The following is a 57671-nucleotide window of genomic DNA, read 5'->3' as shown; positions in this document are numbered from 1 at the left end:
GCCGTCGCCTACATTCGCCGGATGCGGTCGGATGATGATTTTCGACGCAAGATGAACGAGGTCAGTGAAGACGATGACGCGAGCTGGACGGAGATCCGCAGCGCGGGATTCGATTTCACCATGAAGGAGTTCAAGCTGGCGCAGGACGAAATCTACAAGGAATATGGCATTACACCCATGTAGCCATCGCGGGTACCCATGCGGCCGCCCGGGAGTCGCGCGTGGTGGAATGCTGGCAGACCAACTCGGCCGCTCGTCCTGCAGGGACGGGCGGCTTTTTCGCGACTGTCGTGGGGGTCGGGTGGAGCATCGCGGCCTTCTTGCGCCGGCGGGCCTGGGACCGCGCCGGCGCCGTGTTGGCGTGCGGCTGGCGGGCCTATCGCCGATAGCGCAGCACCGCTTCGCGTTTCGCGGAGAAATGGCCGGCGATCTCCTGCGCCAGCGTGTCATCCACCGGGATGCCATAGGCGGTGGCTGCCTTGGTGATCTGCTCCGCGGGCACGCCCTGGAGCGAGGCGAAGCCGGCATTGGCAAGCGCCATCACGCGCTTCTTGAGCCCGTCGTCCGATGTGGCCGCCAGCCAGGTGTCGCGCAGCGTACCGGGCGTGTAGTCGCCGTCCAGGGTGAAGCTGGAATTGCAGCCGCGGATGGCCGCGGCCATGGCGATGTCGGCCAGAAGCAGATGAAAGCGCTGGTTCTCGGTCAGCTCACTCATGGAAGTCTCCTGCGGCTCGAGCGGGGGCTCACGGCGTGTCGTTGGCCGCCGCGCCGCGCCGATAGTTCTTGTAGTTGATGCCGTGCTTTTCCATCCGCAGGCCGAGGATGCGCCGGGTGAGGCCCAGGTCCTTCGCGGCCTCGGTGGTGTTGCCGTGGTGGTTCTTCAGGGCTTCGACGATCATCTCGTATTCGACCGCTTGGATCTTGGCCTCCAGCCCGCAGCCGAAGCTGGTGCCGGTCTCCGCGGAGGTCTGGAGTGAGGGCGGCAGGTTATAGCCGTGGATCACGCTGTCGTCGGAGAGGATCACCGAGCGCTCGATCACGTTCTCCAGCTCGCGCACGTTGCCGGGCCAGTGATAGGCCATCAGCATGTTGAGGGCGGGGGTGGAGATGCGCTTCACCTCCTTGCCGGTGTCTTCCGCGCATTTCGCGACGAAATGGTCGGTCAGCAGGATCACGTCGCTTGCCCGGTCGCGCAGGGGTGGGATGGTGATGGGGAAGACGTTGAGCCGGTAATACAGGTCCTCGCGAAAGGTGCCCTTCTCCACCATCTCCGGCAGGTTGCGGTTGGTGGCGGCGATGATCCGCAGATCGACCCGGATCGGCTTCGAGCCACCGACCCGGTCGAAGGTCTTTTGCTGCAGCACGCGCAGGAGCTTGGCCTGCATGGGCAGGGACAGCTCGCCCACTTCGTCGAGGAAGATGGTGCCGCCATCGGCCAGCTCGAAGCGTCCCTTGCGGGTGCCGAGCGCGCCGGTGAAGGCGCCCTTCTCATGGCCGAACAGCTCGCTTTCGATGATGCTTTCCGGCAGCGCGGCGCAATTGAACACCACGAACGGCCCCTCGGCGGAGGGGCTGTTATAGTGGATCGCGTTAGCCACCAGCTCCTTGCCGACCCCGCTCTCGCCCAGCACCAGCACGGTGGCCTTGGTGGCGGCCACCTTCTGGATGAGGCCATAGACCTCCTGCATGGGCTTGGAATTGCCGATGATGTTGGAGGGCTTGAACCGCTGGCGCAGCGCGCTCTTCAGGCGGCGGTTCTCGTTCTCGAGCCGCACCTTCTCCACGTTTTCCAGCAGATACAGTTCCACCGCCGGCGCGATCATGGAGGCGATGGTGGCGATCAGCTCCACGTCTTGTTTCAGGAGCCGTTGATCGAGATAGACACGCTCGGCGCTGATGGTGCCGTGCACCTTGCGCGAATGGATGATGGGCACGCAGAAGAAGGAGGCGCGCGCGGCGCTGCCGTCCTCATGGGCGCGGGTGCGGTCCAGAAAGCGCGGGTCGGCGGCAAGGTGCGGCACCACGATGGGCTTGCCGGTCTCCACCACCTCTCCGGTCAATCCCTCGCCCGGAAGATAGATGCCGCGCGACTTCTCTTCTTCCGTGAGGCCGAAGCTCTCATGGATGAAGATGGTCTCCGAGCCCCTGTCATAAAGGGTGACGGTGCCGCGGTGAACCTTGAGGCGCCTTTGCATCACCTTGAGGATGATGGCGAGGGACTTCGTCAGGTCTTCGTTTTCAGCGATCACCTGGCTGATCTGGTAGAGGATGGGCAGCACGTTGATCCGGCATTCGCCGGTGAAACAGTGCGTGAAGTCTTCGATTGTGTCGTCGACGTCCACGGTGACGATTTCCTCGGCAAGCATTGCAAAGCCAATCCCATCGGTGCACCGGCATCGTGGGTGAGTTTCGCAATTTCGGGACCATCCCGTCTCTGGCAGACGATGCCATTCTCACACACGTTATATAATTTTGGGAATATCCAAACTGCAGCGTCTCGGGATTTTTTGTCGGCGGCCTGTGGATCGAACGGAAATGTACAAATGCCGCGTTCATGGCCGCGTTTGTACGAAAAACAGGACCCTGCGGGCAGGCAGCGCGGGCGGGAGGCGGCTTGGTAAAGCCCATGTGCGTCCGTGGTTTGGTCGGCGCGGGGCCTGGAATCCGGCGCTGGCCCGCCGCTTGCTACTCCTGTGGTCATGTTCCCGTGGATATATCGGGATCCGTCTTCACGGAGGGTCACATGACGCCCGACGAGATCAAGGCTCTCATGAACGAGCCGGCTTGTGCCCACAACAAGAAGTCCAAATCCGGCTGCGCCAAGCCGAAGCCGGGCGCCACCCAGGGTGGATGCTGCTTCGATGGCGCCCGCAACGCGCTGCTGCCCATCTGTGATGTCGCGCACATCGTGCACGGCCCCATCGGCTGCGCCGGTTCGTCCTGGGACAATCGCGGCACCCGCTCGGGCGGCTCCGACATCTACCGCATCGGCATGACCACCGATCTCAACGACATGGATGTCATCACCGGCCGCGGCGAGAAGCGCCTGTTCAAGGCGATCGGCCAGGCGGTCGCGGACCATGCCCCGGCCGCGGTGTTCGTCTACAACACCTGCGTGCCGGCGCTCCAGGGGGACGATATCGAGGCGGTGGCGAAGGCCGCCGCGGCGCGTTTCGACGTGCCGGTGGTGCCGGTGGATTGCGCGGGCTTCTACGGCAACAAGAATCTCGGCAACCGCATCGCCGGGGACGCCGCCTATCGCCACATCATCGGCACGCGCGAGCCCGACCCGGTGCCGCCCGAGGCCGAGATCCCCGGCATCCGCCGTCACGACATCAACCTCATCGGTGAATGGAACGTGGGCGGCGAATTCTGGAATGTGGCGCCGTTGTTCGATGAGCTGGGCCTGCGGATCCTGTGCAGCTTCTCCGGCGACAGCCGCTTCCACGAGGTGCAGACCATGCACCGGGCCGAGGCGAGCATGGTGGTGTGCTCCAAGGCCATGCTGCATGTGGCGCGCAAGCTGGAGGACGATCACGGCGTGCCGTGGTTCGAGGGCAGCTTCTACGGGGTGGCCGACACCTCCCAGGCGTTCCGGGACTTCGCGTGCCTCTTGGGCGACGACGACCTGTCAGCGCGCGTCGCGGCGCTCGTGGCCCGCGAGGAAGCCAAGGTGGCCGCCGCATTGGCCCCGCTGCGGGCGCGGCTCGCCGGCAAAAGGGTGCTCATCTTCACCGGCGGCTACAAGTCGTGGTCGGTGGTTTCGGCCATGCAAGACCTGGGCATGGTGGTGGTGGCCACCGGCACCGAGAAATCCACCGAGGAGGACAAGGCCCGCATCCGCGCCCTGATGGGCCCCGAGGCCCGCATGATTTCGGACAACGATCAGACCGCACTCATCCAAACCTATCACGCGTGCGGCGCCGACATTCTCATCGCCGGGGACCGCTACATCTACCCGACGCTGAAGTCGCGCATTCCCTTCCTCGACATCGACCATGTCCGGCGCATCGGCTACGCGGGCTATGACGGCCTCGTCGAGCTGGCCCGCAACATCGACCATGCGGTGCATTCGCCGGTGTGGGCGGCGGTGCGCGACACGCCGCCGTGGCGGCGCGTGGCCCGTGTCGCCACGCGGCCGGCGGCATGAGGGCGCGGTGATGGCTGAAATCGTCCTGCCCACCAAGCCGCTGGCGGTGAATCCGCTGAAGGCGAGCCAGCCCATCGGCGCTTCGCTGGCGTTCCTGGGGCTGGCCGAGGCCATGCCGCTGGAGCACGGCGCGCGCGGCTGCACCAGCTTCAACAAGCTGTTCTTCATGCGTCATTTCAACGAGCCGATCGCGCTCCAGACCACGGCCATGGATCAGACCACGACCGTGCTCGGGGCCGACGACGCCGTGGTGGAGGCGTTGGCCACCATCTGCGAAACCAACCGGCCGCGGGTCATTGGCCTTGTCACCACAGGGCTTTCCGAGATGCAGGGCGCCGACGTGCCCCGCACCATCACCGCCTTCCGCAAACGCCGTCCGGATTTTGCCCATGTGGCGGTGGTGCCGGTGAGCGCATCCGACACCCTGGGCTGTCTGGAGAGCGGATTTGCCGCCGCCGTGACCGCCATGGTGGAAACCCTGGTGCCGCGGGCCGACCTTGCTGGCCGGCGCGCCGGCCAGGTGAATGTTCTCGCCTCCGCCATGCTCTCGCCGGGCGATCTCGACGAGGTGAGGAACTGGATCGAGGCGTTCGGCCTTAGGCCCATCATCCTGCCGGACCTTGCCGGCTCCCTCGACGGGCATCTGATCGAGGAGGGCTATTCCACCCTCACCTATGGCGGCACCAGCCGCGCCGACATCGCCACCATGGGGGAATCGGTGGCAACCCTGGTGGTTGGTCCCTCCCTCGACAAGGCGGCCGATGCCCTCAAGGCCCGCACCGGCGTGCCGGATCGGCGGTTCGCCAGTCTCACCGGCCTTGAGGCCGCCGACGCCTTCACTTTGGCGCTGGCCGACATTTCCGGCCGAGATGTGCCCGCCGGCATCGAACGGCAGCGGGCGCGGCTCACCGATGCCATGGTGGATTGCCAGTTCCAGTTCGGCGGCGCTCGTGTGGCGGTGGCTGCCGATGCAGATCTTTTGGCCGCGCTCACTGGCTTTTTCCACGCCATGGGCGCGCGGGTGGCGGCGGTGTCCTCGACCCGCGCCGGCCATCTCTCAAGCCTGCCGGTGGAGACCGTGGTGGTGGGGGATCTGGCCGATCTCGAATGGCTCGCGCGCGAGCAACAGGTGGACATGATCGTCACCAATTCGCACGGCGCGGAGATCGCCGCGCGCACAGGCGCGACGCTGCTGCGCGCCGGATTCCCGATCTATGATTCCTATGGCGCCCATGCGGATTCCGCCATCGGCTACGGCGGCACGCGCCGTCTGGTGTTCAAGGCGGCGGATCTGCTCGTCGCCCATTACCAGGAAATCGCACCGTATCGCTCGCGCTACCGCTCCGCGCCCCCCGCGCGGGCCGTGGGAGGGAGGTCCTGATGCTGAAGGTCGCTTTCGCCTCCAATGACCAAACCACCGTCAACCTGCACTTCGGCGGCGCCGAAAGCCTGGTGCTGTACGATGTCGCGCCCGGCCGGGCGGACCTGATCGGCGTCGGCGCGTTCCTGAGAGCCGATCAGGTGGGGGAAAGCGGTCGCGCCGGCCTGACCGGGACCGTTCAGGATAAGGTGCTGGCCAAGCTTGACTTTCTGGAGGGCTGCCATGCCGTTTATGCGGCTTCCATCGGCACGTCCTCCATCCGTCGGCTGATGGGCGTGGGGATTCAGCCCATTATCGTGGATACCGGCCACGACATCGTGGACCTGCTCAACGAAGTCAGCCTCGCCCTCGTTTATGGCGGCCTCGCCTGGGTCGAGAAGGCCAGGCTCAAGGCGCAGGCGCCGACCGTTTCCGTCCCGCCAGCCGCCGGCATCGCCGGCCAGAGCCATCGCCTCGTGTCCTCACTTGAAGAGCTGGAGTGATCCCGATGACCGACACCGCAGCCATTGCCTCGTCCGATGCGTCGCCCGCCGTTCTCTGCGGGGACGACGCCGACGCCTTCGCCGGTCGCGCCACGCTCAGCGAGGCCGAGCGCCTCGCTCTGATCGCCGCTACCATCGAGGAGATCCGACCCATCATCCGCGCCGATGGCGGGGATCTCGAACTGATCGCGGTGCGCGGTGAGCGGGTGGAGGTGCGCCTCACCGGCACCTGCCTGTCGTGCTCGCTCGCGGGCCAGACGCTCGGTGGTATTCGCCGCCGGCTCATGGCCGTGCTCGATATTCCGGTGATGGTCGTTCCCATCATCGGCTGACCCCGTGTCCCAGCGGCAGGGTTGCGCATTGCGGCGCTGCTCCAGGACGCGGCCTTGAGGCGGCGCTTCGAACGAGCGTGTTTCCGCTCCGCCCGCAGCCGTACCAGCGGAGAAAACGGCATGAACGTGATGTCCCCGCCCTCCGAGGCGATTCCCCTTCCGCCCGGCGATGCCGATGTGGCGCTGTCGGGGGTGTGCGAGATCGCCGAGATCCTCGCCGAGCCGCAGCCGCCGGCGTGCGCCATCGGCGCGGCCCTGGGCGTCCTGTCGCGTTTCTGCGGGCTCGATCATGGGCTTGTCTGCATCGTTGACGACACCGGCGCTCCGCGTCCGCTCGCCGCCGGCGCTGGAGAGGCCAGCGCGGCGGCGGAGCGCGCGGGTGGCGCCTTTCTGGCGGAAATCGCCGACACGGCGCTGCCGTCCGTGGCGCGCACGCCGGGTTGCGCGGGGGGAGACAAGGAGGTCCGTATCGGCGTGCCCATAAAGGAAGCGGGCCGGGTGGTCGGCACCTTGAGCGTGGAGCGCCTGCGGCGGTCGGGCATGGCGGGCAGTTGCGACGAGGATCTGCGGGTTTTGACCGTGGTGGCGAGCCTCGTGGCGGCCGCGTTGCGCGTGGCCCCGCCACCGAAGGAGTTGGCGCCGCCGGTGGAGACGCCGCCCGGCGCGCCGCCGCGCCCGCGCGACCTGGGCATCGTCGGGTCCAGCGCGGCCTTGGGGGCGGCGCTGGACAAGGTGGCGCGGGTGGCGGGGAGCGCTCTCGCCGTGCTGCTGCGCGGCGAGAGCGGTACCGGCAAGGAGCTGTTCGCCCAGGCGGTTCACCACCTGTCCCCCCGCCGGGCCGGGCCGTTCGTGAAGGTCAATTGCGCGGCGCTGCCGGAAACGATGCTGGAGTCGGAGCTTTTCGGCCACGAGAAGGGCGCTTTCACGGGAGCCCTGGCGGCGCGCAAAGGCCGATTCGAGCTGGCCGATGGCGGCACCTTGTTCCTTGATGAGATTGGCGACATCTCCGCGGGCTTCCAGGCCAAGCTGTTGCGGGTGCTGCAGGAGGGGGAGTTCGAGCGGGTCGGCGGGACGCGGACGCTGAAGGTGGACGTGCGGATCGTGGCCGCCACCAATCGGGATCTCGAAACGGCCGTGGCGATGGGCGTTTTCCGGGCCGATCTCTATTATCGCCTGGGCGTCGTGCCCATCCTGCTGCCGGCGTTGCGGGATCGGCCCGGCGACATTCCGGTGCTCGCCCGCCATGTCCTGCAGCGCTTCAATGCCGAGAACCACACCCGCCTGAAGCTCGGCGCCTCGGCCCTTGAGGTCGTGCGCGCCTGCGCGTTTCCCGGCAATGTGCGCGAGCTTGAGAACTGCATCCGGCGCACCGCTATTCTGGCGCAGGGGCCGCAGATCGAGGCCACGGATTTCGCCTGCCGGGGCGAGGGGTGTCCCGCCGGCCTGCTGGCGCGTCACCTGAGGGTTGCGTCGCGGGGCCAGCGCCGATTCGCTGCCGGAGAGGGGCGCTCGCGGAGCCTCTATCGCGAGGACACCGGATGTCCACCCGAGGACGACGTCCTCACAGGGGCGGAGCGGTTGTCGTCGTGCTCGCCGTTCGACATGCCGGACCCGGCCGCAGATGCCCGGACCGTCGAGATGTCCGGGCGCGGCGTCGCGAGGCGAAGCGCGGCGCGGGTTCACATCCCGCGCCTGCCCGATGCCGAAATGCTGCTCGACGCGATGGAGACGGCTGGCTGGGTGCAGGCAAAAGCGGCGCGCCTGCTCAATCTGACGCCGCGCCAGGTGGCTTACGCGCTGAACCGGCACGGTATCGACGTCAAGAAATTCTGAGCCTCGGCCCGATCGCGCGCGGTGCGGCAGATGCCGGTGGCAGCCGGCGTTCCACCGTCGCGCGATCGGGGAGCAAGGCCCATCTCCGCCGCGCCGGCGTCCCTCGGCGGCGAGAGTGTTGCAGGGATGGGCGGGGTCTTGAAAGCCATGGACAGACTGCAATTCAACCTGATCGACGAGGATACTGTCGCGCTCCTGAGATCATCGAAGACGACCATCCTCGCCGTTCTTTCTCCGGTGCTCGATGCGTTCTACGCGCATCTGGGAGGGATACCGGAAACGCGTCGGTTCTTCGCCGATGGGGCGGCAATGAGTCGGGCCAAGGGCCTCCAGCTCGATCATTGGGCGGTGATCCTCGATGGGCGGTTCGATGCGGAATACGACACCTCGGTGATGCGCATCGGCGAGATGCACCACAGGCTCGGGCTGGAGCCCCGCTGGTACATCGGCGGCTACAGCTTCCTCATCAGCCAGGCGGTGGCGGCGATCGGCGCGGAGGGCGCGCGCGGTGCTCTCCCGGACCGCCGCAAGCGCCGTCGCGCAACCGAGCTTCAAAGCGCCCTGATCCGGGTCGCCATGCTCGACATGGAGCTTGCCCTCGATGTCTATCTCCGGGCCGGACGACGGGACCGGCGCGCCATGCTCGATCGTGTGGCCCTGTCCTTCGAGAACTCTGTCGGCGCGGTGGTTTCCGTCATTTCAGCGTCGATGACCGAGCTGCACGCCACGGCGCAGGGCATGACCGCCTTCGCGGAGGAGACCGCGCGACGGTCGGCGGCGGTGGTGGCGGCTGCCGACCGGGCATCCGCCGACGTGGAGGCGACGGTGACCGCCGGCATCAAGCTGTCGGCATCGGTGCAGGACATCGGCAGCCAGGTGAAGCACTCCACGGATGTTGCGGCCTGTGCGGCGCAAAATGCCGGCCAGGCGCGCGCCAAGGTCACGACCTTGTCGGAGGCCGCGGGCCGGATCAGCGGCATCGTCGGCATGATCAGCGAGATTGCCGGCAAGACGCATCTGCTGGCTCTCAATGCGACCATCGAGGCGGTCCATGCCGGCGCGGCAGGCCAGGGGTTTGCCGTGGTGGCGGAGGAGGTCAAGCAGCTCGCGGGGCGGACCGGCAAGGCGACATCGGAAATCCGGTCCCAGATTGAGGCGGTCCAGTTGGATACCCGAGAGACCCTCGCGGATATCGAACGCATCGCCGGCACGATCGCCGTGCTCAACACCGCGACCGGGGCCATTTCCGCAACGGTTCGCAACCAGGAAGATGCGGCGAGGGCCATCACGGGCACCATCGACCATGTCTCGAAGGGCACCCTTGAGGTGTCCGATGGAATCTCCCTGGTCGCGGGCGCGGTTCTGGAATCGAAGACGACGGCCGGCCGCCTGTTTTCCGCCGCGGATGGTCTCCGCCAGCAATTGGAGACGTTGCAGGCGGAAATGCGGACGTTCCTGGACGAAGTTCATCTGGATAAGGGCGACGAGCGGGAAGGGGCGGGTCCCAAGCTTAAGCCGGCGCTCGAAGGGCATGGCACGCCCACCCGGTTGTCGCACCCACCCCGCGTGGCGCCGGTCGAAGCTCGGGCAAGGGGGCGTGAAGCGAGGGCGTGAAGCGCGGTCCTGGCCAGGGTCGGGCAAGGGAAGGGCGAGGGAAGGGCCGGGACTTCGGGGAGCGGCGTCGGATTTACGCGCGCGGCCGGATCGCGACGCGGAGCGCCATGCCGCGGCTTTCAGGCGGCGGGGGCCGCGGCTCCCAGCCACGCGGCCAAGGTGGTGACCGGCTCGGTGCCGTTCGCGCCGAGCCACTGCACGGTGTGCGGCAGCACGGCGGCAAGGCACAGGTCCCCCCTGCAAAAGGCGAAGCCCTCATATTGCCCGAAGTTGGAAAATCGCGCGCGCGCACCGCTCGGAGCGGGGTCCAGGGTCGCCACCTCCAGCAGGTCGAACGGTACGGTGAGGCCGCATCGCAGCGCTTTGGAGAGGGCCTCCTTCAGGCACCAGAGCAGGAGCAGTCTTCGGTCTTCGTCGAGATCCAGGGCTGTCATCGCCAAAGCCTGCTCGCGGGCTCCGGCCTGTTCGCGCAGCACGGGGCGATGCTCCGGGCTCAGTTGTTCCAGATCCACGCCCATGGGGCAGGCCTCGGGATGCGCCAGCGCCACCGCCAGCGTTCCGGTGTGGGACAAGGTGACCTGGAGATTGGAGACCCCGGGGCCGGAAACCACCGGCTGCTCCAGCACGCCGGGCAAGACATGGAAGTCGCGCGCCGCCGCGGACGGCAGCAGGTGGCGCAGGGCCTGCTTGGCCGCGCGCCGACCGGCCAGGAACGAGTGTCGGCGACGCGGCGCGAGCCGGTCGGTGAGACGGGCGGCCTCCAACGGGCTCAAGACCTCGTCCGCCTGAGCCTCCAACTGCGCAAGCGGTAACCGGTTGAGCGACATGGCCCCGGCCATCACCCCGCTTGCCGAAACGAGACGAAACGGCGCGTCCCGCTCGAACCACTCCGCCTCGGTGCCGTTTGCTTCGGGCATTCCCGGTTCCTTGGATCATCTTCAGGCGAGGGGTGGATTTTCCTGCGGGAGATGTGGACGCGCAAGAATGGCGAGGGGATGACGTGCGCCCGTGCGGATGTAAACCCCTCTCAGGGGGTGGCGGCGGTCTCGGCCGCCGGCGTCTCGCGGTTGTGGCTGATGAGAAGGTAGAAGGCCGGCACCACGAACAAGGTGAAGAAGGTGCCGATGGCCAGGCCGGACGCGATCACAAGGCCCATGTTATAGCGCGAGTTGGCGCCCGCGCCGGTGGCGATGATGAGCGGGGTCACGCCCAGCACCATGGCGGCCGTGGTCATGAGGATCGGCCGCAGGCGGATGGAGGCGGCTTCGATGATCGCCTCGCGCTTGGTGCGTCCCGCCTCGCGCAGCCCGTTCGCCACCTCCACCATCAGGATGCCGTGCTTGCTGACGAGGCCCATCAGCGTCACCAGGCCGACCTGGGTGTAGATGTTGATGCTGGCGCCGCCGATGCCGAGCCAGATGAAGACGAGAGCCCCCGCCAGCGACATGGGCACCGACACCAGGATGATGAGCGGATCGCGGAAGCTGTTGAACAGCGCCGCCAGCGCCAGGAAGATGATGACGAGGGCGAGCGCGAAGGTGGTGACGAAGCCGTTGGATTCGTGCTCCAGCTGCCGCGACGCCCCGGCGTAGTCGATGCTGTAGCCGGACGGCAGGGCCCGGGCCGCGATCGCCTGCAGCTCCGCCAGGGCCTCCCCGTCCGACACGCCCGGCATGGCGATGCCCGAAATGGTGGAGGAATTGAGCTGCTGGAAGTGGTTGAGCGATTGCGGAACGGTCTTCATCTCGATCCGGGCGATGGTCGACAGCGGCACGTTCGTGCCGTCCCCGGCCCGGATGTAATAGTTAAGAAGCTGATCGGTATTGAGCCGATGCAGCTGCATCACCTGGGGAATGACCTTGTATGACTTTCCACCGAGGTCGAAATAATTGGTGTAGCTGCCGCCGAGCAGGGTCGCCATGGCCGCGCCCACGTCGCTCATGTTGAGGCCGAGACTCGAGACCGTGTCACGGTCGAAATGGATGGTGGCGTGCGGCTGGTCGATCTTCATGTCGCTGTCGAGGAAGATGAACTTGCCGCTTTTCATCGCCTCGGCGAGGAAGTTCTGCGAGGCCTCATAGAGCCGCTGGTAGGAATCATTCGACTTCAGCACGAACTGGATCGGCAGCCCGCTGCTGCCGGGCAGGGGCGGCAGCTGGAAGGCGGCCACGCGGACGCCGGCGATCTTGTCGAACTCCCGCTGGATGAGCGGGGCCAGCGCGAGCGCAGATTGCTTGCGCTCGCCCCATGGCTTCAGCACCCAGCCGCCGATGACCTCTCCCGGCATGTCGATCTGGAAGACGAGGTCGGTCTCCGGCTGCTTGTCGAGGATGGCGTAAATCTGCTGCACATAGAATTCGCGCTGCTCCAGCGTGGCGTTCGGCGCCGCGGTCATCATGGTCATGATGACCCCCTCGTCCTCGGGGGGTGCCAGCTGCGCGGTGGAATTGGTGTACAGCCAATAGATGCTCGACAGCACCAGGGCGCCGAACAGGAGGGTGAGCGGCAGCAGCCGCAGCGAGGCCGAGAGCGCCCGCCGGTAGCCGGCGGTGATGGCCTTCATGGTGCCGTCGATGGCGCGCACCAGCCGCGCGTCCAGGGTTCGGGCATCGGGATCGTAGGGCGCCAGCAGATGGGCGCAGCTCATGGGCGACAAGGTCAGGGCGATCACCGCCGAGACCAGCACCGCCGCGACCAGGGTGAAGGCGAATTCCGTGAACAGGCTGCCGGTGAGCCCGCCCTGGAAGCCGACCGGGACATAGACCGCGATCAGAACCGTCGTCATGGCGATGATGGGGCTCGCCAGCTCGCGCGCGGCGGCGATGGCCGCGTCTAGCGGCGTCAGCCCCTGCTCCAGGTGGCGGTTGACGCCCTCCACCACGATGATGGCATCGTCCACCACAAGGCCGATGGCGAGCACCAGCGCCAGCAAGGTCAGGAGATTGATGGAAAAGCCGAACGCCAGCATCACGGCGAAGCTGCCGATGAGCGAGAGCGGGATCGCCACGATGGGGATCAGCACCGAACGCCACGAGCCGAGGAAGGCGAACACCACCAGCGTGACGATCACCGCCGCCTCGAACAGGGAGCGGACCACTTCCTCGATGGAGCTGTTCACGAAGTCGGTGGCGTCGTAGAGCACCGTGCCGGAGAGGCCGGTGGGCAGGTCGGCGAAGATGGCGGGCAGCACCTGCCGCACGCCGCGGATCACGTCCAGCAGGTTGGCCGAGGGCGCCACCTGGATGCCCACATAGACCGCCGACTTGCCGTTGAAGCTGGTCCTGGAATCGTAGTCGTCGCTGCCGAGGGTGACATTCGCCACGTCCTTCAGACGGATGACCGCGCCCGAGACGTTCTTGACGATGAGCTGCCGGAACTCCTCCACCGTGTGCAGATTGGTGGCGGCCGAGAGCTTCACCTGGATCAGCCGGCCCTTGGTGGTGCCGACACCGGAGATGTAATCGTTGGTGCCGAGCGCGGTTGCCACGTCGGTGGCGGTGAGGCCATGCGCCGCCAGCTTGTCGGGGTCGAGCCAGGCCCGCAACGCGAAGTTCTTGCCGCCCAGGATCTCCGCCACCTGCACGCCCGCGACCGCCTGAAGCTTGGGCTGCACCACCCGCGCCACATAGTCGGTTACCTCGTTCTCGGCCAGGATGGTGCTGGAAAAGGCGATGTACATGGCGTCGATGGTCGCCCCCACCTTCAGGGCGAGGATCGGCTGCTGGGTGCCGTTGGGCAACTGGTCCAGAACCGAGCTGACCTTGGTGCTGATCTCGGTGAGCGCCTTGCCGGTGTCGTAGTTCAGCCGCAGGTTCACGTTGATCGTGCTGACCCCGGTCTGGCTCGACGAGGTCATGTAGTCGATGCCGTTGGCCTGGGCGATGACGTTTTCCAGCGGCGCGGTGATGAACCCGGCGATGATGTCGGCATCGGCGCCGGCATAGGTGGTGGTGATGGTCACCACGCCATTCTGCATTTGCGGATACTGAAGGATCGGCAGCGCGAACATGGCGCGAAGCCCGATCACCAGGATCAGCGCGCTCACCACCAGGGCGAGCACCGGGCGCCGGACGAAGATGTCGGTGAAGCGCATCGTGCGTCTCCTGTCAGTCCGACACTTTCGGATCGGCCTCGGTCTTGGGAATATGCGAATTGTCGATCACCGCCGGCGTGCCGTTGCGCAGCTTGATCTGGCCCGCCACCACCACCGTCTCGCCCTCCTTGAGGCCGGAGACCACGGCGATCAGGTCCCCGCGCGCCTGGCCGGTCTTCACGAAGGTCTCGCGCGCCACCAGGGCCTTGCCGTCGGTGCTCTTTTCCAGAACGAAGACGGTCGCCCCGTAGGGATTGGCCACGATGGCGGTCTGCGGCAGCGTCACGAACCGCTCCGCTTTGCCAAGGTCCAGGGCGATCTTCGCGAACATCCCGGGCACCAGGCGGCCGTTCGGGTTCTTCAACGTGGCCCGGACGCGGACGTTGCGGCTGCCGGTCTCGATCTTGGGATTGATGGCGCTGACAGTGCCGGGGAACGTCTCGCTGGGATAGGTGTCGATCTTCACCGTCACCGGCTGGCCCACCTCGATGCGCCCGAAATACTGTTGCGGAACATAGAAGTCGGCGAAGATGGGGTCGAGCGCCTGAAGCGTGACGACGGTGGTGCCCGCGCTCACATATTGCCCGAGGTCGACGCTGCGGATGCCAAGGTGGCCCGAGAACGGCGCCTTGAGGCTGTATTGATTGACCAGGGCCTGCTGTTGCGCCACCAGGGCCTCGGCATTCTTCAGATTGGCCTGGTCGGTGTCCACCGTGGCCTGGCTCACGGCCTTGATCTTGAGCTGCTCGGTGTCACGCTTCAGCGTCAGGGCATTGAGGGCGGCGGTGGCCTTCAGCGAGTCGAGCTTGGCCACCTGGTCGTCGGCGATGAGCTGGAGCAGGGGCATGCCGGCCTGGACCGGATCGCCGGATTCAAAGGAGATGGATTGCACGATGCCGGAGACCTGGAGCGCGAGGTCGGCGCCCTTCGAGGCGCGCAGCTCGCCCACCAGCTCCATGCTGGGCTGCCACATCTGCGTTTTTGCCGGCTCCGCGGCGACCGTCTGCGGCGGGCCGCCATGGTCCGCCGGTCCCTTGCCCGCCGGTCCCTTGCCGGCGCCGCTGGGCGCAAGGGGATTGAAGCCATAGACGAGGCCGCCGACCAGCGCGGCGACCACCACCCAGAACATGACACGCCGTTTCGTCACCGGGTCGTCTCCATGGACGTGTTGGAGGCCTCTGGGGTCGCGGGGGCCGCGCCGAAGGCGGCTTCCCTGGTCGCTGCGGTGGCGGGCCCGTCCGGTCCCTGAAGGTAGCCGCCGTCGCGCGGCAGGGCGGCTTTGGTCTCGTCGGTGCGGTTCCACCATCCCCCGCCCAGGGATTGGAACAGCGCCACCGTGTCGGTGTAGCGCGTGGCCTGCGCCTGGATGCGGGAGATCAGCGCGTTCTGGTAGGTCTGCTGGGCGTTGATGATGATCGCGTAGCTGATTGCGCCGACCTTGAACTGCTGCTGCGCCATGGTGAGGCTGTCGCGTGCGGATTTCTCCGCCGCCGCCTGCGCGCGCAGGGTGGCGGCATCGTATTGCACCGCCCGGAGCGAATCCGCCACGTTCTGGAACGCGGTGATGACCGTGCTCTGGTACAGGGCATAGTCCTGCTCGAAGGTCGCGACGCTCGCTTCCTTGGTGCGATAGAGCTGCCCGCCATCCATAAGCTGCTGCTGGATGTTGGCGGCGACGGTCCAGGCCAGGCTCTGCGGCGTGAAAAGCTGGCCCAGGGTGAGGGCCTCGGTCCCCAGCGAGGGGGTCAAGGTGAATCGCGGCAGCAGGTTCGCGACGTTCACGCCGACGGTGGCCGCCGCCTGATGCAGGGTCGCCTCGGCCGCGCGGATGTCGGGGCGCTGGCGCACCAGCTGCGCGGGAAGGCTCACCGGCAGCTTGCCGGGCAGGCGCAGTTGCGCGAGGTTCACGCTCTCGCCCCGGTCCTGGCTGGGCAGGCGGCCGAGATAGGCCATCAACTGGTTGCGCCCCTGGGCGAGCTGCTTCTGCAGCGGCGGCAGGGCGGCCTGGGTTTGGGCGAGGGTCGCCTGCTGGGACAGCACGTCCGCCTGCGAGACCGCGCCGACCTCGAATTGGCGCCGCACGCGGTGCAACTGGTCGGTCTCGGCGGCAATGATCTCCTGGGTGGCGGCGATCTGAGCCCGCAGGGACGCATCGGTGATGGCGGCCGTGACCACATTGGCCGTCAGGGCGAGATAGGTCGCCTCCAGCTCGAAACGCTGATAGCGGGCCTGGGCCTCCGCCGATTCCACCTGCCGCCGCAGGCCGCCGAACACGTCGAGGGTGAAGGTGACGCTCACCGACGCATTGTAGAGATTGTAGAGGGACGGCGCCCCGGTGGTGCCGCCCGAGGCCGCGGGCACCTGCTCGCGGGTGGCGGAGAAGGTTCCGGGGATCTGAGGCGCGAGCGCGCCCTGGGCCTGGAGCACCGATTGGCGCGCCGACTGCAAGGCATATTGCGCGGCCTTCACATCGGGATGATTGCGGACGGCTTCCTCCACGAAGGCGTTGATCTGCGGGGAGCCGAATTCCCGCCACCACTGTCCGCCCACGTCGAGACCGGTCACGAAGGTCTGTGGCGCCCCACCCGCGATGGCGGTGGCCGCTGCCGGCGCGAGCTTGCCCTCGGGTGTGTAGCCGCTCACGTCCGGAGCCGGCGGGGGCTGGAAATCCGGCCCGACCATGCAGCCCGAGAGCAGCAGCGCGCCTGTGCCCGCTCCGATCCACCGGTGGACCCGGTGGGTGGCGCCATATCGGGGGGGAAAGCTCTGTCCTGCTGCTCGGCTCATGGTGAGATCCTAGCCGTGCGCGGACGGTGGGAGGTCGAGAAACTGGGCGATGGCGCCGGCGGTCGCGGCGGCTGCCGGGCCGGATAGCATGGACACATGGTCGCCGGAAATGGTGCGCACGCCGATGGTGCCCGCCACGAGGCGCGACCATCCCATGTCCGGCTCCGACACGATGCGCATGTCCTTGGCGCTGAGATCGCCTTGACGCACCGTCGAGGCCCTCACGAGGCAGAGCGGCAGGTCGCGGGCGAGGTCGGGGCCGGGCCGATAGTTCAGGAAAGCATCATAGAGGGCCCGGCTCGCGCCATAGGCGCGCCGCAGCCATGCCGCGTCGCCGTCCGGCGCGACCAGGCCGGCGTCCTGCATCCGCTGGCACGCGAGCGTGAAGCGCGCATCGGCCCCGAGCGGCAGGAGGTCCGCGACGGTGAGGTTTTCGCCGACCCCATGGTGGCGCGCGCGCACGCCGGCCATGCGCACCAGCCATTCCGCCTGGGCTTGGTCGGGATCATCGGGCAGCACCGAGCGGCTGCCGAGGGGGGCGGGGGTGTCGATGATGACGAGCCGTTCCGGCGGCGTCCCGCGCGCGGCGAGCTGGCGCGCCATCTCATAGGCCACGATACCGCCGAAGGAATAGCCGCCCAGGAAGCGCGGCGCCGATAGCTTGCGGCGGGCGAGGGCGTGAAGGTTCGCGGTCGCGAGCGCCTCGACGCTGCCGGGTGGTTCCTGCCCCGGCTCCAATCCCGGCGCCTGCAACGCCCAGAACGGTGTTCGCGGCGGGAGGGCACGGGCAAGGTCCAGGAAGGCGCCGACATCGCCGGCGATGGGGTGCACGCACACGAACGGCGTATCCGGCCCCGACGTCAACGGCACCACCGGGTCCCAAATCTGGCCGCGCGCCAGGGCACGGGCGAGCGCGGCGACGGTGCGATGCTCGATCAGCAGCGTGACCGGCACCGGCCGTCCAAGGCGTTCGGACAGGCGCATCGCCGCGGTCGCGAGCCCGAGGGAGGTGATGCCGCCCGCGAGCACGTCGTCGTCCACGCCCAGGCGGCGGCCGGTGATCGCCGAGAGGATGTCGAGCGTCACCGGCTCGACCGCGCCCTGGGCCGGGCGCCCGCGCGGCGCCCGGCCGGGCGGGGCCGAGCTTTCGGAACCCCCGCCGTCCAGTGCTCCATGTCGCGGCACGGGCGCCGCGGCAGGCAGGGCGAGCGCGCCGGCGGTGGCGTCGATGGCGCCGGGCAGGGTGGCGAGGAGGGCGGCGACCTCCTCGATCATCCGCGCGCCCGTCGCGGCGGCGGTGCCGTCCGGGTCGGGCAGGACCAGGGAGATGCCGATGCGTTCGCCGGGAATGATGACGCCAGTGATGGTGTAGGCGGTCTTCAGGGCATTGTGCAGGCTCTCGACGCGCAGTCCGCTGGCACCGCTCCAGGCGTCGGTTCCAGACGGCATGTTCTCGACCACGAGCAGGGTATCAAACAGGGCGTCCGCCCGATCGCTCACGCCCGCGGCCTCGCCCACCTCCAGGAGGGAGACCTGCGCCTGGCTTTGGAGCGCCGCGATCTGGCGCTGCATCTCCTGGGCGAGCGCGATGAGGGGGCTGTCGTCATCGAAGCACAGCCGCACCGGCAGATTGTTGATGAACAGGCCCACCATCTGCTCCACCCCTGGCACCTGGGGCGGGCGGCCGGACACGGTGGTGCAGAAGACCGTGTCGCGGCATCCCCGCCGTGCTGCCGACCACAGGCCCCAGGCCAGATGCGCCAAGGCCGCGATGGTGAGCCCGCGCCGGCGCGACAGGTCCGCGAGTGCCTTGCTCTGCGGCGCCGAGAGCTGGCGCCGCACGGTGACGAACGGCCCGCTGCCGTCGCCGGGCGCATGAAGCGCCGGTTGGCGCGGGGCCGCCGCGAGCAGGGGGCCGAAATAGGCCGGCGTCGCCTCGCGCGCGGCGGTGGCGCTCCAGGCGATGAAGTCGCGAAACCGCGCCACCGGCGCAAGGGCCGGATGGATGCCCCGCCGGAACGCCTCGTAGGCGGACCGGGCCTCGCGCTCCAGTTGGGCGAGGCACCAGCCGTCGGCCAAGACATGATGGAAGCTGGCGATCAGATAGGATTCGGTGTCGCTCACGCGGATCAGGGTCAGGCGGGCGAGCGGTCCGGCTTCCAGATCGAAACCCTGGGCCCGGTCCTGGGCCAGGCGCTGTTCGAGCCGCGCGGTGCTGAACGCGGGCCAGGTCTCCACCTCCAGCGGCTGGCGGCAGGCGCGGCGCACCAGCTGGAGCGGCCGGGCCAGCCCGCGCCAGCGGAACACCGTGCGCAGCACCGGATGGCGGTCGAACACCAGCGTCCAGGCCTTGCGCAGGGCGGGCACGTCGAGGTTGCCGCTGAAGCGCATGCAGCTTTGCTCGACATTCACCGCCGAACCTTGCCGGCTCAGGGAATGCAGTAGCATCGCCTCCTGCATGGGGGAGAGCGGGTAAAGGTCCTCCACGTCCGTGTCGGTGCCCACCACCTGCTCCAGCGCGGCGGCGTCGAGCCCGGCCAGGGGGAAGTCTTCCGGCGTGAAAAGGGGAGCGGCATGATTCCGCGCCCATGCTCCGATCGCGTGCAGGGCCTGGGCGATCTGTTCCAGCACGGCCGCAGGCCCCTGCGCAGCCCCCCCCTGCACCGGCGCCGCGCCGAGCCAGCGCAGCTCGATCCGCCCGCCCACGGTCCGCACCGTGAGGCCCGCCCGCACCGCGGCGGAGAAGGCGGGCGCGTGGTGCAGCTGGATCGCCGGATCCTGGGGCGGCGCCGGCAGCAGCGCGAGCCCGATCGCCGCCTCGGCCACATGGAATGCGGAGCGCACGACGCCGAACGCGAGCCCCAGGGGCTCCGCCCGCTGGCGCGCCGCCTTGGTCTCGCGCAGGCGCAAATCGAGCGGTCCGCAAGGGGCACAGGCCTGGAGCGGCAGCACGCAATCGAGATTGGCGATCAGGCCGGCGGCATCCGGCGCGCCGGCCGGCTGCAATCGGCGGCCGTCCACGACCTCGATCGCCGGGGCCGCCCCCCATACCTCGCCGAGAGCGACCAGCAGCGCATCGAGGGCGGATACGCCGAGCCGGCCCGGCAGCTCCTCCGTCAGCAGGCGGGTCATTCCCGGATCGAGGAGCAGGCTGGCCCGCGCCAGCGTGGGGTCCACGGCGTCGGTGAATATCGGCGGGGGATCGAGCGCCGCCGCCTCGCGCGCCATGGCCGCCTCGCGCACGGCCGTGCTCGCGGCATGGCCGGTGAGCCAGGCGAGCCATTGCGAGAAGCTGAGCGGGGGAGGGGGCAGGCGCGCGCTGTCGGGCCCGGCCGCCAGCGCGCTTTCCAGCTCGGTGGCGAACAGCAGCAGCGCCCGGTCGTCGGCGATCGCCTCATGCAGGGCGAGGATGACGGCAAGGGTGGCGCCGGCTTCCGCCTCCTCCTTCACCAGGGTCGCGGCAATGGTCACGCCGGCGGAAAGGTCGATGCCCCGCGCCAACCGGCCACGGTGGTCGCCGATCCAGCGGTCGAGGTCGCCGAGGGTGCCGGCCGGCACGTCCACGAACCGCACCGGCACGGCGGGCAGGAAATCCGAGATGGCAAGGCGCCGGCCGGTGCCGTCCTCCACCTGGACGAGCCGCAGGGCGTCATGGCGTTCGGCAAGCCGCTGGATGGCATAGCCGAGGTCCACCGCCGACACCGTCGGCGCCACGGCGATGCTGACGAAGCGGCAGGGATTGCGGGCATCGCCCGCCGCCGGAAGCAGGTCCACTCCGTGCCGGACGCCGTTCCCTTCCACCTGGGCGGCCCGTTTCCGCCGGGTGGCGACGCCTGCGATGCCCTCGATGGTCGGCTGTGCGAACACGTCCTTGAGATCGACGTCGAGCCCCGCCTCGAACGCACGCGCCACCAGGCGGATGGTGAGGATGGAATCGCCGCCCACATGGAAGAAATTGTCCTGGAGGCTGGCCGGCGCATGGCCGAGGAGATCGGCCCAGATCCGGGCGACGATCCGCTCTTCCGGCGTGCGCGGCTCCTGCACGGCGTCGGGATGCGCGTCGGCCACATCCACCGGTGGCAGGGCGCGCGTGTCCACCTTGCCGTTGGCGTTCAGCGGGAAGTGATCGAGGATCGCGAAGGCGTGGGGCAGCAGCTGGCGCGGCAGGTGTGCCTGCAGATGGTCGCGCAGATCCGCGACCGTGAGCCCGGCGCCGGCCTTGGCGGTAACGTAGGCGACGAGGTTGCGCTCGCCCCCCTCCCGGCGCGGCGCCACCACGGCGGCGCCGGCCACCGCTGGATGGAGCGCCAGCACCGCTTCGATCTCCCCCAGCTCCACCCGGAAGCCACGGACCTTCACCTGGTTGTCGGCCCGGCCCAGGAAGATGATGTTGCCGTCGGCGCGCCAACGGCCCAGGTCGCCGGTGCGATACATGTGGGCATCGCCACGGGATGCGAAGGGATCGGGGCGAAAGCGGGCCGCGGTCAGCTCCGCGTCGCCCAGATAGCCCAGGCCGACGCCGTCTCCCCCCACCCAGATTTCCCCCACCAGCCCCGCCGGCAACGGCTGTCCGGCCGGGTCCAGCACATAAGCGGTGCTGTTGCCGATGGGCCTGCCGATGGGGATCGACAGGTCGTCGGGATGCAGGCCGGCGATGTCGAAGGTGGTGCTGAAGGTGGTGTTCTCGGTCGGGCCGTAGCCGTTGACGAGCACCAGTCCGCTGTCCCGCCCCGCCGCCAGCACCGCGCGCGCGGCGACGGGATTGACCACGTCGCCGCCGGTGATGACCCGGCGCGGACCGGCGAACACGGCGGGATCGACGGCGGCGATCTGCTGGAACAGGCCGGCGGTGATCCACAGCAAGGTGATGCGCGCTTCGCTCAGGAACAGCCGCAGGGCGCGCGGGTCCATCACCACCGTGCGATCGACCGGCACCAGCGTGCCGCCGTTGAGCAGCGGTAGCCAGATCTCGAGGGTGGAGGCATCGAAGGCCGGGTTGGAATAGACCGCCGCCCGCCGCCCCGGCGCCGCGAGGCCGGTTTCGCGCGCGAGCCGCGCGATGGCGCGATGGGGCACGCTCACGGCCTTGGGGGCGCCGGTCGAGCCCGAGGTGAACATGACATAGGCCGGGCTTTCCGGCTCCACCGGGGTGCCAGGATGGGGCGGGGCGGCCTCGGCGCGGGCCATCAGCTGGTCCCATACCAGGCTTTCGCATCCCGCGGCGTGGAGGGACGCATCGGCCACGATGGCGTGCCGCGCGGCGACCCGCAGGGCGCGCGCGTCCCGTTGCTCGGCGGGATAGGTGGGATCGATGGGGGCATAAGCGGCGCCGAGCGTGAGCACCGCCAGCAGCGCTTCCACGAGGGCCGCCGAAACCGGCAGCGCCAGGATCACCACGTCGCCCCGCGTCACGCCTTCGGCGGCCAGGATGCTGGCCAGCCGGCGCGCCCGCGCGGCGAGCGTGCCGTAAGCCCGGCTGACGCCATGTTCCTCGATGGCGGGTGCATCGGGATGGGCCGCGGCATCACGAAAGAAGAGATCGATGACGGTGCTGTCGCGCTCGTAGGGCCGTTGCGTGGCGTTGAAGCGCGCGACCAGCGCGCGCCCCTCGGCCGGCTCCATCAGCGGGATCTCCAGCACCGGTTGGTTCGGGTCGTGCGCCACCCCCTGCGCCAGCCGGCCGAACCAGCCGAGCAGGGCGTCGATGGTCGAGGCCTCGAACAGGTCCGCGTCATAGCGGCACCACAGGTGCAGCCCGTCCGCCGCCACCGCATAGACCACCGAGAGGTCTGCTTTCCCCGCCTGCTCCAGCCGCTCCGGCATCCTCTCGAAGCGGGTGCCGTCGAGGGCCGTGAAGGGGGCGGGCGGGGTCTCGGCGGCGCCGAACAGCACCTGCATGAAGGGGGCGGCCTCGCCGCGCCGCTCCACGCCGCTTGCCTCCACGATCCGCTCGAACGGCAGGTCGCGATGGGACATGGCCGCGCGCAGCGTGTCGCGCACCTGGGCGAGCAGCGCCGGAAAGCGCGCATCGGTCTCCACCCGGGCGCGGATGGGGAGGGTGTCCACCATCAGGCCGATCAGGTCGGCAAGCTCGGGGCGGTCGCGTTTGGAGACCGGGATCGTGACCACGAGGTCGTCGATGCCGCTCCATCGCCGCAGCAGCGCGAAAAACAACGCGAGATAGACGCTGAACGCGCTTGTTTCTTCCGCCCGCGCCCATTCCGAAAGGTGGGCGGCTGTGGTGCCCTTCACCACCGTGTGGGCCTGGGCGCTGCGGGTCCCGCCATCGCCGTTCCGGCGCCGGTCGAACGGCAGATCGAGGGTGGCCGGCGCGCCTTTCAGCTGCGCCCGCCATGCGGCCATGGCGCTGTCGAGGGCCGGGCCGGGCGCGCCGAAGCAGTCCTGCTCCCAATCGGCGAAGTCCGGCGCCTGGAGCGGCAGCGCCTCCCGCGTGCTGTCGCACCCGCGCAGGGCGTCATCATAGGCCTGCGTGAGATCCCGGAGAAAAACACTCAGCGACGCGCCATCGCAGATGAGGTGATGGAATACCGCGACCAGCGCCGCGCCCCCATCCGAGGCTGAGATCAGGCAGAGCCGCGCCAGCGGGCCGCTGGAGAGGTCGAACGGTTCCGCCACCATCTCCTGAGCGCGGGACATCACACGCGCCTCGAAGGTGGCGCTGTCCAGGGGCGCGTCCGCCCCGATCACCGGCAACGCCAGCGTGCCGGCATCGGCAACCGCCTGGACCGGACGGCCATCCACCAGCGGAAAGCGCGCGCGCAGGCTGTCGTGGCGGCGCACCACCGCATCGAGGGCGGCGCGCAGCGCGTCCGCATCCACGGTTCCGGTGATCCGCGCGACAAGGGGCATGGCGAAGAGGGTGCGGCCCGGGCGCAGCAGTTCGGCCATGCGGATCTGGCGCTGGCCGAACGAGAGGTTCGCGACGTATCCACTCGCCATCAGATGCGGCCCGGCCGTTGGCGTACCGTCATGACGGCAACTCCACCCGCGTGCGTTGGCGCGCCGCCAGACCGGTCCCGGCCTCCGGCGCCGCCGCCGAGCGGGCGTCAAGCCGCGCCGCCAGCCGGGCGATCTGCGGCGCTTCGAACAGGTCCGCCAGGGTGGCGGGGCGGGCAAGGTCGCGCCGCACGCGGGCGATCATCTGCATGGCGATAAGGGAGCTGCCGCCCAGCGCGAAGAAATCATCATGCCGCCCGACCCGCGCGACCCCCAGCAGCTCGCCCCAGATGGCCGCGAGCGCCGTTTCAAGCGCCCCTTCCGGTGGCGCGGCGGCGACCGCGCACGCGGGGGCCAGCGGCAGGGCGGCCGCGTCCACCTTCCCGTTGGCGGTGCGCGGCAGACGCCCATGCCGCACGAAGGCCTGCGGCATCATGTAGGCGGGAAGCCGGGCCGCGAGCCGCAGGCGCAAGGCCTCGTCATCGGGCGCCGTGGGATGGGCGCCGATATGGGCCACGAGCCGCGCCGGCCGTCCCTCCGTCTCTTCCACCACCACGGCGGCTTCCGCGATGCCGGCCTGTTCCAGCAGCGCGGCCTCGATCTCGCCGGGCTCGACGCGGTAGCCGTTCAGCTTCACCTGCCGGTCCCGCCGGCCGTGGAAGACGAGCCGTCCGTCGAAGCCGAGCGCCACCCGGTCGCCGGTGCGATAGGTGGGGGCGAAGGCGGGGTCGTTCGTGTACGGGTTGGGCGGTCCGCGCAGCGCGACTCCGGGCGCCGCGCCCACATAGGCCCGCGCCACCGGCGGCCCGGTCACCATCAATTCGCCCACCGTTCCGGACGGGCAGGGGCGCCCGTCCGGGTCGAGCACGAACAGGCGGGTGCCGGGAATGGGATGGCCGATGGCGACCGTGGCGCCCGTCGTTTCCGGCCGGCAGCGCTCGACGCTGACCCACACGGTCGCTTCGGTCGGGCCGTATTCGTTGCACAGCACGGCGTGGGGTGCGCGGGCGGCATGGGCCGCCACCAGCGCCGGCGGACACGGCTCCGCCGCGACCTTGGCCATGCGGACACCGGCCAGCCCCTGTGGTCCGGCGGCATCGAGCAGAAGGCCCCACAGCGAAGGCATCATGCAGACATGACTTGCCGCGCTTGTCCGGATGAGCGTTACCAGCGCATCCGCGTCCCGCGTCTCGGCGCGGGTCGGCATCACCAGGGCGCCGCCGTCCGCAAGGGTGCAGAACACGCCGGTCACCGCGCCGTCGAAGAACAGCGGGAACGTCAGCAGGAAGCGCCCGATCGGCAGATCGGCATTCTCCGCCGCGCTGGCCGCCACATGATAGCGCAGATTGTCATGGCCGACGCAGACGCCCTTGGGGCGCCCCGTGGAGCCCGAGGTGAAGACGACATAGGCCTCGTCCTCGGGTGCCGGCGGGCGCACGGACTTCAGCAGATCCGGCGCGGTCGGCGCATCCTCCATCGCCACCACCGCGCGGCCGGGACAGGCGTCCGCCGCCGCGTGGTTCGTCACGATCGCGGCGACGTCCGCGGTGTCCAGGATCAGCGCGCGCCGCTCCGCCGGCGCATCGGGATCGATCGGGACATAAGCGGCGCCGGCGAAATGGATGCCGAGAATGGCGGCGATCGCCTGGGGGCCGTGGTCGAGCAGCAGGGCCACGCGGGCGCCGCGCGCCACGCCCGCCGCGGCGAGCCGCGCCGCCACGCCCGCCGCGCGGGCGCAAAGATCCGCATAGGACCACACGTCGCCCCCGGCGATGACCGCCGGGGCTTCGGGCCGCTCGTACATCCGGGCGAGGATGAGCTCCACCACCGTGCCTTCGGGCGCCGGCAAGGGCCGCCCTTGAAGCTGCGCCTCGATCCGCCTCAGCCGCGACGCGGGTAGCACGTCGAGGGCATCGGCGGGCCGGTCGAGACTCTCCGGCAGATGCCGCAGGGCGGTGGCGAGCATGTCGAGATACTGCTCGGCTTCCTCCGAGGTCACATGCCGTTGGTCGAACATCAGGCGGAGCTGGAAAGTGTCGCCGATTTCAACCATCAGGTTGAGCGGCATGTCGGGCAAGGTGACGTCGCCGCTGGTGGCAAGGGTCAATCCCGCGTCGCGAAAGGCGCTGGCGAGGGACAGGGGATAGGTCTGCACCGCCACGAGACTGCGCAGCGGCACCGCTTCGCGCGGCAGGCCGATCAGGTCGCGGACCGTGTCGAGGCCGACCGGACCGGCTTCGCGCCCGGCGACCCGCGCCGCCTGGAGCCGTGCCAGCCATGGGCGCAGGGGCGTCGCGTCGCGCAGCACGCGGTTCGGCAGGATGCCGATCTGCGGACCCACGAGATGGGCCGAGCGATCACCCAGCAGTTCCGGCGGCCGCACCGTCTCCACGCAGCCGAACAGCACGTCGTCGGCGCCGCTCGCCCGCGCCAGCACCAGCGCCCAGGCGCCTTCCACCAGGGTGCTCAGCGTCAGTCGCTCGGTGCGTGTGAGCTGGTCGATGCGCGCCGCCGCGTCGGCTGGAAGATCGATCGCAACCTCGCCGATCCGTGGTCCCGACCCTGCGGGATCCCGGATCACCTCGTGCGGCACGAAGCCGTCGAGCACATGGCTCCAATGCCCGCGCGCGGCGGCGCGGTCGCGGCGCTCGTCCCATTCCACATAGCGCCGGAACTGCAGGGCCGGGGGCACGGCGCGCCCGCGATAAAGGGCAAGCACCTCGGCCAGGATCTCGCCGAGCGACCAGCCGTCCACGACCAGATGGTGACGCGTCCACACCAGCAGATGGCGGTCGTTCGCGAGGGTCAACAGACGCACCCGCATCAACGGCGCGCGCTTGACGTCAAAGGGGTGCGCGCGGTCGTCCGCCAGCAGCGCGTCGAGGGCCTGGCGCCAGTCCGATTGCCCCGACCAGTCGCGGCGTTCCAGCTGAAACGCCGGTGCGTCGAGCACCACTTGGACCGGATCGGCCTTGAGCTCCCAGTGAAAGCCGCTGCGCAACGCGCCATGGCGCGCGACCACGCCGGCCCACGCCGCGCAGAATGCGGGCGCATCCAGCGCGCCATCTAGCAACGCCCACCACTGACCCGTGTAAAGAGGCTGATCGGGATAGGTCACACACCGCACGAGCATCGCGCGTTGCATGTCCGTCAGGCCATAAATGTCTGCGATCGGACCTCGGGCCACATCTCAACCCTTGAAAACAGGAAACAGCCAGCGCGTGTCACTTGCGCCGGCGTGACTCTTGAGTCACCCGGCCCGCCCGATTTCGGGCGGATCAGCCCCGCCGCGACCCACCACAGCGCCCACGGGCGCGTCATGCCGGCCCGATCCGGAAACGACCAGAGCCGGCGCTTGGATCACGCCGACCGTGGTTCTGTCGCAAGCTGTCGTCCGGACCTGATCCAGGCGCGAAAAACGCCGGGGATCGAAGGCCCATCCCGGAGCGACAGAGGGGCGGTGACGGCCAGGGGCCGCCACCGACGGTATCAGAGGCTTTCGATGTAGAAACCTTCACCCTTGACGTCGCCGTCGCAGAGCTTCTGGAGCTTCTCGACGATGCCGCCGCCGTCCTTGGCGCGCGGATTGGCAGCCATCTTGTCGAAAGCCGCTTCGCTTTCCCACACGGTGGCAATACCGTACATGGACGGGTCTTTCTTGGACTTCATAAGTCCAAAGCCCACGAGGCCTTCAATGACTTCGCCCGGCTTCTTGCCGTCGTTGGGCAGCATTTCCTTTTCAAGGAGCGCGCGCGCTTCCTTTTCACTTCCGGCCTTAACGTGACAACGAGAGATCGTCATAAACATGCTGGCCACTGCACTGTCTCCTACGACAAGTTGTGTCGTTTTGCTAGCAGGGCCGTTTTTGAGGAGCAACTGCAACTTTTTGGCCGGTTCCAAATATCTGCATGGGTCTAAAAATATCAATTCCGCCCATACTTTCACCGTTGCTTCATGTTTCGACGATGATATCTTGGCCCTGTCCTAAGCAAAAGTTGATCCTGAATCGATTGCGCAAGCATTGCGCACGTTTTTCGGGCAAAGTGGGGCGCCGCGCGTCTGTCTCACCGACGCGGTTCCCGATCATGTGCCCAAGAAGAGGTCATTCCAGCCGGTCGCCGCCGAAGATTTGCCTTCGGCCCGGTGGCGCGGCCGGTCAGCGTCCAGGCTCCGGCGAGGGCCGGGCAGGTGGAGACGGCGCAGATTATGGGGAAGGTGGGTCTGAGGTCTGCGCGACATGCGTGCGCTATGGCTGGCTGGCCGAGGGCGGCGGCTCCACATTCATCCCGGCGCGCCATGACCAGGCAGTGCGCGCGCCCGCCCGGCGGCCTCGCCTTCAGCCGTCCACAACGCCCGCGCGGGTTTTGTGATCCCGCGCCGGGCGTTGTCGTCTTTCTTGAAAAGACCGAAGCGTCATCCGGCGTGCGGACGGCGCGCGGCTTCGAGCCTTTTCAAGCGAAGTGGATTCCGGTTCGCGTGAAGAAAATGCGTAAATCCGAAAACCTGGCGCGGATGGGTGAGTCCGTGCGAACGGAAAACGCTCTAGGCGAGGGGCTCGATCACGGGGAACAGATCGCCTCGGATGGGACCGCCGATCGTGAGATCCACGCCGAAGCCTTCCGCCGCCAGCCGCTCCACCACCGCGCCACCGTGGGGGGCGAGCAACGCGGTTTCGTCCACCCAGCGGGTGACCATGCGGCGCGTGTCGTGGGCCAGGGTGTTGCCCGGCGCGCCATGCAGGGTTCGGGCGTGGAAGACGAGGCAGTCGCCGGGCTCCAGATCCCAACTCAAGATGTCATAGTCGCTCCGCTTGGCCTCGATGTCCGGAAGCCGGGAAAAGGTCTCGTTCGCGGAGAGATCGAGTTTCCCATGGTAACGGGAATAGAAATCTTCCACCGCCGGCAGGGCCTTCTCGTCTTTCTCGAAGAAGCTTTCCGGCATGAACAGCTGGTTCCAGCGGTGGGAGCCGCGCACGAACTCCAGCGCGGCTTCACGCGGGATGGCGTCGAGCGCGACCCAGATGGAGCAGAACGGTCCGAGCACGACATTGTCGTGGTGCCAGGGGGTCCGCACCTGCGTGCCTGGGCTCTTCAGGAACCACGTGTCCTGCAGCAGGCGCACCTTGCGGGTGCGCAGGCACCGGGCGGCGATGGCGGCGGACGGCGATTCGAGCGCGAACGTCTCAAGTTCCGGAATGTGCCGCCGCGACCAGATGTCGGAGTGGAAGGCGCCGCCCCCGTCCGGCGAGAAGCTCTGGAACAGGGGCGAGGGGTGCTCGAGGTTGCGGCGGATGCCGGCCGCCGCGAGCTCGATCCATCGCCGATCGAAGCGGCCGCGCAGACAGACCGCGCCGTCGCGGTCGAGGGTCTGGATGGTGTCCTCGTCGATGGGGGCGACCGTGGTCGGCATGGGAGCTGCTCCGATGTTCGGCGGGAGAACGTGCATGTGGCGCCGTGCCTTCGCGCCTGCTCGAGGGACAGGCGGGGCCGCGCCGATGGCGTCATGAGAGCGACAATTTTGATGGCCGCACGATGCGACACATCGACGTCCGCCGTCCAGGGGCCGAAGCGGTGATGGCGACGCGCACGCAGATCCTTGGCGCGGCCGGTGGTCCCGAGCGCGCGGACGGCGCGCCCTCGGTGCTGCGGTGGGTCCGGCGCCGGCGTGGCGCGCCAGCCGTCATTTGTTTTCCCCATGCCGGCGGCACCATCCTGTCCTGCGCCCGCCTCGCGTACGCGTTGCCGGACCACATCAACGTCGCCGCGGTGGTGCTGCCGGGGCACGATCCGGCGGAACCGGGCGCGCCGGTCGCGGATGCGCGGCGCCTGGCGGGGATGCTCGCCGAGGCCATCGTTCACTGTGCCGGGGAGGATGACGGGGGGCCGCTCGTCCTCCTGGGCAACAGCTTCGGCGCCCTGCTCGCATTTGAGGTTGCCCAGGCGCTGGAGCGTCTGGACGTGCCGGCCAGTCGGGGGATGCAGATCATCGTCTCCGGCTTTCGCTCGCCCAGCCTGCCCCCCTGCGATGCGCCGCTGCACCGGCTGCCGCGCGGGCCGCTGCTGGCTGAGCTTCGCGAGCGGTTCGGCCAAGGGGGCTTCGACCACGGCGCCGAGCATGGCATTGAGCTTGGCACTGAACTTGGCGCTTCGTTCGCCGACCAGCAGGAGGCGGCGCTGCGCGCCGACCTGCAAGCCTGCGAGACCTATCGGCCGCGCCTTGCGCCACCGCTCCGCTGCACGCTCTCGGTGATCCGCCTCCTGCGCGACACCTCGGTTTCGGCGGATGAGCTTGAGGCGTGGCGGGAGGTCTGCGCGGGGCCGGTCCGGTTCCTGGCGTTGGATGCCGGGCACTTCCCCTGGACCAGCGCCGCGCCCGCTTTTACCGCCCTGCTGACCCCTCTGATCGCCGTGGACGCGGTCGGCAAAGGCGAGGGGGCACCCGGCCCGCTCGCCACGGTCGCGGCGGCGCCGACGGCCGGTAAGGCCGCGCTTTCCGCTCCTCTCCATCCGCCTCGGAAATCATAAAGAGCCGCCATGTCCATCCGGCATTTCGACTGGTTCAAGAAACATGAAACTGAGGATGAGGTGCTGCACAAGCTGCGGCGTCTCTACGGCGTCGCCTGTGAGCGCCTCGCGCTGAAGCCGGACGGCGGCTTCATCGAAGCGGCGATGGCGGCCGATCCCGAGGAAGCGCGGCGCGATCCGGTCCGCCGGCTCGCCCGTCACCTGTTCACCTACAAGCTGGCGATGCCGAGCGGGGCGTGGGGCCTTCTGGGGCTCGGGCTGCTGCATTCGGTGCTGCTGGAAGTGGCGCGCGAGGATGGCAAGAAGGCGGCTCCGGTGCGCATCCCGCGCGCGGAGGCGCACGATCTGGCCGGACTTGCCAGCCGCTTGCTGCTGCCCGAGGTCGACCAGAAGGACGTCCGCCGGGCGGCGGCTTTCGTCGAATTCCTGCTGAGGACCAAGGGGCCGAAGGGCTTCACCGCCTTCGGGCGCAACATGGGGGTCGATGGATCGGTCGACGCCGCGAGCCAGGCCGCCACCGGTCTCTCCGCGGGTGCGCTGGAACTCAAGTGGCAGGACGCCCTCAAGCCTGACGCGTCGGACAAGGGCCCGGTCTATCTCGTCTTGTGGGTGATGCGGGCGGCCGCGTCGCACAAGATGTTGCTGTTCTTCTTCCTGCTCGCCAATGCGGTGCAGATCCTTTATGCGGTCAAGGTACCGGTGTGGTTGCAGGGATTGTTCGACGACGGCATCAAGCCCAGCAACGTCGAGGTTATCCGCACTTACCTATCCTATCTGATCTGGGGGTTCCTTGCCTCCTCCGCGTTCGGCGTGCTGCTGGATTACACCGTCGCCAAGCTCGGGCCGCGCATCTTGAATGAGACGCGCGCGCGCATGTTCAAGAAGATCAACAATATCGACGCCCGGGATCTGGCGAGCGCCGACAATGACGAGATCATCGCCGATTTCTCCAACGACCTCACGGTGGTGGAGAAGGCGGTCATCTGGGCCGTGCCGGGGCTGTTCTCCAAGGGTCTGATGCTGATCGGCTCGGTGGTGGTCGCCTTCACTTTGGACCGGAATCTGGCGATCGCCACCCTGGCGACCCTCATCATCGCCTTCTGGCTGCCGCGCGGCTTCAGCCGCCGGGCGGTGCGCTTCAATTACGAGCGCGGCGCCGAGGATTCAAAACTTGCCCGCATCGTCAAGGAAACCTTGCTGATGCAGCGGGTCATCCGCATTTTCGGGCTGCGCGACCTGCAATCCCGGTTCTTCACGAGCCAGCTCGGTCGGCTGTTCAAGTCGAGCTACCATCAATACTTCTCCTCGGGACTCGTGGGCCGCACCACCAGCTTCGGCGTCAGCGCCGCGCAACTGGTGGTGATCGCGCTGGGGGCCGTGCAGTCGGTGGACGGGCTCGTGTCCTCGGGCACCATCGTCGCCTTCATCACGCTGCTGCTGACCATCGGTGGCGCCGCCGGCTTCATCGGCGCGCAGTTGCCGCTGCTGATCCAGGGTATCGGCGGGCTGGAGCGGGTGGAGGCGCTGCTCGCCAAGCCCGACGCGGCGCCCGATCCGCAGACGCCTGAGCCCATCGACGGGCCGGTGCATGCGCTGCGCTTCGATGAGGTGAGCTTCAGCTATGAGGGCGGGATCACGGCCATCGACAAGATCTCGCTGTCCATCGACTGTCCCAAGCGGGTGATGGTGGTGGGGCCGTCCGGCTCGGGCAAGTCCACCATCCTGCGCCTCATCGAGAACCAGTTCTCGCCATCGAGCGGGCATGTCCGGCTGAACGGCGTCGATCTGCGCCTGCTCGGCGAGGCGCAGATCCGCTCGCTTATCTCGCTGGTGCCACAGGAGGCCCAGCTGTTCCAGACCTCCGTGCGGGAGAACATCCGCATGGGCAAGCTCGACGCCACCGATGCCGAAGTGGAGGCCGCGGCGAAGGCGGCCGACATCCACGACATCATCATGGCGCTCAGCGACGGTTACGACACCAACGTGGGTGAAGGCGGCAACAAGCTCTCGGGCGGCCAGCGCCAGCGCATCGCCATTGCCCGCGCCATCTTGCGCGATCCACAGATCCTGCTGCTCGACGAGGCCACCTCGGCGCTCGACCCCGCGAGCCGGGAGGCCGTGGAGGCGACCTTGCGCAAGGTCACGGCCGGCCGCACCGTGGTGGCGATCACGCACGAGCTGACCCAGTGCGAGCATGCCGACCTCATCTATGTGGTGCGGAACGGACGCCTGGAGGAAAGCGGCACCCACGCGTCGCTTCTTGCCGCCGACGGCGTCTACGCCGACCTCTGGCAGCGGAGCATGATCGCCGGTTCCGAAGGCGTGGTGCCGCGCGACCAACTGCTCGACCGGCTGCGCAAGCGCCCGGTGCTCCAGGGGGTTCCTGAATCTTTCCTGGAGCGTCTGCTCGCCCGCATGACCGTGGAATCGGTGGCGGCTGACACGGTGCTCATCGAGGAGCGCAAGCCCGCCGGCCGCATGATCTTCATCACCCAGGGCGAGGCCCAGCAGAGCATCCGCCTGTCCGATGGCACCTGGATGCCGGTGGCGGTGCTGGAAGCCGGGGATGCGGTGGGCGAATACGCGGCCCTCGAAACCGCCGAGGAGTTCACCCGCGTGGTGACGCGCAAGGCGTGCCGCCTGCTCACCATCGACCAGACATCCTTGCGCGCGCTCCTCGACAGCGAGCCCGAGATCAAGGACCGGATCGTCGCCGCGCTTGCCGCGCGCCACGAGGCAATGATGGAGCATTACGCATGGCAGAAGCTGCAGCAACAGGCGCAGCCGCAGTGACCGCCGCGGCGCAGGCCGGCACCATCGCGCTGCGGCTGGAGGCGTTGGCGCGGGCGCCCGATGGCCGCTGGTCGATCACCTTCCTCGACAGTCATGGCGCGGTGGCGGAGCACTGCACCGCCGCCGCCTTGGCGGCGCGCGTCGCGGCCGTGGCCGGCGTATTGGAGCGGGAAAGCGCGCCCGGCGCGCCCGTGCTGCTGGTGTTCCAGCCCTGCGTCGACTTCCTGGTCGCGTTTCTGGCCTGCCAATGGTCGGGCCGCCTCGCGGTGCCGATCAATCCGCCACGCCGGCACCGGTTGATCGCGCGCCTGCAGGCGGTCGCGGCCGACAGCGGCGCAAAGGTGGCGCTCACGGGCGGTGGCGTGGCCGAGCAGGTCGCCCATTGGCGGGCTGACAGCACCGTTCTCGGCGCCCTGCGCTGGCACGATCTCGGCGGCCTCGACCTGGATCCGGCGCGGGCGGCTCCGCTGCGGGCGGTGGATCCGCAGGCGACCTGCTTCATCCAATACACCTCCGGCTCCACCGCGTTGCCGAAAGGGGTGGAGGTGAGCCACGCCAACCTCATGGCGGACATGGCCCGCATGGAAGCGGCGTGGGGTCTTTCGCCGGCCAGCACCATGGTGAGTTGGCTGCCGGCCTTCCATGACCTCGGGCTCATCTTCGGCCTGTTGCAGACGCTGTTCTCCGGCTGTCCGGTGGTGCAGATGGCGCCCAACAGCTTCCTGCAGCGGCCGGTGCTGTGGCTCGACGCCATCACCCGCTTTCGCGGCACCCATACCGCCGCGCCGAGCTTCGCCTATGACCTGTGCAACCGCCGGATCGCGCCCGAGCAGCGCGAAGGGCTCGACCTTTCCTCCCTGGTCATGGCCATGAACGCCGCGGAGCCCATCGATCCGCAGGTGATGGAGACTTTCACGGATACGTTCGGCCCTTATGGGTTCCGCCGTGAGACGTTCGCGCCGGCCTATGGCCTTGCGGAATCGACCCTGGCGGTCACGGCGAGCCCGGTGGGGATGGCGCCCCGGCTGTTCACGCTCGATCCGGGGGCGTTGGAAGCGGGCCGGATCGCGCTCGCCCCGCCCTCGACCACGCCTTCGGCGCCTCGCCGCAGCGTGATCGCCGGGTGCGGGGCGCCGCTGGCCGACGTGCCGGTCGCCATCGTCGATCCGCAGACGCTCCGCCGCCTGCCGCCGGACGGGGTGGGCGAGGTCTGGGTCGGCGGACCCACCATCGCCCGCGGCTATTGGCGCCGCGTGGAGGAGAGCGCCGCCACCTTCGGGGTGCGCATCGCCGGCGAGGATGACCCGAACGGCTATCTGCGCACCGGCGATCTCGGGGCCATGATCGACGGTGAATTGTGCATCACCGGCCGCATCAAGGACCTCATCATCCTGTCCGGCGCCAATCATTATCCGCAGGATATCGAGCGGGTGGCGCAGGCCGCGCACCCGGCCCTTCGCATCGGCAGCGGCGCCGCCTTCAGCGTCGCCGACGACCATGGCGGCGTCCAGGTGGTGCTGGTGCAGGAACTGGAGCGCACCCAGCGCCGCGCCGATCCCGACCCCCTGTTCAGCGCCATCAGCGCCGCCGTCTGGGAAAATCTGGAGCTTCAGCTTGCGCGCATCGTGCTGGTGGAGCCGGGCGCGGTGCTGCGCACCTCCAGCGGCAAGATCCAGCGTTCGGCCAACGGCCGGGCGTGGCGCGACGGCGCGCTGCCGGTCATCGCCGAGTGGCGCAGCGCGCGCGAACGGGGGCGTGCGGGAGCGGTTCCGTCCGCGTCGCAGCCCGTGCCGGGGGGAGACGCGGCGGCCCTCGGATCGTGGCTGCGAGAATGGCTGGCCCAGCGGCTGGAGCTGCCCGTGTCCGAGGTGGCCGCGCAACGCGGCCTAAGCGAGCTTGGTCTCACCTCCATCGATGCGGTGGAACTGGCCGCCGCCCTTGGCGCCCACTGCGGGCGGGAGCTGCCGCAGACCTTCGCCTTCGACTACCCGACCATCGGCGCCATCGTCGCGCACCTGTGCGGGCCGCCAGCAGAGCCGGCGGCGGTTGCGCGGAAGGTGGCCGGACCCCGCCAGGGCGGGGACCTGGAGGAACTTCTGTCCATGATCGAGGGAGGCGCCCGTGGGCGTGATTGAGGACCGTCGCGCCGATCTCACCCACCGCCTGGCGCGGCTGCGCCCCGAGCAGATCGCGGATCTCTTGCTTGCGCTCGAAGGTCGTCTGGATGCTGTGCGGGCCGAGGTGGCGTCGGCTGCGGCGCCGGTGGCGATCGTCGGCCTCGCCGCGCGCGTCGCGCAGGCCGCCTCGGCACAAGAGTACGCAAACCTTTTGTTTGAAGGGCGCGATGCGGTGCGCCCCGCGCCCGCCGACCGCCCGGAACGGGAGGGACTGCCGCCCGGCGGCTATCTCGACGGCGTGGACCGCTTCGACGCTGCTTTCTTCGGCCTGCGGCCCGACGAGGCCGACGCCATGGACCCGCAGCATCGGCTGGCGCTGATGCTGGCGTGGCATGGGCTGGAGGACGCCGGCTATGCCGACGCCGGCCGGCGCCCGCGATCAACCGGGCTGTTCCTGGGGCTCGGCGCCAAGGATTACGAAACGCGCTTTCACGCCGCCGATGCGCTCTCGCCGGCGGCGATCCTGGGCAACGCGGGGTCCATCGCCGCCGGCCGCATTTCCCATTGGCTGGACATCACCGGGCCGGCGCTGGTGATCGACACGGCGTGCTCGTCCTCGCTGGTGGCGGTCCACGCCGCCTGCCGCGCCCTGCGCGCGGGCGAATGCGACCTGGCGCTCGCGGGCGGCGTGAACCTTGTGCTTGATCCGGCCGTGACGGCGGCGCTCGGAGCTGCCGGCATGCTCGGTCCAGGCCACGCCTGCCGCACGTTCGACGCCGCCGCCGACGGCTATGTGCGTGGTGAGGGCGGCGGCATCGTGGTGCTGAAGCGCCTAGCCGACGCCGTGCGTGACGGGGATCGCATCCGCGCCGTCATTCGCGGCAGCGCCATCAATCATGACGGGCACGCGAGCGCCCTCACGGCCCCGAGCCGCGCCGCGCAACGGGCGGTCATCGCCGCCGCGCTGGCCGCTGCCGGCCTGTCGCCGCACGAGGTCCAGGCGGTGGAGTGCCATGGCACGGGCACGCCGCTCGGGGATCCCATCGAGGTGCAGGCCCTTGCCGATGCCTATGGCGCGGAGCGGTCTTCGCCTTTGCTGCTGGGCTCCGCCAAGACCAATATCGGGCACCTGGAGGCCGCCGCCGGCATCGCGGGCCTCGTCAAGATGGTGCTGGCGCTGGAGGCCGGGCGCCTGCCGGCGACGCTGCACCAATCCCGCCCCAATCCGCGCATCGCCTGGGAGGATCTGCCCGTCAAGGTCATCGACCGCGCCTTGGATTGGCCCGCCTGCGGGCACCGCCGCGCGGCGGTGAGCAGCTTCGGCTTCTCCGGCACCAACGCCCATGTGATCATGGAAGCGGCGCCTGCCTTCACCTGCGAGGCGGAGGCGCCGCCGTCGATCCTGCCGCCGATCCTGCCGCTCTCGGCGCCGGACGCGGACGGCCTGCGCCGCCTCGCGGCGGCCCTGGCGGACCATCTTGCCGCCCATTGCGACCTTCCCCTTGAGGAGGTCGCCGCCGCGCTGGCGAGCGGGCGGGGCCGCTTCGCCCATCGCGCCGCCTGCCTCGCGCGCAGCCGGGAGGAGGCGATTGCCGGGTTGCGCGCCATCGCCGCCGGGGACGAGCCGCCGGTCGGCGCCATGGGTATCGCCGGCCCGGAGCGGCCGAAGGTCGCCTTCCTGTTTTCCGGCCAGGGCAGCCAGTGGCCGGGCATGGCGGCGGATCTTTACGGCTGCGACACCGCGTTTCGCGACCGGGTGCAGGGGGCCGGGCAGCGCCTGGGCCTCGACCTCGCCGGCCTGATGTGCGACCCCGCGGCCGGCGCGCGGCTGACCGATACGGCCTATGCCCAGCCGGCGCTGTTCGTGCTCGAATGCGCGCTGGCGGAGCGCCTCGCGGGTTTCGGCGTGCGGCCGGACGTGCTCGCCGGCCACAGCCTCGGGGAATGGTCGGCCGCGTGCGTCGCCGGCGTGCTCCCGTTCGAGGCGGGGCTCGATGTGGTGGCCGCGCGCGGCCGGCTGATGGGGGAGCTGCCGCGTGGGGGCGAGATGGCGGCGGTGTTCGCCCCGCTGGAGCGGCTTGCCCCGCTTTTGGACCGGCATGCGCCGCACCTCGGCATCGCCGCCCTCAATGCGCCCGATGAGATTGTGGTGTCGGGCGAGGGCGCGGCGATCGGCGCGCTGCTGGCGGATCTGGATGCCGCCGGCATCGGTTGCCAGCGCCTCGCCACCAGCCATGCCTTCCATTCGCACCTGATGGAGCCGGCGGTGGCGCCGTTCGAGGAGGTGGTGCGCGGCGCCGCCCTTTCCGAGCCGCGGCTGCCGGTCGTGTCCAACGTGACCGGCGCCACCGGGGCGGCGCTGCGCGATCCGGCCTATTGGGGGCGGCAGATCCGCGCGCCCGTGCGTTTCGGTGAGGGGCTCGACGTCATCGCCGCCGCTGGCGTGACGGTGGTGGTCGAAATCGGCCCGGCCGCCAGCCTGCTGGCCCTGGCGCAGCGCGCGCCCGGTTTCCAGGGCAAGGCGCTGCGCTTCGTCCCCACCATGCGCCGCAATCGCGCGGCGAGGGAGACCCTGGCCCTCGCTTTGTGTCGCCTGTTCGCGGCCGGGCTCGACATCACTTGGCCGGACCTCGGGGGCCGGCGGGCGTGCCTTCCCGGCTATCCCTTCGCCAGTGCGCCGCACTGGATCGCGGCGCCGGATCGGCCGCGCGTCAGCCCGCCGACGCCGGGCGCGGCGCCTGCGGTCGCGCTACCCGCCCCCGCCCGCCGGCTCGACGCGGACGAGGTGCGGGCGGCGGTGTCGGCCAGCCTCCAACGCAGCCTGCAACTGGATGCGGCGGCACTCGCTGGCGAAACCGGCTTCTTCTCACTCGGCATCGATTCCCTCGCGCTGACCGAGGCCCTATCCACCCTGGAGCGACGCTGGAAGGTGGCGATCCCCCGTCGTGAGCTGTTCGAGAGCCTCAGCACCCCGCGCGCGCTGCTGGATCGTGTCGTGCGCGAGGTTCTGGCCCAGGCGCCGGTCGCGCTGTCCGCATCCGGAGCTGTCGCATCCGGAGCCAGCGCCACCGCGCGCGCACGCACCGACCCCCAGGCATCCGCGCCCCAGGCATCCGCGCCCCAGGCATCCATGTCCCAGGCATCCATGTCCCAGGCATCCGCGCCCCAGTCACCGACGCCCCAGGTCGAGACGATGAGCGCCGAGGCCGGCGGTTTCATCGCTGATTTTGCCGCGCGCTATGTCGCCAGAAGCCGCGCTTCCCGCCGCCATCGCGAAGCCCATGGCGCGGTGCTCGCCGACAGCCGGGCGGTGGCCGGCTTCCGGCCCGAGACCAAGGCCATGCTTTACCCCATCATCGGGGTGAAGGGCGCCGGCAGCCACATCACGGATGCCGATGGCAACGATTATGTGGACCTGACCATGGGGTTCGGCGTCCAGCTGTTCGGCCACAATCCGCCGATGGTGGTGGATGCCATGGGCCGCCAGCTCGCCGAGCAGGGCCTGTTCCTGGGGCCGCAGGCGGAACAGGCGGGGGAGGTGGCCGCGCGCATCGCCCGCCTCACCGGCAACGAGCGGGTGGTGTTCTGCAACAGCGGCACCGAGGCGGTGATGACCGCCCTCCGGCTCGCCCGCCACGCCACCGGCCGCACGCGGGTGGCCATGTTCGCCGGCTCCTATCACGGCCATTTCGACGGCACCCTGGCGCGCACCTCGCCGGACGGCAGCAGCGCCACCCTTGCCAGCGGCACCCCGCTCGGCATGGTGGCGGATGTGGTGGTGCTCGATTATGCCGACCCGGAGGGCAGTCAGGCCGCGTTGGAGGCGCTGTCGGATAGCCTCGCGGCGGTGATCGTGGAGCCGGTGCAGAGCCGGCGGCCGAGCCTGCAACCACGCGCCTTCCTGCAATGGCTGCGCACCTTCACCGCCCGCGTCGGCGCGGCGCTGATCTTCGACGAGGTGCTGCTCGGCTTCCGCGTGGCGTCCGGTGGCGCGCAGGCGTGGGCGGACGTGCGGGCCGATCTCGTCACCTATGGCAAGATCGTGGGTGGCGGTCTGCCCATCGGCGTCGTCTCCGGCCGCAGCGCGTTCCTGGACGGGATCGACGGCGGCACCTGGCCGTTGGACGACGCCGGCGGCCCACGGGCCGAACGCACCTTCTTCGCCGGCACGTTCAACAAGAATCCGCTCACCATGGCGGCGGCTGCCGCCGTGCTCGGCCATCTGGAAGCCGCCGGTCCCGCGCTCCAGGACCGCCTGAACGCGCGCACCACCGCCCTCTGCCACCGCCTCAATGCCCGTCTGGAGGAGGAGGGCCGCGCGCTCCGGGTGGAGCATTTCGCCTCCCTGTTCCGCTTCGTGGGGGCGAGCGACCTTTTTTACAATCAGCTCATCTCGCGCGGCGTCTATGTGTGGGAGGGGCGCACCTGCTTCCTCTCCACCGCGCACAGCGATGCGGACCTGGAACAGGTGGTGGAGGCGGTGGTCGAGAGCGCGCGCGCCCTCGCCTCGGTCGGCCTGATGGGCGAGGCGCCGCGACCTGCGGCACACGCGAGCATCGAGACCTGTCCGGGCCAGCAGGCGCTGTGGGTGCTTTCCGCCTTCAGTCCGCAAAGCGCGGCCGCCTACAACCAGAGCCTCGTTCTGCGCTTCGAGGGCGTGCTGGAGGCGGCCCCCTTGCGCGAGGCCCTGGGCGACCTTTCGGCGCGCCATGACAGCCTGCGCATGCGCTTTGCGGAGGGCGGCGCGCAGGCGGTCATCGCCCGTGCTGTCGCCTTGAGCCTTGAGGAGGTCGATCTGCCGGACACGGCGGCGGCCGCCGCCTGGGTGCGGGCTGCTGCGGCGCGGCCGTTCGACCTCGCGGCGGCCCCGCTGCTGCGCGCGGCGCTGTTGCGGATCGGCGGGGCGGCGAGCGAACTTGTCCTCATCCAGCCGCATATCGTGACCGATGGTTGGTCGATGCAGGTGCTCGCACACGATTTGGCGCGTCTTTATAGCGCCCGTCGCGCCGGCTTCGCCGCCGATCTGCCGGCGACGGTGCCTTATGCGCGCTTCGCCGCCTTTGCCCGTGCCGCCGCCGCGGACCCGGCCGCCGCCGCGCACTGGCGGCAGGTGTTTGATCCACCGCCCCCGGCCCTGGATCTGCCGGCGGACCGGCCGCGTCCACCGCTCCAGACCCATGCGGGCGGGCAGGTGCGCCTGCGCCTGCCGGATGCCTTGTCCGCTCGCGTGCTCGATCTCGCCCGCGCGCGCGACTGTTCGCTTTTCACCCTGTGCCTCGCCGCTTATGGGCAATTGCTGTGCGAACTCTCGGGCGCAGATGACCTCACCGTGGCCATTTTCGCCGCGGGGCAGCCCATGGTGGGAGAGCCGGGGCTCACCGGCTATTGCATCACCACGCTCCCGCTCCGCCTTTCCGGCATCAGCGGCGCGGACCCCATCGGTGTTGCCCGCAGCGCCATGGCGCGGGCGCTGGCCTATCCCGCCTATCCCTTTCCGGCCATCGTCAAGGCGTGTGGCGTGAAGCGCGATCCCGCGCGCCCGCCGCTCGCCAGCGTCTCCTTCAACCTCGACCAGATGGAGGCCTTGCCGGCCTTCGGCGCGCTCACGCCGCAGGCGCGCGCCAACGACCACGGCAGCGTGCGTTGGGACCTCAACTGGAACCTTGAGGCCGATGCCGAGGGGCTGACGGTGGAGGCGAACTTCAACACCGACCTGTTCGACCCTGCCCGCGTGGAAGGGTGGGTCGCGCGCTATCGCGAGATCCTGGAGGGCTTCACCGGAAGCCCGGCGGCCGTGCGTGCGCCGGAGGCGCCGGCCACGTCCCTTGCCGATCATGTGGCGCGCTGGGCGGCGGAGCGGCCCGACGCCGATGCGGTGATCGACGCGGAAGGCGTCCTCTCCTGGTCGGCCCTCGCGCGGGCGAGTGGCGATCTCGCGGCGCGCCTCGCGCGGAGCGGCGTCGGGCGCGGCGACACGGTGGCGTTCTGCCTGGAGCGCGGCGCCGGTCCCCTCGTCGCCATGGCCGCCACCAGCCATCTCGGTGCCGCCTTCGTGCCGCTGGAGCCGGAGCACCCCGCGGCCCATCACGCGGCAGTGCTGGCGGACAGTGGCGCCAAGGTGCTCATCGCCGACGCATCGCTGCATGACGGGGCGGTGTCGGTGCCGGTCGTCGCCTGGAACCGTCACGCTCCGGAGCGGGATATGCCGCCGCGCGTGACGTGCGCGGCGGGCGACTTGGCCTATATCCTCTTCACCTCCGGTTCCACCGGGCGGCCGAAAGGGGTGAAGGTCTCGTGCGGCGGGCTCCAGGCCTATGCCGGCGCCATGCTGCACCGGCTGTCGGTGCCGGGGCCGGTGGTGTTCGGGATCGTCACCTCGTTTGCCGCCGATCTCGGCTATACCTCGGTCATCGGCGCCCTCGCCTGCGGCGGCATGCTCAATGTGGTGGATGGGCCGACCGCCCGCGACCCCGCCGCCCTCGTCGCCTGGATGGATCGGCACCCCATCGACGTGTTGAAGATCGTCCCGAGCCATCTTTCGGCGCTCATCACCACGCCTGAGGCCGCGGCCCTGCTGCCGCGCCGGGCGCTGATCTGCGGCGGCGACGTGCTCACCTTCGCCCTTGTGGACCGGCTGCGGTCCCTGCGGCCGGACCTGCGCATCTTCAATCACTACGGTCCCACGGAAACCACCATCGGTTGCGCCATGGTGGAGGTGACCGAAGCCCTGGCCCGCGCGCCGACCGAAGATGGCCGGGTCCCGGTGGGACGCGCGCTCGACGGCGCGGTGCTGGACATTGTCGATGACGCGGGCGACGTCCTGCCCGCCGGGCGGACGGGTGAGATCCGCGTGCGGGGCGCCGGGGTCGCGCTCGGCTATGTGGGGCTCGCGCCAGGGGCGGCCTCTGGATTCGTCCTCGCCCCCGATGGCACGCGCGCCTACCGCACCGGCGACCTCGGCAGTATGGGCGCGGACGGTCTCGTGCGCTTTCTCGGCCGCACGGATGACATGGTGAAGATCCGTGGCCATCGGGTTGATCCGAACGGCGTCGCCATGGTCATCCGCGGCTGCCTTGGGGTCGCCGATGCCGCCGTGCTGGTGGAGCGGGGCGAGGGCGGGGCGGCGCGCCTGTTCGCCGCCGCCGTCGCGCCGGGCCAGACCGCGGAGAGTCTTGGTGCCCGCATCGCCGATGTGCTGCCGGAAGCCCAGCGGCCGGCGCGCCTCGCCATAGTGGCGGCGCTGCCGCTCACCGCCAACGGCAAGGTGGACCGCAAGGCGCTGATGGCGCTGTTCGCCACGCCGCGCCCGCAGGCCGGCGGGCCGGCCATCGCCGAGGGGCCGCTCGGGGCGCTGCTCGCGCTGTGGCGGGAGCTGTTCGCCGCCGCAGCGGGGGGCATCGGGCCCGATGACGACTTCTTTGCCTTGGGCGGGGATTCCATCATGGCCATCCAGCTCGCGGGCAAGGCCCGCGCGGCCGGGTGGCTTCTGTCCCCCACGCAGATCTTCACGGCGCCGACGCCACGGCTGCTTGCGGACGTCATGCGGCCGGTCGTTGCAAGCCCCGATGTGGATCGCGGGCCGGTGGCGGAGGCGGTGCCGCTGACACCGATCCAGCGCTGGTTCATGGACCTGCCCATGCCCGACCGCCGGCGCTGGGCGCTGACGGCGGTGTTCGATCTGCCGGATGGCGTGTCCGAGGAGGCGTTGCGCGGGGCTTTTTCCGCCGCCGTTCAGCGCCATGACGCGTTGCGCACCTGCCTGCGTGATGGCGCGCCGCCGCTTCAGCAGGCGGGCGCGCCGGTACCGGTTCTCGTCCGAACCAGGGTGGCGGATGGGGACGACCGGGGCGCCGCCGAGGATGCGATGGCGGATGACCTGATGGCCGAGCTCGACCCCGCCTCGGGCCGCCAGTGCGCGGCTGGGTTGGTCGAGGGCGGGGGCACGCGACGGTTGGTGGTGGCGGTCCATCATGTCGTGTTCGACATGGTTTCCTGGGCGATCCTGGCGGAGGATCTGGCGGCGGCGCTCGCAGTGCCGCCGCGTCCGGTGGCCGCGCCGGCCACGGCCTGGTCGTGGTGGTGCCACAACCAGGCGCAGACGGCGCCGGCCTTCGAGGTTGAGCGGGCCTATTGGCGGGCGGTGGACACCGGCGCGCCGACCGCGGTGCCGCTCGACCATCCCGAGGCGCCCGACATCGAGGGGGAAGAAGGGTGCCGCGACATGCGGCTGGATGCGGCGCTCGCCGAACCCCTGCTCGCCGATCTCGCGGACCGCTTTGGCCTCCAGGCGCACGAAAGCACGCTCGCGCTTGTGGCGCGATCGCTGTTCGCGTGGGCGGGTGGCCCCATCCTCATCGAGCTGGAGGGGCACGGTCGCGAACCGCTGGACCCCGCCATCGATCTCTCGCGGACCATCGGCTGGTTCACCACCCGCTATCCGGTGGCGCTGCCGGCGGGGACGTCGGATCTCGCGCATTGGCTTCTGGAAGCCAAGGATGCGCTGAGGGCCGTGCCGCGGCGGGGCATCGGCTCCGGAATGCTGCGCTCCGGCGCGGCCGTCCCGGCCGAACCGCGGCCGCAGGTGTCCTTCAACTTCCTGGGCGACATCGGCCGTTTCGGCCATGCCGGCCTGAGACTGGTGCGCCTGGGCGCGGGACGCGAGCGTGACCCTGAGGCCGGGCGTCCCCACCGGCTCGCCTTCAACTGCTGGCAGGAGGAGGGGGCGCTGGTGGTGCGCTGCGCGTTCGGTGCCGGTCACGCGACCGCCACCATCGACCGGTTGATGGGCGCGATCCGCGCCGAGGCCGGCGCCTGGGTGACGGAGGTGGCGGCCGCGCCGCGCCGCTATTCGCCCAGCGATTTTTCCGGGGTGGACCTCAGCCAGGACGAGCTCGACGCCCTGCTGTCCGACCTTTAGGTCGCTCGGCGGGAAACGTCACGGCCGCCAGGACCGGCGCCGTGACGTTTCCCGGATGTCTTTCGGGCATTCACGCGCCACGGCCTGTTCGGATCGCCGCGGGCCGTTCGCCGCGCCGCGTCTTTCCGGGAATTGCCACCGCTACTCAAGTTCATTATCCTGTTGTTGTTGGATCTGGACTGTTGAGTTTGATTGAGCGCTCTGCTCCTTTGTGGCCGGCTGAAAGTTTCCCATCGTGGCGCCGAAAAATAGAACGTTTCTATTATCCGCCTTCACGGGGCACTACGACGCGCTTGTGCGGCGGGTGACGCGCCGTCTGGGCAATTCGGCGGCGGCCAGCGACGTGGTGCAGGATACGTTTCTGCGGGTCTACGCAACGTCGGCCAATGCCGAAATCGCCAGCCCGGCGGCCTATCTGTTCCGTGTCGCCGACAATCTCGCCATCGACCACATGCGGCAGGAGGCCGCGCGCGCACGCGTGATCGCGGCTGATCCCGATCAGGAAGATGTGCCCTCGCGGGAGGCCTCACCGGAGCGCGCCCTCGACTACAAGCAGCGCCTTGAGGTGTTGAATGCGGCCATCGCCGAGCTGCCGCCGAAATGCCGGGAAGTGTTCCTGCTGCACAAATACGACGGGCTGAGCCACAGTGAGATCGGGGAGCGGCTGGGCATCACGCGCTCCATGGTGGAGAAGCATGTGATGAAGGCCCTCGCCCATTTCCGGGACCGGCTCGCCGGCCTCCTTGATTAGACCCATTTCAAGAGAAGGGGATTTCTGCGCGGTGGAGGAACGTGCATGAACCGATCGTCCGGAGCGATCGCCGGGAGCCGAAGCGAGCGGAAAACGCTCTTGGTTCATACGCTGTGGGCAGGTCCGCCACCGCTCCGCGCGCCCATTTTGCCTTCAATCTGGAAATTTTCTAATTCTTGAGGTGAGGGATCGGCCAGTCTAATTCGTCAGGTAAGCGAGAGTGGCGGAAACCCTTCCTTCGCCACATCGTTCGCTCCACAGGTGCCGGTGTGCCCAAATCGCAAGATCCAGACACGACTGTTCGAGACATGGCCCGTGATGCCGCGCTGTCCTGGTTCACCACGGTGCATTCGGGGGAGGCGACGCCGGCCGAGCTGGCGCAGTTCCAGCGCTGGATCGGCGCAAGCGACGAGAACCGCCGCGCATATGAGATGCTCGGCGCGCTTTGGGGCGACCTCGACCGGCTGGGCGATCCGCGCCGGGCGCCAGCGGCGGACACGGTCCACCCGCTGCGGCGGGATCGTTCGGTCTCGCGGCGGGGGCTGATCCTGGGGGCGGCGGGCGCGGCAGCGGCGGCGGTGGTGGCTGGCGCCGTGGTGCTGCCGAACCTGCCCGACGGCGACATCCGCACCGGTGTGGGCGAGCAGAAGAGCCTCGACCTCGCCGACGGCTCACGGGTGGAGCTTGACGCGGATTCCGCGCTCTCCATCGATTTCAGCCCGCAGGCCCGGCATCTGACGCTGCTGCGCGGTCGCGCCTTCTTCGATGTCGCGCCGGATCACGCGAGGCCGTTCTCGGTGGCGGCGGCCGATGGCGTGACGACGGCGCAGGGCACCCAGTTTTCGGTGCACCTGTGGTCGGACGAGGTGACGGTGACGGTGCTGGAAAGCGCGGTGACCGTCCGTGCCGGCGCCGCGAACATGACCCAGCTTCTTGCCGGCGAGGCGGTGAGCTATGACGCCGCGGGCTTCGGCGCGAAGGAGGTGGTGGGCAAGGCCCAGGCCTCCGCCTGGAGGCGCGGCAAGCTGATCTTCGAGGATCGCCCTTTGCGGCAGGTGATCGCCGACGTGAACCGCTATCGGCGCGGCCGGATCGTGGTGACCAACCGGGATCTGCTGCGTCTCCAGGTGTCTGGAATCTTTGACGTGCACCAGCCGGACGGGGTGCTGGAGGCGATCACCCGCACGCTGCCGGTGCGTTCCGTCGCGCTCACGCGTTACCTCGTTCTGCTCTATCCAGCCTGACATAACGCCCTCCGCGCCGCCGAAAAATTCGCGGCATTGGGGTGAGGTGCGGGCACGTGACATCCGTCTCTCCGATATCGGCGGCGATTCATCCGGAGCTCCGGAGCCGGATTGCCTGAAGCGCATCGGGTGTGCGGGGTGTCATGCAGGATTATCGTGGGCGTCGGCCGTCGCGGGTGAGCGGCAATGTCATCCGTCTGGGCCTTGGGCTGCTGGCCGGCACGGCGCTGGCCTCGGGGCAGTGGGTCTCGGTGGCGGTGGCGCAGCAATCGGCCGTCAGCTTCTCCATTCCGCCGTCGTCGCTCGGCGCGGCGCTGTCCGCGTTCGGCGACCGGGCCAATCTGCAGGTGCTTTATGCGGCTGATCTCGCCCGCGGCGTGCGCTCGCCGGGCGTCTCGGGCAACCTGACGCCGGAGCAGGCCCTGTCCCGCCTGCTGGCGGGCACCGGGCTGAGCTATCGCTTCACCAATGCCAACACCGTCACCATCGCCCGCGCCTCGGCGGGCGGAGCGACCGGGGTTGCGGCGGATGGCACCATCCAGCTCGATACGCTGAACGTGGAGACCAACGACCTGACCGGCCCGTTCGTGGCGGTGGACACCTCCACCGGCATGAAGATGGATGTGCCCCTGCGCGAGGTGCCGCAATCGGTTTCGGTGGTCACCCGCCAGCAGATGCAGGATCGCGGCGTGCAGACGCTGAGCGATGCCATCGATTACTCCGCCGGCGTTTCCGCCTCGCCCTATGGCGAGGATGCGCGCTTCGAGCAATTCGTGATCCGCGGCTTCGACGAAAACCTGCTTGGTGTCTATCGCGACGGCATGCGCCTGCCCACCGCGGGCTTCGCCGGCTTCCGCCAGGAGCCCTATGGCCTGCAGCGGGTGGACATCCTGCGTGGCCCCACGTCCACCCTCTACGGCCTCAATAATCCGGGCGGTCTCATCAATCTGGTTTCCAAGCTGCCGGTGGTGGGCGCGCAGTTCGGTGAAATCTGGGGGTCCTACGGCTCCTTCGACACCGCGCAGCTCGGGTTCGACATCAACGGCGCCGGCATCGACGGTACCAACATCACCTATCGCCTCACCGGCCTGGTGCGGGAGGGCAACACGCAGGTCGACTATGTCGACAACAACCGCGTCTATCTCGCTCCGACCCTGACCTGGACGCCGAACACGGACACCACCTTCACGGTGTTCGCCAACTACCAGCGGGACCGCACCGGCGATACCTACCAGCTCCTGCCGGCTGAAGGCACGCTCTACCCCAGCGTCTATGGTTCGATCCCGCCTTCGCGCTTCCTCGGTGTGCCCGGACAGTCCCATTACAACGCCGACCAGTATTCGGTGGGCTACTTCTTCGAGCACCGCGCCGACAACGGCTGGACCTTGCGCCAGAACCTGCGCTACGCGTCGGTGGATGTGGATTATCTCACCGTCTACCCGACCTCGGCCTATGGCGGCGACACTTCCATCCTGTTGCGCACGGCCCAGCAAAACGACCAGACGCTGGGCGTCTTCACCATCGATAACCAGGCCCAGTATGACAGCGACCTTGGCTTTGCCGAGAATAAGCTCGTATTCGGCCTCGATTATTCCAACACCCAGCAGGACGGCACCCAAAACGGGGGGCCGCTGCAAAGCCTCATCACCGGCACTCTGCCGGTGTCGCCCATCAATCCTTATTTCCCCATCTACAGCCTAACCATCGACCCGCTCATCAACACGCTGAACACGACTCAAGACTTGAGCCAGACCGGCATCTACGCCCAGGACATGCTCAAGATCCACGACAAATGGGTGCTCACCTTCGGCGGGCGCTATGATTGGGTGTCGACCGAGAGCACCACCCAGAGCCCGGTTCTGGCCCAGCTCGCGCCGCTGCTCAAATATTATTACGGCGTCAACGTACCGAGCTATTTCAAGAGCAATTCCGCTGATAGCGCCTTTTCCGGCCGCGTCGGCCTGTCCTATCTGTTCGACAACGGGCTCACGCCCTATGTCAGCTATGCCAGCTCCTTCAATGTGGTGCCAGGCTTCACCCAGTCGAGCGTGACCGTGGATACGGCCTACGGCCCGCTGCCCATCAGCTACGACATGCAGCCGCTGAAGCCCGAGACCGGCGAGCAGTATGAACTGGGCATGAAGTATCAGCCCAACAACGGCAAGAGCTATATCCAGAGCTCGATCTATCAGATCACCAAGCAGAACGCGGTGAGCTTCGATACCACAGATCCGATGCAGATGGCCTATTACCAGACCGGCGAGATCCAGGTGCGCGGCTTCGAGCTTGAAGCCGCCATGGATTTCGAGAACGGTTTCAAGGTGCTGGCGGCCTATACCTACCTGCATGCGGAGGTCACGGAAGACATTCCACCGGTGGGCCAGGCGAGCATTGTCGGCAACGTGCCGGAGCGTGTGCCCGAGCATCTGGCGTCCGCCTGGCTGGATTACACCTTCCAAGAGGGCGCGCTGAAGGGATTCGGCCTTGGTGGCGGCGCGCGTTACGTGGGCGCTACCTGGGGCGACCGCGCCAACACCATCTACGTGCCGAGCTATACCCTGTACGACGCGGCGCTGCGCTACACCAAGGACAATTGGCTATTCTCGCTGACCGCCAAGAACCTGCTGGACAATTATTATGTCGGGACCTGTTCCAGCATCGGCAACACTTACATCGGCTGTTCCTACGGCCAGACGCGCACCGTGACGGCGCAGGTGACCTACCGATGGTGAGCGCGGCGATGGAGGGCTTCGCGCTCGACGGCGTCGGCTTTGCCGCCGAAGGGCGCACCCTCCTTCACGAGGTGTCCCTCACCCTGGCCCCGGGGCGGGTCGTGGGCGTCGTCGGGCACAACGGGTCCGGCAAGTCCACCCTGCTGAAGCTGCTGGCGCGCCAGCAGGCGCCGAGCGCCGGCGCGCTGCGGCTCGATGGGCGCGATCTGTCGAGCTGGAGCAGCCGTGCGTTCGCCCGCATGGTGGCCTATCTGCCGCAGACGCCGCCTTCGGCCGGCGCCCTCAAGGTACGGGAGCTGGTGGCCTGCGGGCGCTATCCCTGGCATGGCGCGCTCGGGCGCCGGACGGCGCGGGACCGCGACGCGGTGGAGGCGGCCTTGCAACTCGCCGACGTGGGCGCCTTCGCCGACCGGCTGGTGGAGACCTTGTCCGGCGGGGAGCGGCAGCGGGTGTGGCTGGCCATGCTGGTCGCGCAGGAGGCCCGCTATCTCCTCCTCGACGAGCCGATCGCGGCGCTGGATGTGGCCCATCAGGTCGAGGTGATGGCGCTGGCCCGGCAGCTCGGCCATGCGCGCGGCCTCGGAGTTGCCGTGGTGCTGCACGACGTGAACATCGCCGCGCGCTATTGCGACGAACTCGTGGCGCTGCGCGGCGGCCGGCTGCTGAAGCGCGGGGCGCCGGCGGATGTGGTGACCGCCGAGGGACTCGCGGACATCTACGGCATCCCCATGGCGGTGATGCCCCACCCGGATGGCGGGTGGCCCGTGAGTTTCGTTCGCTGAGCCCGCGCCCGGCAGGTCGCCGGGGACGGGATGCGCCGACCGTGGCGGTTTCGTCGCGGCCGGGCGGAAAGGGGTTTTCATGAACGCGCCACTTCACGCATCATTGCGGGCGGCCGGACCCTCCGGCGCACTGCCCGCCGCATCGCCCGTCGCGCCTCTGCTTGCGGCGCTGATCGTCCACCGCGCCCGCCTGCTGCGCGAGGCATTCCGGATTCTCCGGTCGCAGCATCTTGCGGAGGAGGTGGTGGAGGATGCTGCGGTGAAGCTGTGCGAGGCGGAAGGGGTGGTGGAGGCCGACCATCCGGCGCCCTTCCTGTCGCGCCTTGTGCGCAACCTCGCCATCGACCGCGCGCGCCGCTTGAAACGGGAGCGCCTTTGGGCGGGCAGCGCCGAGGAAGCCGAGCGTGTGCCCATGCCGTGCGCCTGTCCGCTGGAACGCCTGGAGCAGAGGGAGATGGTGGGGGTGGTGATGCGCACCCTGGCTACACTGCCGCCGCGCACCCGCTTCGCGTTCCTGCGTCATCGTCTCGACGGCATGCCGCAGAAGGATATCGCGGAATATCTGGGGGTTTCGCGCACCTTGGTCAACTTCATGGTGCGCGACGCCACCAAGGCGTGCCGTGACAGTATCGACGGTTATTGCGGTCGCACCCGCGCGCCCTGCCCGGATGGCGCCCGCCGCCACGGAACGCCGGGCAGGGACCCGCGGCGTGGTCGCGAAGGCGTCGGCGTGATGGGGATGATCCTCAGCCGCCGGGGGTTTGTCGCCGCCGCATCCACTTTGCTTGCCGCCCCGGCGTGGGCGACGGCGCCCCGGCGCGTGGTGGCGTTCGACTGGGGTATCGTCGAGACCCTGCTCGGGCTCGGCGTCGTGCCGGCCGGGGTTGCCGAGGCGGACGAGTATGACCATTGGGTGGGTGAGCCGGCCTTGCCGCCGGGCGTCGCGGACGTGGGCCTGCGGCTTGAGCCGAACCTCGAGGCGGTGGCGCGGCTGAAGCCGGACCTGATCGTCATCACGCCGCAGCTGGAGGCGCTGGAGCCGACCCTGGCGCGGATCGCGCCCACCTTGAACCTCGCCATTTTCGCGGCGGAAGGCGACGTCTGGGGCCGCGCGCGGCAGGTGGCATTGACGTTGGCGGAGGCCACCGGGCGACCGGAGGCGGGCGCGCGCCTGCTGGCCGCAACGGATGCGGCGATCGCGGCGGCCCGGCCCCGGGTGGCGCCGCTGGCGGGGCGCCCGCTGTATCTCGCGAGCTTCGTCGATGCGCGGCATGTGCGGGTCTACGGACGCGGCGCGCTGTTCGATGCGGTGCTGGCGCGGCTCGGGCTTTCCAACGCCTTTTCCGGGCCGGCGACCTTCTGGGGCTTCGCGACTTTCGGGCTGGAGCACCTCGCCGCTCCGGCCGATGCGCGGCTCTTGATCTTCGAGCCGGTGCCGCCGGAGGCGCGCGAAACCATGGCGCATGGCCCGTTATGGCGGCGCCTGCCGATGGTGGAGGCTGGCCGCGTCGGGCTGCTGGCGCCGGTCTGGTCGTTCGGCGGGCTGGTGTCGGCCATGCGGTTCGCCCGCGTTCTGGCGGACTTCGCGGCCACGCCGGACGCGGCAAAGGGGGATGTTCGTGGCTGATCGTGTCGGAGTTGAGCTGGCGCCGCGAGAGAAGGGCCTCCCGTTCATGGGGCCGGCCGTGATGGTGCTGGGCCTCGGGCTCCTTGCGGTGCTGCTCAGCGCCCAGAGCCTGACAGCCCGCATCGAAGGTGGCTCATTGCTGGGGGCCATTCTGTCGCCGTCCGGCATGGGCGAACTGGTGGTGCATTTCAGCTGGCTGCCACGGCTCCTGGTGTCGTGGCTGTGCGGCGCGGCGCTGGGCCTCGCCGGTGTTCTGATGCAGCAGGTGCTCCGCAATCCTCTGGCCTCGCCCACCACGCTTGGCGTCTCCGCCGGCGCTCATCTGGCGCTGGTGGCCGCGACCCTGGCCGTGCCCGGCCTCGCCGGCCTGGGGCGCGAGGCGGTGGCCCTCGCCGGCAGCGGCGTGGCGGCCGCGCTGGTGTTTTCCTTGGCCTGGAACAAGGGCCTCGCGCCGCTGGCGGTGGTGCTCGCGGGGCTCGTGGTGAGCCTGTATTTCGGCGCCCTGGGGGCCGCCTTGGTGCTGTTCAACCAGAGCTATCTCGCCGGCCTGTTCATCTGGGGCGCGGGCGCGCTGTCGCAGCAGGACTGGAGCGTGGTGCTGCGCCTCGGACCGCTGGTCGTGGCTTCGGGCGTGGCGGCGGCGCTGATGGTGCGGCCGCTGGCGCTGCTCGATCTGGACGAAGCCGGCGCCCGCGGTCTCGGGGTGCCGCTGGTGGGCCTGCGCCTCGCCGCCCTTGCGGTTTCGGTGGTGCTGGCCGCCGCGGTGGTGAGCGCGGTGGGCGTGGTGGGCTTCGTGGGTCTCGCGGCGCCGGCGCTCGCCACCTTGGCCGGGGCCCGGACTTTCGGCGCGCGGCTGGTGTGGGGGCCGTTGATCGGCGCCGTCCTGCTCTGGTTCGCGGACCAATTGGTTCAGGTGCTGGCGGGGCTCTACGGCGATCTCGTGCCCACCGGGGCGCTGACGGCGCTGTTCGGCTCGCCGCTGTTGCTGTGGCTGCTGCCGCGCCTGAAGCGCGACGTGCGGCCCCCGCGCATGGCGGCGCCGGTGAGGGAGCCGCGCGCCCGCCACCCGGTGGGCGCGCTGATCGCCATGGTCGCGGCGCTCGGCGTGCTGGTGCTGCCGGCGCTGCTGCTGTCGCATGACGCGGCGGGCTGGAGCCTTGACCTGTCCGGCGCCCTGCTGGAATGGCGTTGGCCGCGGGTGCTGGCGGCGCTGGCGGCGGGTGCGCTGCTGGCCATGGCCGGCACCATCACCCAGCGCGTCACCGGCAATCCGATGGCGAGCCCGGAGGTGCTGGGGCTGACTTCGGGTGCCGCATTGGCGCTGATCGTGGTGGTGATGGCGCTGCCCGGCGCCGACCGCGCCACTGAGATCGCGGCGGGCGCCGCCGGGGCGTTCCTTACCACTGTTGGGCTTTTGTGGCTGACCCGGCGGGCCGCCTTCGCGCCCGACAGCATCCTGCTGGCGGGCATCGCCCTTGGCGCCCTATTCGACGCGCTGGTGGTGGCGGTGACCGCGTCGGGTGATCCACGGGCCGTGACGCTGCTGGCCTGGCTCGCCGGTTCCACCGCGCGGGTCGGTTCGTCGGAGGCGCTGACCGGCCTGGTCGCCGTGGTCGCGCTCGGTGCGGCGGCGGTTCCGTTCGCGCGTTGGCTCGACCTGCTGCCGCTGGGCGCGGTCACCGCCGGCGCGGTGGGGGTGGATGTGAAACGCGCGCGCCTGCTGCTGCTGGTGCTGACGGCGCTGATGACCGCCACCGCCACCCTCATCGTGGGGCCGCTCACCTTCGTCGGGTTGCTGGCGCCGCATCTGGCGCGGCTGGCGGGCTTTCCGCGGGCGCTGCCCCACCTTCTCGCGGCGGCCCTCGTCGGGGCGCTGGTGATGGTGGGGGCGGACCTGTTGGGGCGGACCCTCATCTATCCCCGGCAGATCCCCACCGGCCTTCTGGCCACCCTCATCGGCGCGCCCTATCTGCTGTGGCGCCTTCGGAGGTTGTAGGATCACATGCTCGCCGTCCTCGCGCCCATCTTCCACGGCCCGCTCGCGCCTTATGCCGACACGCTGGTGCTGCCCGGCGAGAAGCCCGGCGCCATGCCGCTGTCGGAACTGATCGCGCCGGCCGGCCTCGATGCTGCGCTGGAGCGGGTGGCGACGTATTTCGGCGGCGACGACCGTCGGGTGCTCGCCTCGCTGTTCTCCATCCATTACGTGCACATCCTGATGCCGGTGATGGTGGTGGCGCAACTGGTGCTGGGCCGGCACCTGCCGGTGGCGGTGGACGCGCTGTCCGTGGTGCTGGACGAGGACGGGCTGCCGGACCATTTCGTGCTGCCCCACGATGGCCATGCCGACGACGAGGGCGATCCCTTCGTGCGCTTCCAGCCGCTCATCTTCGATCATCTGGAGCCGGTGTTCAGGGCGCTGTCGGCGCGTTCGGGACTTTCCGCGAAGGTGCTGTGGACCAATGCCGCCAATCTGTACGAAGCCATCCTGAGGGAATTGGAGGGCGCCGGTTTCTCTCCGGGGGTGGTGGTGGCGGGCGAGCGGCTGGTGAACAGCCCGCGCTGGCCGGACGGGCGGCGCAACCCGTTTCACGCACCGGTGCGCTATGTGGAGGGACCCGGCGGCGAGCGGCGCTGGCGCCGGGTGTGCTGCGTCAGCTACCTGCTGCCCGAGCGTGGCTATTGCAGCAATTGCCCCCATGTTCTGGCCAAGGCGAAGATGGCGGGGACGGACGGGGCCGCTGCCTCCGCCGCGTCGTCGCCCTGAATATTGCCGGCGCCGGGGTCAGGCGGTGGCGGTTTCGCCGTCGGGCTGGAAGCACACGAGGGCGGGCCGGGCGGCCACGGCGAAGCCAAGCCGGGCATAGAGCCGTTCCACCGGCCCAAGGCCCGCGCATTGCAGGAAGACCGCTTCGACCCCCAACGTTTCGGCGTGGGCCAGCGCGGCGCGCGTGACAACGCCGCCGAGCCCGCGTCGTCGGTGCGCGGCGCGGGTGCCGACATTGTAGAGCCCGGCGAGAGAGCCGACCCGGTAGAGGGAAGCCGCCGCCACCGGCACCCCGGCTTCGTCGCGCAGGACCAGATGGCATGGCGCCACATCGCCACGGGTCTCCGCCGCGTTCAGCACCGCGACATAGGCTTCCGCTGCCGCGACCAGGGGCGGCGAAGCCGAGCGGGGCGAAACGGGCGGCGAACGCCTCCATGGTGGAGGCGCGTACCGGCTCGGAGCCGGAGAAGGCGACGTGCCAGCACGACAGGTCGAGGCCCTCGATCTGGGCCGGATCGATGCGCTCGACGCACATGCGGTAGGCGAAGTCGGGTCCGCCTTTATGAGCGCGCGCGGCGCAAAGAGGCCCGGCGCCCTGCCTTTCGGGTTGGCGCGCCCGGCGAGATGAATGTCCCTCACCAAGACGAATCCGGTGGCGCGAAATTTAGGGGGTCAGGCGACGCCGCGTCGCCCCGTCCCGGCCGGAAGGTCGGCGGTGATGCGGCCGCTTTCCATGTGCACGATGCGGTCGCCGCAATCGAAGTAGCGGTCGTCATGGGAGATCACGAGCACGGTCTTGCCCAGCGCTTTCAGCTCCGGCAGCAGCTCGCGGTAGAACACGGTCTTGAACGCGGGGTCCTGGTCCGCCGCCCATTCGTCGAACACCAGGAATGGGCGATCCTCCAGCACCGCCGCCACCAGGGCGAGGCGCTTGCGCTGTCCGGTGGAGAGGTCGCGGGTGGAAAAGCGCCCGTCCTCCACGCTCACCTTGTGGGTCAACGCGAGCCGGGCGATGAGCCGGTTGGCGCGGGCGTCGAGATCGGGCGCGCCGGACAGGCCGACGAGGCTCTCGAACAGGTGGAAATCGCCGAACACGGCAGAGAACAGCCCGCGCTGGGCGCTGCGGATCGCGCCGTCCACCGGCACGCCGTTCAGCAGCACCTGTCCGCTTTCCGGCGCATAGAGGCCGGTGACCAGCTTGGCGAGGGTGGTCTTGCCGGAGCCGTTGCCGCCCACCAGGAACACGATTTCCCCCGGCCGAAAGGCGAGATCCACCGGGCCGAGGCGGAACATCTCCGAGGTGCGGTCGTCCCAATAGGCATGGGTGACGGCCTCGAGCGCGAGGCCGGTGAATGGCACCGGTGGCGCGGGCGCGGCTTCGTGGGCGGCGAGGGCGGCCTCGGTCTCCTGAAGGCGGCGGCCGGCGACGCGGGCGAGGGCGAGGCGGGGCAGGTCTTCCAGCACCGCGGCAAGGGGACCGACGAGATAGAGCAGCACCACTGCGTAGCCGGTCGCCACCGCCCCGCCGCCGGTGAACACGAACAGCACCAGCCCGATGAAGCCGAAGATGATGAGGCTGCCCCAGGCCGAGCCGAGGGCCAGCAGCGTGATGCCGCGGGTGCGGGCGCGGCGCACGCTCTCGATGGTGGCGCCGAGGTGGTGGGTGCGGAAGTCCTGCGCCTTGTCGCGGTTGAGCTTCAGCTCCTTGGTGCCGGATACCAATGCCGAGAGGTGGGAGAACAGGGCGTCTTGCCGCCCGCCGGCGTGTTCCAGGTGGTGCCGTGCGCGCCCGCTGGCCAGCATATAGCCGCCGACACCCACCGCCATCAGTCCCACCGCGCCCAGGAACAGGGCCGGCGAGAGCCATGCGAGGTAGCCGAGGCAACCGGAGATGGCGACCGCGTTGGTGAGCAGCACCGGCAGGCGCACCACCAGCGTGGCGATGGTGAAGACATCGTCGGTCAGCAGGGCCTGGATGCGGGCGGGGCCTACCTGCTCGACCGCGCGCAGCGGCGCGGCCTCCACCGTCGCGGCGATGCGGGCGCGCAGCCGCGCCAGCACCTCTTGCCCGAGCCGGCCGAACAGGATGCCGGAGGCGGTCTGCAACGCCACCGTCACCGCCGCCACCAGCGCGAAGGCGAGGCCGAGCCGCAGCAGGTTTTCCCCATCCGACATGAGCGCGAGATTGATGAGCACCACCAGCGCCACCGCGGTGGCGCCGCTGGCGAGGCTGGTGGCCGCCGCCGCGGCGAACACGACCGGGTTCTGGGCGAACACAAGACCCATAAGGGAAAAGTCGCCCGGCGGTGCGGCGGCCGGTGCGAGGGCCGGTGCAAGGGCCGGTGCAAGGGTCTGGGCGTCGGAGGGACGGGGCGCGGGGCGCTCCATGATGCGTGCGGTTCCCTGAGCTGCATGCGGCCGGCCGGAGACGCCGAGCCTTGAAGAGTGAGACGTTCGCCGCGCGCGGAAATTTAGGGGTGCGGCGGGTTTTTCGTCTCAGCCTGAGGAAAGCGCATCGCAGCGCCTAAATCGGCGGCGGGCGACAGCGTCATGTTCACCGAATGCCCCATTCAAGAGACGTGAGGGAGGGAACGCCGTGCGTGTGATGGAAATCCCGGTGATGGACATCTCCTCGGCGGAAATGACCCGGACGCCGCCTTTCGCCGAGGAGGGCATGGGCGCGCCGCAGGATGGCGGCCAGGACGGCGGCCAGGACGGCGGCCGGGATGGCTCCATGGTGATGGAGGATGCCGCCGGCACGCGGTTGCTTCTGTCCGCCGAGGGAGAGGCCGGCGCGCGCGCCCAATGGCGGGGGTTGGACCCCGACGCGGTGCGGGCGTTGCTGCTGCGCGCTCTGGAACGGGTCACGGCCATCCGGCCCGCGCCGACGCCGCTGCGGCTCCTGGGCCTGGATGCGGCGGACGGGGTGGCGCCGGCCGTTCGGGACTGGCTCGTCGCGGAGGGCCTCGCCGTCCCGGCGGGGGGCGGGGCTCGATGTTTTTCCCGGAGCCCTGTGGCAGCGACCGGAGTTGTGGTTGCCGATGGTGCGCGCGCCTTTTCCGCAGCGCTTCGCCTTGACCCAGGGGCGGCGCCATCCGGTGCGGCCGGCAAAGCCGGAGGGGGTGGTCTATGCGCGTCATATCCCCTGGCTCGGCGCGCGGTTCGAGCTGCGCACGGTGGACATCGCCGCCGACCTCCCGCGGTTCCATCGCTGGATGAACGATCCCCGCGTCGCCGCCATCTGGGACGAGGCCGGGGATCTGGCCAAGCACCGCGCCTATCTCGAAGGGCTCCAGGCGGATCCGCACCTGCTGCCCCTGATGGGCGCGGTGAACGGCGTGCCCTTTGCGTATTTCGAACTCTATTGGGCCAAGGAAAACCGCATCGCCCCCTTCTACGCGGCCGGCGATTACGATCGCGGCTGGCATGTGCTGGTGGGGGAGGACGGGTTTCGCGGGCGGGCCTATGTGGCCACCTGGCTACCCTGCCTCATGCACTACATATTCCTCGACGAGGTGCGCACCACCCGCATCGTCGGCGAGCCGCGGGCCGATCACCACCAGCAGCTTCGCAACCTGGAGCGCTCCGGCTTCGCGCGGGTGAGCACGTTTGAGTTTCCCCATAAGCGGGCCGCGCTGGTGATGCTGACCCGCGAGCGCTTCTTCGGTGATCGCCTGTGGGTGCCCGATGGCATCCTGCCGCAGGTGCCCGAGCGCGCGCCGCCCACCGCCATCTGAATCTTCCTTACGCCCCATGGACAGATCGAGCCGGATGGCGCCGTCGGCCGC

Annotated in this window: 32 protein-coding genes (2 of these 32 running past the window's edge); 20 read left to right on the top strand and 12 right to left on the bottom strand. The window is 69.5% G+C overall.

Annotated features, from left to right (window positions below):
* Positions 1 to 183, top strand: partial view of a Nif11-like leader peptide family natural product precursor gene (locus HUW53_RS10120; protein WP_237345629.1) — the 3' portion only. 15 nt of this gene lie to the left of the window's left edge; 183 of the gene's 198 nt are visible here — the last part of the coding sequence; its start codon lies off the left edge, out of view; its stop codon occupies positions 181 to 183.
* Positions 184 to 376: 193 nt separating this feature from the next.
* Here the strand turns inward: HUW53_RS10120 and HUW53_RS10115 are convergent, their stop codons facing one another.
* Together HUW53_RS10115 and HUW53_RS10110 are read right to left on the bottom strand one after the other, a co-directional pair.
* On the bottom strand, positions 377 to 715 hold the full coding sequence (locus tag HUW53_RS10115) for a head completion/stabilization protein (RefSeq protein WP_237345628.1): 339 nt from the start codon (positions 713 to 715) through the stop codon (positions 377 to 379).
* Positions 716 to 743: 28 nt separating this feature from the next.
* Positions 744 to 2366 carry a sigma-54-dependent Fis family transcriptional regulator gene (locus tag HUW53_RS10110; protein WP_237345627.1) on the bottom strand — a complete coding sequence of 541 codons (1623 nt, stop codon included), beginning with the start codon at positions 2364 to 2366 and terminating at the stop codon, positions 744 to 746.
* Positions 2367 to 2743: 377 nt separating this feature from the next.
* Between HUW53_RS10110 and nifE the strand changes: the two genes are divergently transcribed.
* From nifE to HUW53_RS10080, 6 genes are all read left to right on the top strand, one after another.
* Positions 2744 to 4150, top strand: a complete 1407-nt coding sequence (gene nifE / locus HUW53_RS10105; RefSeq protein ID WP_237345626.1) for a nitrogenase iron-molybdenum cofactor biosynthesis protein NifE — start codon at positions 2744 to 2746, stop codon at positions 4148 to 4150.
* A 10-nt stretch (positions 4151 to 4160) separates the two neighbouring features.
* Positions 4161 to 5531 (top strand): nitrogenase iron-molybdenum cofactor biosynthesis protein NifN, encoded by a 1371-nt coding sequence (gene nifN / locus HUW53_RS10100; protein WP_237345625.1) that lies wholly within the window; start codon positions 4161 to 4163, stop codon positions 5529 to 5531.
* Complete coding sequence (locus tag HUW53_RS10095; protein WP_237345624.1) at positions 5531 to 6013, top strand: NifB/NifX family molybdenum-iron cluster-binding protein; 483 nt, start codon at positions 5531 to 5533, stop codon at positions 6011 to 6013. The genes nifN and HUW53_RS10095 overlap by 1 nt, the downstream gene beginning before the upstream one ends.
* A 5-nt stretch (positions 6014 to 6018) precedes the next feature.
* A complete protein-coding gene (locus HUW53_RS10090) occupies positions 6019 to 6345 on the top strand; it encodes a NifU family protein (protein ID WP_237345623.1) in 327 nt (108 codons plus the stop codon).
* A 120-nt stretch (positions 6346 to 6465) separates the two neighbouring features.
* Positions 6466 to 8178 (top strand): sigma 54-interacting transcriptional regulator, encoded by a 1713-nt coding sequence (locus tag HUW53_RS10085; RefSeq protein ID WP_237345622.1) that lies wholly within the window; start codon positions 6466 to 6468, stop codon positions 8176 to 8178.
* A 147-nt stretch (positions 8179 to 8325) separates the two neighbouring features.
* The gene (locus tag HUW53_RS10080) at positions 8326 to 9792 is read left to right on the top strand and encodes a globin-coupled sensor protein (RefSeq protein WP_237345621.1); all 1467 of its coding nucleotides are present in this window, start codon (positions 8326 to 8328) and stop codon (positions 9790 to 9792) included.
* A gap of 119 nt (positions 9793 to 9911) precedes the next feature.
* On the opposite strand, the gene HUW53_RS10075 is transcribed toward HUW53_RS10080, so the two are convergent.
* From HUW53_RS10075 to HUW53_RS10040, 8 genes are all read right to left on the bottom strand, one after another.
* Positions 9912 to 10709 (bottom strand): 4'-phosphopantetheinyl transferase family protein, encoded by a 798-nt coding sequence (locus HUW53_RS10075; RefSeq protein WP_237345620.1) that lies wholly within the window; start codon positions 10707 to 10709, stop codon positions 9912 to 9914.
* A 110-nt stretch (positions 10710 to 10819) separates the two neighbouring features.
* Entirely contained in the window at positions 10820 to 13885 is a 3066-nt protein-coding gene (locus HUW53_RS10070; protein WP_237345619.1) for an efflux RND transporter permease subunit, read from the bottom strand.
* 13 nt (positions 13886 to 13898) lie between these two features.
* Positions 13899 to 15032 (bottom strand): efflux RND transporter periplasmic adaptor subunit, encoded by a 1134-nt coding sequence (locus tag HUW53_RS10065; protein WP_237345618.1) that lies wholly within the window; start codon positions 15030 to 15032, stop codon positions 13899 to 13901.
* Entirely contained in the window at positions 15029 to 16672 is a 1644-nt protein-coding gene (locus HUW53_RS10060; RefSeq protein WP_272904177.1) for an efflux transporter outer membrane subunit, read from the bottom strand. The genes HUW53_RS10065 and HUW53_RS10060 overlap by 4 nt, the downstream gene beginning before the upstream one ends.
* A 9-nt stretch (positions 16673 to 16681) precedes the next feature.
* Positions 16682 to 23632, bottom strand: coding sequence for a non-ribosomal peptide synthetase (locus HUW53_RS10055; RefSeq protein WP_237345617.1), 6951 nt, complete (start codon positions 23630 to 23632; stop codon positions 16682 to 16684).
* Positions 23633 to 23660: 28 nt separating this feature from the next.
* A complete protein-coding gene (locus HUW53_RS21975; RefSeq protein ID WP_307500105.1) occupies positions 23661 to 26816 on the bottom strand; it encodes a non-ribosomal peptide synthetase in 3156 nt (1051 codons plus the stop codon).
* Between the two features lie 302 nt (positions 26817 to 27118).
* On the bottom strand, positions 27119 to 27436 hold the full coding sequence (locus HUW53_RS10045) for an antibiotic biosynthesis monooxygenase family protein (RefSeq protein ID WP_237345664.1): 318 nt from the start codon (positions 27434 to 27436) through the stop codon (positions 27119 to 27121).
* A 735-nt stretch (positions 27437 to 28171) separates the two neighbouring features.
* Complete coding sequence (locus HUW53_RS10040) at positions 28172 to 29038, bottom strand: phytanoyl-CoA dioxygenase family protein (RefSeq protein WP_237345615.1); 867 nt, start codon at positions 29036 to 29038, stop codon at positions 28172 to 28174.
* A gap of 164 nt (positions 29039 to 29202) precedes the next feature.
* On the opposite strand from HUW53_RS10040, the gene HUW53_RS10035 reads away from it, so the two are divergent.
* The 11 genes from HUW53_RS10035 (at position 29203) to fhuF (ending at position 53883) form a co-directional block, all read left to right on the top strand.
* Positions 29203 to 30153 (top strand): thioesterase II family protein, encoded by a 951-nt coding sequence (locus HUW53_RS10035; RefSeq protein WP_237345614.1) that lies wholly within the window; start codon positions 29203 to 29205, stop codon positions 30151 to 30153.
* Positions 30154 to 30162: 9 nt separating this feature from the next.
* On the top strand, positions 30163 to 32946 hold the full coding sequence (locus HUW53_RS10030) for an ATP-binding cassette domain-containing protein (RefSeq protein WP_237345613.1): 2784 nt from the start codon (positions 30163 to 30165) through the stop codon (positions 32944 to 32946).
* Positions 32910 to 35081 (top strand): AMP-binding protein, encoded by a 2172-nt coding sequence (locus tag HUW53_RS10025; RefSeq protein WP_237345612.1) that lies wholly within the window; start codon positions 32910 to 32912, stop codon positions 35079 to 35081. Before HUW53_RS10030 ends, HUW53_RS10025 begins: the two co-directional genes overlap by 37 nt.
* Complete coding sequence (locus HUW53_RS10020) at positions 35068 to 43980, top strand: type I polyketide synthase (RefSeq protein WP_237345611.1); 8913 nt, start codon at positions 35068 to 35070, stop codon at positions 43978 to 43980. Before HUW53_RS10025 ends, HUW53_RS10020 begins: the two co-directional genes overlap by 14 nt.
* Before the next feature lie 235 nt (positions 43981 to 44215).
* Positions 44216 to 44731, top strand: a complete 516-nt coding sequence (locus HUW53_RS10015) for a sigma-70 family RNA polymerase sigma factor (protein WP_307500101.1) — start codon at positions 44216 to 44218, stop codon at positions 44729 to 44731.
* A 308-nt stretch (positions 44732 to 45039) separates the two neighbouring features.
* Positions 45040 to 45975: a FecR family protein gene (locus HUW53_RS10010; protein ID WP_237345609.1), complete on the top strand. Its 936-nt coding sequence runs from the start codon at positions 45040 to 45042 to the stop codon at positions 45973 to 45975.
* 143 nt (positions 45976 to 46118) lie between these two features.
* Positions 46119 to 48707 (top strand): TonB-dependent siderophore receptor, encoded by a 2589-nt coding sequence (locus HUW53_RS10005; protein WP_237345608.1) that lies wholly within the window; start codon positions 46119 to 46121, stop codon positions 48705 to 48707.
* A complete protein-coding gene (locus HUW53_RS10000; protein WP_237345607.1) occupies positions 48701 to 49489 on the top strand; it encodes an ATP-binding cassette domain-containing protein in 789 nt (262 codons plus the stop codon). Before HUW53_RS10005 ends, HUW53_RS10000 begins: the two co-directional genes overlap by 7 nt.
* Positions 49490 to 49568: 79 nt before the next feature.
* Entirely contained in the window at positions 49569 to 51116 is a 1548-nt protein-coding gene (locus HUW53_RS09995; protein WP_237345606.1) for a sigma-70 family RNA polymerase sigma factor, read from the top strand.
* Positions 51103 to 53112 (top strand): Fe(3+)-hydroxamate ABC transporter permease FhuB, encoded by a 2010-nt coding sequence (fhuB, locus tag HUW53_RS09990; RefSeq protein WP_370877798.1) that lies wholly within the window; start codon positions 51103 to 51105, stop codon positions 53110 to 53112. Before HUW53_RS09995 ends, fhuB begins: the two co-directional genes overlap by 14 nt.
* A gap of 6 nt (positions 53113 to 53118) precedes the next feature.
* Positions 53119 to 53883, top strand: a complete 765-nt coding sequence (gene fhuF / locus HUW53_RS09985; protein WP_237345604.1) for a siderophore-iron reductase FhuF — start codon at positions 53119 to 53121, stop codon at positions 53881 to 53883.
* An 18-nt stretch (positions 53884 to 53901) separates the two neighbouring features.
* Here the strand turns inward: fhuF and HUW53_RS22175 are convergent, their stop codons facing one another.
* Both HUW53_RS22175 and HUW53_RS09975 read right to left on the bottom strand, forming a co-directional pair.
* The gene (locus HUW53_RS22175; protein ID WP_237345603.1) at positions 53902 to 54243 is read right to left on the bottom strand and encodes a GNAT family N-acetyltransferase; all 342 of its coding nucleotides are present in this window, start codon (positions 54241 to 54243) and stop codon (positions 53902 to 53904) included.
* A gap of 312 nt (positions 54244 to 54555) precedes the next feature.
* A complete protein-coding gene (locus tag HUW53_RS09975) occupies positions 54556 to 56271 on the bottom strand; it encodes a cyclic peptide export ABC transporter (RefSeq protein ID WP_237345602.1) in 1716 nt (571 codons plus the stop codon).
* 653 nt (positions 56272 to 56924) lie between these two features.
* Here HUW53_RS09975 and HUW53_RS09970 point away from each other — a divergent pair.
* Complete coding sequence (locus HUW53_RS09970; protein WP_307500096.1) at positions 56925 to 57620, top strand: GNAT family N-acetyltransferase; 696 nt, start codon at positions 56925 to 56927, stop codon at positions 57618 to 57620.
* Positions 57560 to 57671: the 5' portion of a SidA/IucD/PvdA family monooxygenase gene (locus HUW53_RS09965; RefSeq protein ID WP_307500094.1), read on the top strand. The gene runs 536 nt beyond the window's last position; 112 of the gene's 648 nt are visible here — the first part of the coding sequence; the start codon lies at positions 57560 to 57562; its stop codon lies off the right edge, out of view. The genes HUW53_RS09970 and HUW53_RS09965 overlap by 61 nt, the downstream gene beginning before the upstream one ends.

It is taken from the genome of Xanthobacter agilis, from assembly GCF_021730435.1.
GTDB lineage: Bacteria > Pseudomonadota > Alphaproteobacteria > Rhizobiales > Xanthobacteraceae > Xanthobacter > Xanthobacter agilis.
This window is presented reverse-complemented; position numbering and strand designations above follow the sequence as displayed.

Coding starts and splice junctions, on each gene's coding strand:
- HUW53_RS10115 (WP_237345628.1), bottom strand. CDS start 715: ATGAGTGAGCTGACCGAGAACCAGCGCTTTCATCTGCTTCTGGCCGAC.
- HUW53_RS10110 (WP_237345627.1), bottom strand. CDS start 2,366: ATGCTTGCCGAGGAAATCGTCACCGTGGACGTCGACGACACAATCGAA.
- nifE (WP_237345626.1), top strand. CDS start 2,744: ATGACGCCCGACGAGATCAAGGCTCTCATGAACGAGCCGGCTTGTGCC.
- nifN (WP_237345625.1), top strand. CDS start 4,161: ATGGCTGAAATCGTCCTGCCCACCAAGCCGCTGGCGGTGAATCCGCTG.
- HUW53_RS10095 (WP_237345624.1), top strand. CDS start 5,531: ATGCTGAAGGTCGCTTTCGCCTCCAATGACCAAACCACCGTCAACCTG.
- HUW53_RS10090 (WP_237345623.1), top strand. CDS start 6,019: ATGACCGACACCGCAGCCATTGCCTCGTCCGATGCGTCGCCCGCCGTT.
- HUW53_RS10085 (WP_237345622.1), top strand. CDS start 6,466: ATGAACGTGATGTCCCCGCCCTCCGAGGCGATTCCCCTTCCGCCCGGC.
- HUW53_RS10080 (WP_237345621.1), top strand. CDS start 8,326: ATGGACAGACTGCAATTCAACCTGATCGACGAGGATACTGTCGCGCTC.
- HUW53_RS10075 (WP_237345620.1), bottom strand. CDS start 10,709: ATGCCCGAAGCAAACGGCACCGAGGCGGAGTGGTTCGAGCGGGACGCG.
- HUW53_RS10070 (WP_237345619.1), bottom strand. CDS start 13,885: ATGCGCTTCACCGACATCTTCGTCCGGCGCCCGGTGCTCGCCCTGGTG.
- HUW53_RS10060 (WP_272904177.1), bottom strand. CDS start 16,672: ATGAGCCGAGCAGCAGGACAGAGCTTTCCCCCCCGATATGGCGCCACC.
- HUW53_RS10055 (WP_237345617.1), bottom strand. CDS start 23,632: ATGGCGAGTGGATACGTCGCGAACCTCTCGTTCGGCCAGCGCCAGATC.
- HUW53_RS10045 (WP_237345664.1), bottom strand. CDS start 27,436: ATGTTTATGACGATCTCTCGTTGTCACGTTAAGGCCGGAAGTGAAAAG.
- HUW53_RS10040 (WP_237345615.1), bottom strand. CDS start 29,038: ATGCCGACCACGGTCGCCCCCATCGACGAGGACACCATCCAGACCCTC.
- HUW53_RS10035 (WP_237345614.1), top strand. CDS start 29,203: ATGGCGACGCGCACGCAGATCCTTGGCGCGGCCGGTGGTCCCGAGCGC.
- HUW53_RS10030 (WP_237345613.1), top strand. CDS start 30,163: ATGTCCATCCGGCATTTCGACTGGTTCAAGAAACATGAAACTGAGGAT.
- HUW53_RS10025 (WP_237345612.1), top strand. CDS start 32,910: ATGGCAGAAGCTGCAGCAACAGGCGCAGCCGCAGTGACCGCCGCGGCG.
- HUW53_RS10010 (WP_237345609.1), top strand. CDS start 45,040: ATGGCCCGTGATGCCGCGCTGTCCTGGTTCACCACGGTGCATTCGGGG.
- HUW53_RS10005 (WP_237345608.1), top strand. CDS start 46,119: ATGCAGGATTATCGTGGGCGTCGGCCGTCGCGGGTGAGCGGCAATGTC.
- HUW53_RS10000 (WP_237345607.1), top strand. CDS start 48,701: ATGGTGAGCGCGGCGATGGAGGGCTTCGCGCTCGACGGCGTCGGCTTT.
- HUW53_RS09995 (WP_237345606.1), top strand. CDS start 49,569: ATGAACGCGCCACTTCACGCATCATTGCGGGCGGCCGGACCCTCCGGC.
- fhuB (WP_370877798.1), top strand. CDS start 51,103: ATGTTCGTGGCTGATCGTGTCGGAGTTGAGCTGGCGCCGCGAGAGAAG.
- fhuF (WP_237345604.1), top strand. CDS start 53,119: ATGCTCGCCGTCCTCGCGCCCATCTTCCACGGCCCGCTCGCGCCTTAT.
- HUW53_RS09975 (WP_237345602.1), bottom strand. CDS start 56,271: ATGGAGCGCCCCGCGCCCCGTCCCTCCGACGCCCAGACCCTTGCACCG.
- HUW53_RS09970 (WP_307500096.1), top strand. CDS start 56,925: ATGGTGCGCGCGCCTTTTCCGCAGCGCTTCGCCTTGACCCAGGGGCGG.